General features: G+C 66.6%; 56 protein-coding genes, 2 tRNA genes, 1 pseudogene and 2 riboswitches (1 of these 61 cut by a window edge). Of the genes and pseudogenes, 21 read left to right on the top strand and 38 right to left on the bottom strand.

Annotation, left to right across the window (positions count from 1 at the left end):
* The 6 genes in view from xerC to GH660_RS10545 are tightly spaced (at most 60 nt apart) and all read right to left on the bottom strand, a layout consistent with a single transcriptional unit that may run on beyond the window.
* Positions 1–84, bottom strand: the 5' end (the start) of a protein-coding gene (gene xerC / locus GH660_RS10570) for a tyrosine recombinase XerC (RefSeq protein ID WP_153146637.1). 813 nt of this gene lie to the left of the window's left edge; 84 of the gene's 897 nt are visible here — the first part of the coding sequence; its start codon is at positions 82–84; its stop codon lies off the left edge, out of view.
* Positions 81–752, bottom strand: a complete 672-nt coding sequence (locus GH660_RS10565) for a DUF484 family protein (RefSeq protein WP_153146636.1) — start codon at positions 750–752, stop codon at positions 81–83. The genes xerC and GH660_RS10565 overlap by 4 nt, the downstream gene beginning before the upstream one ends.
* A complete protein-coding gene (gene dapF, locus GH660_RS10560) occupies positions 749–1579 on the bottom strand; it encodes a diaminopimelate epimerase (RefSeq protein WP_153146635.1) in 831 nt (276 codons plus the stop codon). The genes GH660_RS10565 and dapF overlap by 4 nt, the downstream gene beginning before the upstream one ends.
* A 60-nt stretch (positions 1580–1639) precedes the next feature.
* A complete protein-coding gene (locus GH660_RS10555; protein WP_153146634.1) occupies positions 1640–2143 on the bottom strand; it encodes a GNAT family N-acetyltransferase in 504 nt (167 codons plus the stop codon).
* The gene (locus GH660_RS10550) at positions 2140–3015 is read right to left on the bottom strand and encodes a lysophospholipid acyltransferase family protein (RefSeq protein WP_194266292.1); all 876 of its coding nucleotides are present in this window, start codon (positions 3013–3015) and stop codon (positions 2140–2142) included. Before GH660_RS10550 ends, GH660_RS10555 begins: the two co-directional genes overlap by 4 nt.
* Complete coding sequence (locus tag GH660_RS10545; protein ID WP_153146633.1) at positions 3012–3869, bottom strand: lysophospholipid acyltransferase family protein; 858 nt, start codon at positions 3867–3869, stop codon at positions 3012–3014. Before GH660_RS10545 ends, GH660_RS10550 begins: the two co-directional genes overlap by 4 nt.
* Positions 3870–4027: 158 nt before the next feature.
* Between GH660_RS10545 and metK the strand changes: the two genes are divergently transcribed.
* From metK to metF, 4 genes are all read left to right on the top strand, one after another.
* The gene (gene metK / locus GH660_RS10540) at positions 4028–5191 is read left to right on the top strand and encodes a methionine adenosyltransferase (protein ID WP_153146632.1); all 1164 of its coding nucleotides are present in this window, start codon (positions 4028–4030) and stop codon (positions 5189–5191) included.
* A 93-nt stretch (positions 5192–5284) separates the two neighbouring features.
* Positions 5285–5348: riboswitch (S-adenosyl-L-homocysteine riboswitch) on the top strand.
* An 81-nt stretch (positions 5349–5429) separates the two neighbouring features.
* Complete coding sequence (gene ahcY, locus GH660_RS10535) at positions 5430–6830, top strand: adenosylhomocysteinase (RefSeq protein ID WP_153146631.1); 1401 nt, start codon at positions 5430–5432, stop codon at positions 6828–6830.
* Positions 6831–6926: 96 nt separating this feature from the next.
* Positions 6927–7742: a TlyA family RNA methyltransferase gene (locus GH660_RS10530; protein WP_368666115.1), complete on the top strand. Its 816-nt coding sequence runs from the start codon at positions 6927–6929 to the stop codon at positions 7740–7742.
* The gene (metF, locus tag GH660_RS10525; RefSeq protein WP_153146629.1) at positions 7739–8563 is read left to right on the top strand and encodes a methylenetetrahydrofolate reductase [NAD(P)H]; all 825 of its coding nucleotides are present in this window, start codon (positions 7739–7741) and stop codon (positions 8561–8563) included. The genes GH660_RS10530 and metF overlap by 4 nt, the downstream gene beginning before the upstream one ends.
* 69 nt (positions 8564–8632) lie before the next feature.
* Here the strand turns inward: metF and GH660_RS10520 are convergent, their stop codons facing one another.
* A complete protein-coding gene (locus GH660_RS10520) occupies positions 8633–9457 on the bottom strand; it encodes a mechanosensitive ion channel family protein (RefSeq protein ID WP_153146628.1) in 825 nt (274 codons plus the stop codon).
* Between the two features lie 188 nt (positions 9458–9645).
* On the opposite strand from GH660_RS10520, the gene GH660_RS10515 reads away from it, so the two are divergent.
* A tRNA-Lys gene (locus tag GH660_RS10515) sits at positions 9646–9721 on the top strand.
* Between the two features lie 20 nt (positions 9722–9741).
* Positions 9742–9817: transfer RNA gene (locus tag GH660_RS10510), tRNA-Lys, on the top strand.
* 58 nt (positions 9818–9875) lie between these two features.
* Here the strand turns inward: GH660_RS10510 and GH660_RS10505 are convergent.
* From GH660_RS10505 to rng, 3 genes are all read right to left on the bottom strand, one after another.
* Positions 9876–10298, bottom strand: coding sequence for a ProQ/FINO family protein (locus GH660_RS10505; protein ID WP_153146627.1), 423 nt, complete (start codon positions 10296–10298; stop codon positions 9876–9878).
* A 63-nt stretch (positions 10299–10361) separates the two neighbouring features.
* A complete protein-coding gene (locus tag GH660_RS10500) occupies positions 10362–11237 on the bottom strand; it encodes a dienelactone hydrolase family protein (protein ID WP_228276456.1) in 876 nt (291 codons plus the stop codon).
* Positions 11238–11256: 19 nt separating this feature from the next.
* A complete protein-coding gene (rng, locus tag GH660_RS10495; RefSeq protein ID WP_153146626.1) occupies positions 11257–12708 on the bottom strand; it encodes a ribonuclease G in 1452 nt (483 codons plus the stop codon).
* Positions 12709–12743: 35 nt separating this feature from the next.
* Between rng and yegQ the strand changes: the two genes are divergently transcribed.
* Entirely contained in the window at positions 12744–14018 is a 1275-nt protein-coding gene (gene yegQ, locus GH660_RS10490) for a tRNA 5-hydroxyuridine modification protein YegQ (RefSeq protein ID WP_153146625.1), read from the top strand.
* A 68-nt stretch (positions 14019–14086) separates the two neighbouring features.
* Complete coding sequence (locus tag GH660_RS10485) at positions 14087–15175, top strand: acyltransferase (protein WP_153146624.1); 1089 nt, start codon at positions 14087–14089, stop codon at positions 15173–15175.
* On the opposite strand, the gene GH660_RS10480 is transcribed toward GH660_RS10485, so the two are convergent.
* Together GH660_RS10480 and GH660_RS10475 are read right to left on the bottom strand one after the other, a co-directional pair.
* Positions 15172–17130, bottom strand: a complete 1959-nt coding sequence (locus GH660_RS10480; RefSeq protein WP_153146623.1) for an acetoacetate--CoA ligase — start codon at positions 17128–17130, stop codon at positions 15172–15174. The two genes, GH660_RS10485 and GH660_RS10480, sit on opposite strands and share 4 nt — an antisense overlap.
* 83 nt (positions 17131–17213) lie before the next feature.
* Positions 17214–17954, bottom strand: a complete 741-nt coding sequence (locus GH660_RS10475; protein ID WP_228276455.1) for an RluA family pseudouridine synthase — start codon at positions 17952–17954, stop codon at positions 17214–17216.
* A gap of 84 nt (positions 17955–18038) precedes the next feature.
* Here GH660_RS10475 and GH660_RS10470 point away from each other — a divergent pair, with 84 nt between their 5' ends.
* Positions 18039–18812, top strand: coding sequence for an enoyl-CoA hydratase (locus GH660_RS10470; RefSeq protein ID WP_153146622.1), 774 nt, complete (start codon positions 18039–18041; stop codon positions 18810–18812).
* A gap of 1 nt (position 18813) precedes the next feature.
* Positions 18814–19890 carry a hypothetical protein gene (locus GH660_RS10465; protein ID WP_194266291.1) on the top strand — a complete coding sequence of 359 codons (1077 nt, stop codon included), beginning with the start codon at positions 18814–18816 and terminating at the stop codon, positions 19888–19890.
* On the opposite strand, the gene GH660_RS10460 is transcribed toward GH660_RS10465, so the two are convergent.
* Genes GH660_RS10460 through GH660_RS10415 form a run of 10 tightly spaced genes read right to left on the bottom strand, consistent with a single transcriptional unit; the run spans position 19841 to position 26285 of the window.
* Positions 19841–20653 carry a D-alanyl-D-alanine carboxypeptidase family protein gene (locus GH660_RS10460; protein ID WP_153146621.1) on the bottom strand — a complete coding sequence of 271 codons (813 nt, stop codon included), beginning with the start codon at positions 20651–20653 and terminating at the stop codon, positions 19841–19843. The genes GH660_RS10465 and GH660_RS10460 overlap by 50 nt on opposite strands.
* Before the next feature lie 4 nt (positions 20654–20657).
* The gene (locus GH660_RS10455; RefSeq protein ID WP_153146620.1) at positions 20658–21260 is read right to left on the bottom strand and encodes a nucleoside triphosphate pyrophosphatase; all 603 of its coding nucleotides are present in this window, start codon (positions 21258–21260) and stop codon (positions 20658–20660) included.
* Complete coding sequence (gene rlmH / locus GH660_RS10450) at positions 21260–21730, bottom strand: 23S rRNA (pseudouridine(1915)-N(3))-methyltransferase RlmH (RefSeq protein ID WP_153146619.1); 471 nt, start codon at positions 21728–21730, stop codon at positions 21260–21262. Before rlmH ends, GH660_RS10455 begins: the two co-directional genes overlap by 1 nt.
* Entirely contained in the window at positions 21727–22092 is a 366-nt protein-coding gene (rsfS, locus tag GH660_RS10445; RefSeq protein WP_153146618.1) for a ribosome silencing factor, read from the bottom strand. Before rsfS ends, rlmH begins: the two co-directional genes overlap by 4 nt.
* On the bottom strand, positions 22092–22745 hold the full coding sequence (gene nadD / locus GH660_RS10440; RefSeq protein WP_153146617.1) for a nicotinate-nucleotide adenylyltransferase: 654 nt from the start codon (positions 22743–22745) through the stop codon (positions 22092–22094). Before nadD ends, rsfS begins: the two co-directional genes overlap by 1 nt.
* Entirely contained in the window at positions 22738–23526 is a 789-nt protein-coding gene (locus tag GH660_RS10435) for a BPSS1780 family membrane protein (protein WP_153146616.1), read from the bottom strand. The genes nadD and GH660_RS10435 overlap by 8 nt, the downstream gene beginning before the upstream one ends.
* A gap of 2 nt (positions 23527–23528) precedes the next feature.
* Positions 23529–24275, bottom strand: coding sequence for a BPSS1780 family membrane protein (locus GH660_RS10430; RefSeq protein ID WP_153146615.1), 747 nt, complete (start codon positions 24273–24275; stop codon positions 23529–23531).
* A gap of 9 nt (positions 24276–24284) precedes the next feature.
* Positions 24285–25208: a homoserine kinase gene (locus GH660_RS10425; RefSeq protein ID WP_153146614.1), complete on the bottom strand. Its 924-nt coding sequence runs from the start codon at positions 25206–25208 to the stop codon at positions 24285–24287.
* A 3-nt stretch (positions 25209–25211) separates the two neighbouring features.
* Positions 25212–25547, bottom strand: a complete 336-nt coding sequence (locus GH660_RS10420) for a DUF2782 domain-containing protein (RefSeq protein ID WP_153146613.1) — start codon at positions 25545–25547, stop codon at positions 25212–25214.
* Positions 25548–25580: 33 nt separating this feature from the next.
* Positions 25581–26285, bottom strand: a complete 705-nt coding sequence (locus GH660_RS10415; protein ID WP_153146879.1) for a TIGR00730 family Rossman fold protein — start codon at positions 26283–26285, stop codon at positions 25581–25583.
* Between the two features lie 28 nt (positions 26286–26313).
* Here GH660_RS10415 and polA point away from each other — a divergent pair, with 28 nt between their 5' ends.
* A complete protein-coding gene (gene polA / locus GH660_RS10410) occupies positions 26314–29034 on the top strand; it encodes a DNA polymerase I (protein WP_153146612.1) in 2721 nt (906 codons plus the stop codon).
* Positions 29035–29057: 23 nt separating this feature from the next.
* Here polA and GH660_RS10405 read toward each other — a convergent pair whose 3' ends face one another.
* The 13 genes from GH660_RS10405 to cobT all read right to left on the bottom strand — a co-directional run bounded on the left by GH660_RS10405 (position 29058) and on the right by cobT (position 44203).
* Entirely contained in the window at positions 29058–31328 is a 2271-nt protein-coding gene (locus tag GH660_RS10405) for a glycosyltransferase family 9 protein (protein WP_153146611.1), read from the bottom strand.
* A gap of 29 nt (positions 31329–31357) precedes the next feature.
* The gene (locus GH660_RS10400; RefSeq protein WP_153146610.1) at positions 31358–32512 is read right to left on the bottom strand and encodes a glycosyltransferase; all 1155 of its coding nucleotides are present in this window, start codon (positions 32510–32512) and stop codon (positions 31358–31360) included.
* Positions 32509–33672: a glycosyltransferase family 9 protein gene (locus tag GH660_RS10395; RefSeq protein ID WP_153146609.1), complete on the bottom strand. Its 1164-nt coding sequence runs from the start codon at positions 33670–33672 to the stop codon at positions 32509–32511. Before GH660_RS10395 ends, GH660_RS10400 begins: the two co-directional genes overlap by 4 nt.
* Positions 33665–35542: an asparagine synthase (glutamine-hydrolyzing) gene (asnB, locus tag GH660_RS10390; RefSeq protein WP_153146608.1), complete on the bottom strand. Its 1878-nt coding sequence runs from the start codon at positions 35540–35542 to the stop codon at positions 33665–33667. The genes GH660_RS10395 and asnB overlap by 8 nt, the downstream gene beginning before the upstream one ends.
* Before the next feature lie 3 nt (positions 35543–35545).
* Entirely contained in the window at positions 35546–36649 is a 1104-nt protein-coding gene (locus tag GH660_RS10385; RefSeq protein WP_153146607.1) for a glycosyltransferase family 4 protein, read from the bottom strand.
* Positions 36646–38397: a lipid A export permease/ATP-binding protein MsbA gene (msbA, locus tag GH660_RS10380; protein ID WP_153146606.1), complete on the bottom strand. Its 1752-nt coding sequence runs from the start codon at positions 38395–38397 to the stop codon at positions 36646–36648. The genes GH660_RS10385 and msbA overlap by 4 nt, the downstream gene beginning before the upstream one ends.
* Positions 38398–38485: 88 nt before the next feature.
* A complete protein-coding gene (locus GH660_RS10375; protein ID WP_153146605.1) occupies positions 38486–39598 on the bottom strand; it encodes a glycosyltransferase family 4 protein in 1113 nt (370 codons plus the stop codon).
* Entirely contained in the window at positions 39595–40692 is a 1098-nt protein-coding gene (gene rfaQ, locus GH660_RS10370; RefSeq protein ID WP_228276454.1) for a putative lipopolysaccharide heptosyltransferase III, read from the bottom strand. Before rfaQ ends, GH660_RS10375 begins: the two co-directional genes overlap by 4 nt.
* 10 nt (positions 40693–40702) lie before the next feature.
* Positions 40703–41215 carry an alpha-ribazole phosphatase family protein gene (gene cobC, locus GH660_RS10365; RefSeq protein ID WP_153146603.1) on the bottom strand — a complete coding sequence of 171 codons (513 nt, stop codon included), beginning with the start codon at positions 41213–41215 and terminating at the stop codon, positions 40703–40705.
* Positions 41216–41227: 12 nt separating this feature from the next.
* The gene (locus tag GH660_RS10360; protein WP_153146602.1) at positions 41228–41683 is read right to left on the bottom strand and encodes a DUF4149 domain-containing protein; all 456 of its coding nucleotides are present in this window, start codon (positions 41681–41683) and stop codon (positions 41228–41230) included.
* Positions 41684–41747: 64 nt separating this feature from the next.
* On the bottom strand, positions 41748–42347 hold the full coding sequence (locus GH660_RS10355) for a DUF938 domain-containing protein (protein ID WP_153146601.1): 600 nt from the start codon (positions 42345–42347) through the stop codon (positions 41748–41750).
* A 33-nt stretch (positions 42348–42380) separates the two neighbouring features.
* Positions 42381–43154, bottom strand: coding sequence for an adenosylcobinamide-GDP ribazoletransferase (locus tag GH660_RS10350; RefSeq protein ID WP_153146600.1), 774 nt, complete (start codon positions 43152–43154; stop codon positions 42381–42383).
* Entirely contained in the window at positions 43154–44203 is a 1050-nt protein-coding gene (cobT, locus tag GH660_RS10345; RefSeq protein ID WP_153146599.1) for a nicotinate-nucleotide--dimethylbenzimidazole phosphoribosyltransferase, read from the bottom strand. Before cobT ends, GH660_RS10350 begins: the two co-directional genes overlap by 1 nt.
* 77 nt (positions 44204–44280) lie before the next feature.
* A riboswitch (cobalamin riboswitch) is annotated at positions 44281–44459 on the bottom strand.
* Positions 44460–44500: 41 nt separating this feature from the next.
* Between cobT and cobU the strand changes: the two genes are divergently transcribed.
* Positions 44501–45049, top strand: coding sequence for a bifunctional adenosylcobinamide kinase/adenosylcobinamide-phosphate guanylyltransferase (cobU, locus tag GH660_RS10340; protein ID WP_153146598.1), 549 nt, complete (start codon positions 44501–44503; stop codon positions 45047–45049).
* A 171-nt stretch (positions 45050–45220) separates the two neighbouring features.
* On the opposite strand, the gene GH660_RS10335 is transcribed toward cobU, so the two are convergent.
* On the bottom strand, positions 45221–45898 hold the full coding sequence (locus tag GH660_RS10335) for a homing endonuclease associated repeat-containing protein (protein WP_153146597.1): 678 nt from the start codon (positions 45896–45898) through the stop codon (positions 45221–45223).
* A 216-nt stretch (positions 45899–46114) separates the two neighbouring features.
* Entirely contained in the window at positions 46115–47581 is a 1467-nt protein-coding gene (locus tag GH660_RS10330; protein WP_194266290.1) for a cobyric acid synthase, read from the bottom strand.
* Between the two features lie 108 nt (positions 47582–47689).
* Between GH660_RS10330 and bluB the strand changes: the two genes are divergently transcribed.
* The 9 genes from bluB (at position 47690) to GH660_RS10285 (ending at position 55246) form a co-directional block, all read left to right on the top strand.
* Positions 47690–48424: a 5,6-dimethylbenzimidazole synthase gene (gene bluB, locus GH660_RS10325; RefSeq protein ID WP_153146596.1), complete on the top strand. Its 735-nt coding sequence runs from the start codon at positions 47690–47692 to the stop codon at positions 48422–48424.
* Complete coding sequence (locus tag GH660_RS10320) at positions 48421–49389, top strand: aminotransferase class I/II-fold pyridoxal phosphate-dependent enzyme (RefSeq protein ID WP_153146595.1); 969 nt, start codon at positions 48421–48423, stop codon at positions 49387–49389. The genes bluB and GH660_RS10320 overlap by 4 nt, the downstream gene beginning before the upstream one ends.
* Positions 49386–50291, top strand: coding sequence for a cobalamin-binding protein (locus GH660_RS10315; RefSeq protein ID WP_153146594.1), 906 nt, complete (start codon positions 49386–49388; stop codon positions 50289–50291). Before GH660_RS10320 ends, GH660_RS10315 begins: the two co-directional genes overlap by 4 nt.
* 4 nt (positions 50292–50295) lie before the next feature.
* On the top strand, positions 50296–51090 hold the full coding sequence (locus GH660_RS10310) for an ABC transporter substrate-binding protein (protein WP_153146593.1): 795 nt from the start codon (positions 50296–50298) through the stop codon (positions 51088–51090).
* Positions 51091–51147: 57 nt separating this feature from the next.
* Complete coding sequence (locus GH660_RS10305; RefSeq protein WP_153146592.1) at positions 51148–51483, top strand: hypothetical protein; 336 nt, start codon at positions 51148–51150, stop codon at positions 51481–51483.
* The gene (locus GH660_RS10300; RefSeq protein WP_153146591.1) at positions 51483–52085 is read left to right on the top strand and encodes an SCO family protein; all 603 of its coding nucleotides are present in this window, start codon (positions 51483–51485) and stop codon (positions 52083–52085) included. Before GH660_RS10305 ends, GH660_RS10300 begins: the two co-directional genes overlap by 1 nt.
* Before the next feature lie 166 nt (positions 52086–52251).
* The gene (locus tag GH660_RS10295; protein ID WP_153146590.1) at positions 52252–53376 is read left to right on the top strand and encodes a homoserine O-acetyltransferase; all 1125 of its coding nucleotides are present in this window, start codon (positions 52252–52254) and stop codon (positions 53374–53376) included.
* Positions 53373–53984, top strand: a complete 612-nt coding sequence (gene metW, locus GH660_RS10290; protein ID WP_153146589.1) for a methionine biosynthesis protein MetW — start codon at positions 53373–53375, stop codon at positions 53982–53984. Before GH660_RS10295 ends, metW begins: the two co-directional genes overlap by 4 nt.
* Complete coding sequence (locus GH660_RS10285) at positions 53984–55246, top strand: AmpG family muropeptide MFS transporter (protein WP_153146588.1); 1263 nt, start codon at positions 53984–53986, stop codon at positions 55244–55246. Before metW ends, GH660_RS10285 begins: the two co-directional genes overlap by 1 nt.
* A gap of 6 nt (positions 55247–55252) precedes the next feature.
* On the opposite strand, the pseudogene GH660_RS10280 reads toward GH660_RS10285, so the two are convergent.
* Positions 55253–55384 (bottom strand): annotated as a pseudogene (locus tag GH660_RS10280) (IS481 family transposase); the annotation flags it as partial.

The raw sequence follows: 55384 nt of genomic DNA, 5'->3' as shown, positions 1-55384 counted from the left end.
CCGGTAATTGCTGATGGTATGCGGCGACTGCCGGCGCTGTTCGGCCAGTTCGGCCAGATAGTCGGCGACCGCCGGCGTGCTCACGGGGCCGGCTTGGCGACGCGCGTCAGGACGGCCGAGAGCATCTCGCCCATCCGTTCGAGGTAGAGCGTGCCCATCTCGGCATAGAAGCGCTGGGCGTCCTCGCTGCCGAGGGCCAGCATGCCGATCGTCGCGCCGCCGTCACAGAGGGCGATCAGCGCCTGCGAGCGGATGTGTGCGGCATGCTCGCCGAACCAGGCGGCGGTCCCGAAACCGGATGTCGACCCGCAGAAGGGATGCGCCAGGGTGTCGGCGAAAACCTGCAGTTCGGGCGCGACCGCCGCGAATTCCGGCAGTTCTTCGATCCCGGCGGGTTTCTGCCACAGGCGCAGGGTCACGTGCGGCACGGCGAAATCGTCGCGCAGATGGAAGCGCATCAGGTGAATCGCCGCCGGGAAGGTTTCCACGGCGATCAGGCCGACCGCCAGGCGGTGCACCTTTTCGCTGATCGCGTCGTTTTCCTCGCCGAAGGCGATCAGTTCGGCCAGCTTGCTTTCGGTTTCGCGGTTCTTCTCGCGCAGCGTCAGCATCTGCCGCTCGGCCAGCGAAACGGCGCGCCCGCCGTGCGGATGGGGCACGTAGATCTGCGCCAGCAGATCGGCATACTGCTCGAAGAACCCCGGGTTGGACTTCAGGTATTCGGCGACATCTTCGGCGAAGGGCGCGCTCATAGTTCGATTTCTCCAGTGAAAACAGTGACTGCCGGGCCGCTCATCAGGACCGGGCGCCCGGGGCCGCCCCAGGCGATGTTGAGGTCGCCGCCGCGCGTCGTCACGCGCACCGGCGATTCGAGCAGGCCGCGCCGGATGCCGGTGACCACCGCCGCGCAGGCACCGGTGCCGCAGGCCAGCGTCTCGCCCGAGCCGCGCTCGTAGACGCGCAGCTTGATGGCGTGCTTGTCGAGAACCTGCATGAAGCCGGCATTGACGCGCTGCGGGAAGCGGTCGTGGCGCTCGATCAGCGGGCCATGCTCGCCGACCGGCGCCGCATCTACGCTGTCCACGACCTGCACGGCGTGCGGGTTGCCCATCGAGACGACGCTGATTTCCAGCGTCTCGTCGGCGACGTCGAGGTTGTAGATGACGACATCGTCGTCATGCAAAAAGGGAATCTCGGCCGGCAAAAAGCGCGGTTCGCCCATGTCGACCGTGACGTTGCCGTTCGCTTCGAGGCGCGGCTCGATGATCCCCTTCAGGGTCTCGACGCGTATCTCCCGCTTGTCGGTAAGCCCGGCCTCATGGACGAAGCGCACGAAGCAGCGGGCGCCGTTGCCGCACTGCTCGACCTCGCTGCCGTCGGCGTTGAAGATCCGGTAGCGAAAATCGACGCCGGACTGGCTGGGCGCCTCGACCAGCAGGATCTGGTCGCAGCCGACGCCGAAATGGCGGTCGGCCAGGTAGCGCAATTGTTCCGGCGTCAGGGAGACGACCTGGCGAACGCCGTCGAGAACGACGAAATCGTTGCCTAGGCCATGCATTTTCGAGAATTTGAGCTTCACTGCCCGCTCCGCGATGAGATTCAAAAAAGAATAGCAGAGACAGAGACTTGTCTCAAATTCCTAAAGCTTCTTCTCCATCACGTAGTCGTCCATGACGAAACCGTGGCCGATGTCGTCGACAATCGCCTCGCGGACGACGAAACCGTACTTGCGGTAGGAACCGATCGCCTTTTCGTTGCGCTTGTTGACCGCCAGGATCACGCACGGATAGCCGAGCTTCCCGGCGCGCGCCGCGACGTGCGCGATCAGCTGGCCGCCGACGCCCTGGCGCTGGACGTCGGGATGGATGTAGAGCTTGTCCAGCTTGAACTCGCCCTTGTAGATTTCGCTGAAGGCGAAGCCGACCCGGCGGCCGGCCAGGAAGGCCTGGTCCAACCACTTGTCGGCGTCTTCCAGATCGTCGTACAGGCGCTCGTGGCCGTAGCGCTGTTCGAGCATGAAGTCGATCTGTTCCTGGGTGATGATGCCGGGGTAGGTGGCCTGCCAGATTTCGCGGGCCAGCGCCGAAATGGCGGGCACGTCGGGCGGCGTCACGGGGCGGATTTCGATGTTCAGGCTGTTCATTTGTAAAACCTCTGTTCTCCGGGTGGCCGGGTCTTGAAGCGCTTGTGCAACCAGAAATACTGCTCCGGCATGCGCAGCACCTGGCTTTCGATGAAACGGTTCATGGCCGCGGTATCGGCCTCGACGCTTTCGCCCGGGAAGTCCTCCCAGGCCGGCATGACCTCGATTTCGTAGCCGTCGGGCAACTGGTGGGCGATGCACGGCACGACGCGCGCGCCGGTCAGGCGGACCAGGCGCGAGAGGGCCGGGATGGTCGCCGTCTGGACGCCGAAAAAGGGCACGAAGATCGATTCCTTCGGACCGAAATCCATGTCCGGCAGGTAGTAGAACTGGTGTCCATCCTTCATGGCCTTGATGATCTTGCGCAACCCGTCCTGCCGCGAAAACATGATCGTGTCGCTGAAGCGCTTGCGGCCATCATAAAGCAACTTGTTGAAAACCGCGTTCTTCTGATTGGAATAGACGCTGCAGCCGACGCCGAACATCGAAATGCGCGTCGCCGCGGCATCGAGCCCGACGAAATGCGGAGTCAGCACGACGACCGGCCGGCCCTCGGTATCGAACAGGTGCTCCTTGCCGGTCACCCGGATCAGGCGTTCGAGGCGCGCCTGCGGCGCCCACCAGAGCAGCGTCCGGTCGAGCACGGCGCAGCTGAAGGCGGCGAAATGACGGCGCGCCAGCGCCTCGCGCTCCGCCTCGGTCTTTTCCGGGAAGCACAGGCGCAGGTTGATCAGTGCCACGTTGCGGCGCTCGCGGCCGATCGCATAGAGCAGCGCGCCGAGGCCGCTGCCGACCGCGCGCAGGACGCCGATCGGCAGCCAGTGCAGCAGCCAGAGCAGGCCGACCACCAGGTACGACAGGAGTCGGGTCATGCCGCGCCTGCGCCCGCCTCCGGCGGCAGTTCGGCGCCGGCCGGCCGCTTGTAGCGGTTGTAGCCCCACAGGTACTGGACCGGGCACTGGTGGACCAGATGCTCGACCTCGTGGTTGATCTGCTGCGCCCGGGCGAGGGTGTCGCCGCTCAGCGCCGCCTGCGGCGGCGAAAAGTGCACCCGGTAGCCACGCCCGCCGGGCAGGCGTTCGCCCCAGGTCATCAGCGTGGTGGCACCGGTTTCGGTGAGCCGGGCGGCCAGCGTCATCGTGTAGGCCGGGCGGCCGAAGAAGTCGAGCCAGACGCCCTCCCCGGTTTTCGGCGCCTGGTCCGGCAGGAGCCCGACCGCCTGGCCGCGCTTGAGCGCCTTGATCAGCGAACGCACCCCGGTCAGGTCGGCCGGGGCCAGATGCAGCTGGGTGCGCTGGCGCCCCATCTCGATCAACTGCTGCATGGCCGCCCGCTTCGGCGGCCGGTAGAGCACGGTGATCGGAAAATGCGCCGACAGGTACTGCGCGGTGATCTCGAAGCAGCCGAGATGCGGCGTCAGGAAGACGATGCCCCGGCCCGCCTCGTGCGCGGCCGCGACGTGCTCCCAGCCCACAACCTCGGCCACCTGGGCGTTGGCTTCTTCCAGCGTGCGCATCCAGATGCGCGACAGTTCCAGCATCTGCTTGCCGGACTCCCCGGCCACTGCCATGCGCAGCGCGGGATCGATGCCGCCCTGGGCCAGGTTTTCGCGGATGTGCCGGCGGTAGGTCGGCGAAGCGAGGTAGGCCAGGCGGCCGAAAAGGGCGCCCAGCGCATGGATCAGCCACAAAGGCAGCCGGCTGAGGAGGCGGAATAGAAAAACCATGCGGCTCCGGGGGTTGAAACCCGCCGTGAAAAGCCTATTATTATCCCTTCGCCGAGTTAAACAGACAACTTGCGGGGCGACCAACAAATACTGCTAAAGCGTCACCGCTCGTGGTCCGAAGCCGGTAACGCCGGACCCAAGGACCACTGGAGCACTTCATGAGCGATTTTCTCTTCACCTCGGAATCGGTTTCCGAAGGCCATCCCGACAAGGTTGCCGACCAGATTTCCGATGCCATCCTCGATGCCATCCTGGCCCAGGACAAGCATTCGCGCGTCGCTGCCGAAACGCTGTGCAACACCGGCCTGGTCGTCCTGGCCGGCGAGATCACGACCAATGCCAACGTCGACTACATCCAGGTCGCGCGCGACACCATCAAGCGCATCGGCTACGACAACACCGAATACGGCATCGACTACAAGGGTTGCGCCGTGCTCGTCGCCTACGACAAGCAAAGCCCGGACATCGCCCAGGGCGTCAATGCCGCCTACGACGACAACCTCGGCCAGGGCGCCGGCGACCAGGGTCTGATGTTCGGCTACGCCTGCGACGAAACGCCGTCGCTGATGCCGCTGCCGATCTACCTGTCGCACCGCCTGGTCGAGCGCCAGGCCATGCTGCGCAAGGATGGCCGCCTGCCGTGGGCGCGCCCCGATGCCAAGTCGCAGGTCACCATCCGCTACGTCGATGGCAAGCCGCATTCGATCGACACCGTCGTGCTGTCCACCCAGCACTCGCCGGACATCAGCCTGGAAGACCTGCGCGAGGCGACCATCGAACAGATCATCAAGCCGGTGCTGCCCAAGGAACTGATCAAGGGCGACATCAAGTATCTGGTCAATCCGACGGGCCGCTTCGTCGTCGGCGGCCCGCAGGGCGACTGCGGCCTGACCGGACGCAAGATCATCGTCGACACCTACGGCGGGGCCGCCCCGCACGGCGGCGGCGCCTTCTCCGGCAAGGACCCGTCCAAGGTCGACCGTTCCGCCGCCTACGCCGGCCGCTACGTCGCCAAGAACATCGTCGCCGCCGGCCTGGCCAGCAAGTGCCTGGTGCAGGTCTCCTACGCCATCGGCGTCGCCCACCCGACCTCGATCATGATCGACACCTTCGGCACCGGCAGGATCAGTAACGAGACGCTGACCGAACTGGTCAAGAAGCACTTCGACCTGCGTCCGAAGGGCATCGTCAATATGTTGGATCTGCTGCGTCCGATCTACCAGAAGACCGCCGCCTACGGCCACTTCGGCCGCGACGAGCCCGAGTTCACCTGGGAAGCCACCGACCGCGCGGTCCTGCTGAAATCCGACGCCGGCCTGTAGCCCTACCGCGGTCGACCATCGAAAATCGGCATTTTTCGGCGGTCGACCGCAACAGGTCGCTCTGGCATCAAAAAAACGGTTTATAATCCGCGACCTACCGAGGAGCGCTGCAGGGGAAGTTTCCCTCAGGCTCGGTTTGCAACGGCGCTCACCCCTTTAACCCGTGCCGGGCACGGGGTGGCGGGTGAGCCGGATCTGCCCCCTCCCTCTCCCGGCCACAGTTCATCAGGAGCTTGCTGTGGCTGAATTCAAAGACTACGTCGTTGCCGACCTTTCCCTTGCCGACTGGGGTCGCAAGGAAATCAAGATCGCCGAAACCGAAATGCCGGGCCTGATGGCCATTCGCGAGGAAGTCGCGAAGACCCAGCCGCTCAAGGGTGCGCGCATCACCGGTTCGCTGCACATGACCATCCAGACCGCCGTGCTGATCGAGACGCTGACCGCGCTCGGCGCCGACGTCCGCTGGGCCTCGTGCAACATCTTCTCGACCCAGGACCACGCCGCCGCCGCCATCGCCGCCGCCGGCATCCCGGTCTTCGCCGTCAAGGGCGAATCGCTGCCGGAATACTGGGACTACACCCACCGCATCTTCGAATGGACCGACGGCGGCTTCTCGAACATGATCCTCGACGACGGCGGCGACGCCACCCTGCTGCTGCACCTCGGCGCCCGCGCCGAAAAGGATCTGTCGGTGCTCGACCACCCGGACAGCGAGGAGGCCACCGTGCTGTTCGCCTCGATCAAGGCCAAGCTGAAGACCGACCCGACCTGGTACTCGACCCGTCTCGCCCAGATCAAGGGCGTCACCGAGGAAACCACCACCGGCGTGCATCGCCTGTACCAGATGCACGAGCGCGGCGAATTGAAGTTCCCGGCGATCAACGTCAATGACTCGGTGACCAAGTCCAAGTTCGACAACCTGTACGGCTGCCGCGAATCGCTGGTGGATGGCATCAAGCGCGCCACCGACGTCATGGTCGCCGGCAAGATCGCCGTCGTCTGCGGCTACGGCGACGTCGGCAAGGGCTCGGCCCAGGCCCTGCGCGCCCTGTCGGCCCAGGTCTGGATCACCGAAATCGACCCGATCTGCGCCCTGCAGGCGGCGATGGAAGGCTACCGCGTCGTCACCATGGACTACGCCGCCGACAAGGCCGACATCTTCGTCACCGCCACCGGCAACTTCCACGTCATCGACCACCACCATCTGGTCAAGATGAAGCACAACGCCATCGTCTGCAACATCGGTCACTTCGACTCGGAGATCAACGTCGCCTCGATCGAAGGCTACCCGTGGGAAGAGATCAAGCCGCAGTTCGACCACATCACCCTGCCCTCCGGCAACCGCATCATCCTGCTCGCCAAGGGCCGCCTGGTGAACCTCGGCTGCGCCACCGGCCACCCGTCCTACGTGATGTCCTCGTCGTTCGCCAACCAGACCATCGCCCAGATCGAGCTGTTCACCAAGACCGCCGCCTACCCGGTGGGCGTCTACACGCTGCCCAAACACCTCGACGAAAAGGTCGCCCGTCTGCAGCTGAGGACCCTGAACGCCCAGCTGACGACGCTGACCGACGCCCAGGCCAGCTATATCGGCGTCCCGGTCGACGGCCCGTACAAGACCGAGCACTACCGCTACTGAGTTACTGGTCGCCGGTCGTTAGCCATTAGCCGGCCAGCGGCAACTCACGGCTTTCGCCAATGACCGGCAACCAATGACCCACAGCCGAAAATGAGCATGAACTCCTTCCACGCGCGGCAGAAAAAGCCGCGCCCGCCCCGCGAGCCGTCGCACCAACGGACCGCCGGGGTGTCGCGGGCGGATGCCCTGCTCGTTGCCCGGAACCTGGCCCCGTCGCGCACCGCCGCCCAGTGGCTGATCAAGGAAGGCCGGGTCAGCTGGGCCGGCGGGACGATCAGCAAGCCGGCGATGGATTTGCCCGACGATACCCCGTTGACCGTAACCGCCGACCCGGCGGCCCACTACGTCTCGCGCGGCGGCCTCAAGCTGGCCGGCGCCCTGGCGCAGACCGGCCTGACGGTCGGCGGCAAGCAGTGTCTCGATGTCGGCCAGTCCACCGGCGGCTTTACCGACTGCCTGCTGCAGGCCGGGGCCCGCCACGTGGTCGGTGTCGATGTCGGCCACGACCAGCTGCATCCGCAGCTGCGCGGCGACCCGGCGATCACCGCCTTCGAGGGCATCAACTGCCGCGCCCTGACCGCCACCGATCTCGGCCCGGCCTTTCCCGCGGCCGGCTTCGACCTGATCGTCGGCGACCTCTCCTTCATCTCGCTGACGCTGATCCTGCCGCAACTGCCGGCACTGCTGGCGGCACACGGCGACCTGCTGCTGCTCGTCAAGCCGCAGTTCGAGGTCGGCCCCGGCAAGCTCGGCAAGGGTGGCATCGTCCGCGACCCGGCGCTGTATCACGAGGTCGAAGCGAAGCTGCGCCGATGCGCCGCCAGCCTCGGCCTGACCGTCCGCGCCTGGCTGCCGAGCTCGATCGCCGGCGGTGACGGCAACCGCGAATTCTTCATCTGGTTGAACAAATGAAACCTGAAATCTCCATCGAGTTTTTCCCGCCGCAAACGCCGGAAGGCGTCGACAAGCTGCGCGCCACCCGTGCCCGGCTGGCGGAACTGAAGCCGACCTTCTTCTCGGTCACCTTCGGCGCCGGCGGCTCGACCCGCGAGCGCACCTTCGCCGTCGTCAAGGAAATCGCCGCCGAAGGCTACGACGCCGCCCCGCACCTGTCGTGCATCGGCTCGACGCGCGCCAACATCCGCGAGATCCTGAACGAATACAAGGCGGCCGGCATCAAACGCACCGTCGCGCTGCGCGGCGACCTGCCTTCGGGCATGGCCGAAACCGGTGAATTCCGCTACGCCAACGAGCTGGTCGAGTTCATCCGCACCGAAACCGGCGACTGGTTCAGCATCGAAGTCGCCGCCTACCCGGAATGGCACCCGCAAGCGCGCAGCCCGAAAGACGACCTCGACGCCTTCGCGCGCAAGGTCAAGGCCGGTGCCAATTCGGCGATCACCCAGTATTTCTACAACGCCGACGCCTACTTCCACTTCGTCGATGAAGCGCAGGCGCTCGGCGTCGAGGTGCCGATCGTCCCCGGCATCATGCCGATCGTCGGCTTCACCAAGCTGGCGCGTTTTTCAGATGCCTGCGGCGCCGAAATCCCGCGCTGGATGCGCAAGAAGTTTGAAAGCTACGGCGACGATAGCGATTCCATCCGCGCCTTCGGCCTCGATGTCGTTACCGAACTGTGCGAACGCCTGCTCAGGGGTGGCGCCCCGGGGCTGCACTTCTATTCCATGAACCAGTCGGCGCTGACCACCGAAATCTGCCGTCGCCTCGGCTGACGCCACCGGTTGCGGTCGACATGAAAAAAGCCCGCGTTTTCGCGGGCTTTTGTCTTGGGCCCGCGGCGCTCAGGCGGCCTGCGTGACAATCACGTTCTGCGCCGGCATCGGTGCCGGGAAGCCGGCGGCGGCCAGGGATTCGCGGATCACCTTGTTGGTATCGAAATAGACCTGCCAGTAATTGTCGTTGTGGCAATACGGACGCACCGCCAGCACCGGGCCGACCAGCGTGAATTCGAGAATCTCGACGTCCACCTTCGGCTCGGCCAGCACGTTCGGAATCGCCGCGATCTTTTCGCGCAGCAGTTGCATCGCCGCCTGGTGATCGGCCGCTCCCGACAGCTGGCACTTCAGGTCGACGCGACGGAACGGGTTGTGGGTGAAGTTCTGGATCGTGTCGCTGAAAATCTTGTTGTTGCCGATGATGGTCTGCACGTTGTCCGGCGTGTTGATCACCGTCGTGAACAGACCGAGTTCGGTCACGGTGCCTGTCACGCCGGCGACATTCACGAAATCGCCGACCTTCATCGGCCGCAGCACCACCAGGAAGGCACCGGCGGCGAAATGGGCGAGCAGGCCCGACCACGCCATGCCGATCGCGACACCTGCCGCCGCGATCAAGGCCGCGAAGGTCGTCGTCTGTACCCCGAAATACCCCAGGATGCCGACCACCAGCAGGACGTTCAGGGTCACGGTGATCACCGAACCGAGATAGCGCAGCACCGTCGGATCGACCTGCTGGCGCTCGAGCGAGGCGCGCACCATATTCACTGCGACGCCGATCAACCAGCGACCGATCACCCAGAAGGCGATCGCCGCCAGAATCTTCAGACCAAGGTCGGTCGCGGTCGTCAGGAGCAGATCCTGATAGCGCGAGATGTCATCTTTGTTCATCTTTCTTCTCCGTCAAGTGGGGAACATGTCGAAGTCCGGGCAGGCATCCTCGAACGGTGTCCATTCTAGATGACATCCGGGCAAATTCACCACGGTGCAAGCCCTTGATGCGCCAAGCGCAGGCCATTTGCGACCTCCACTTCGTTGACAGTCCATCCGACCATCCCTATAATCCGCGCTCCCAGGTCGGGTCGGTAGCTCAGTCGGTAGAGCAGCGGACTTTTAATCCGTTGGTCCCGAGTTCGAATCTCGGCCGACCCACCAAGTCGTCAATGGGAAATTCTGGGGCGTTAGCTCAGTTGGTAGAGCAGCGGACTCTTAATCCGTAGGTCCACAGTTCGAATCTGTGACGCCCCACCAGAATGCGAAGGCCTGCGCTTCGGCGCAGGCCTTTTCCGTTTACAGCCCTCCGAACGCCTTATCTCGCCTTGCGCCCGAATTTCTCGGTGAGCTGGTTGAGCTTTTCCAGGCGGCGCGCTTCGGCCTTGGCCTCGGCTTCCTGGGCCTTGCGCTGTTCGGCCTGCTTCTTGAAGCGTTCGCGCAACAGGTCGGCGGAGTGGGTACGCGCCTCTTCCGTGACTTCGCCGGCCGCCGTACCGTCCAGGTTTAGGCGGACGGCGTTCTTTTCCATTTCCTTCAGGTAGCGCGTCGACATCGTATGGCTGCGCAGGGCAAGGCGCAGCGCCTTGCGGCTCACTTCCGGCTGCTGGGCCAGCACCTGCTTGTCGATGCCGATCGCCAGCGGGCTGAAGTTGCGGAAGACGTCGAAGCGGGTTTGCAGGTCCTTGAGCAGGATACGCGCATCGGCGGTCGAATCGGTTTTCTGGTCGTCGGCAGTCATGATCGGGCGGGATTTTTTCAGGCGGCGAAGCGTAGCACGAAGCGGCGCTCCGCCGAAGAGGACTCAGGCTTTCATCGTGGCAAACCAGGCCAGCATTCGCCGCCAGCCATCCTCGGCGTCTTCCTTGCGGAAACTGGGCCGATAGTCGGCGTGAAAGGCATGTGGCGCGTTGTCGTAGACCTGGATTTCCGACTTGCGCGCCGCGGCGCTGCCGGATTGGAGCGCTTTCTCCATCGCTTCGACGCTCTCGAGCGGAATGCCGGTATCGAGTCCGCCATAGAGCCCGAGGACCGGCGCCAGCAGCGATCCGGTCACGTCGATGGGATGCCGCGGCGTCATTTCGCTGACCTCGCCGACCAGACGCCCGTACCACGCCACCCCGGCCTTGACCTGGGGGTTGTGCGCGCAATACAGCCAGGTGATGCGACCGCCCCAGCAGAAGCCGGTGATGCCCAGCCGGTCGGTGTCGGCGCCCTTGCCTTTCGCCCACGCGACGGTAGCGTCGAGGTCGCTCATGACCTGAGCGTCCGGCGTCCGGCTGGTGATCCGGGCGAGAATGTCGGCGACGCCCGCCAACTGGCGCGGATCGCCGAGGCGCGCGAAGAGCTCGGGGGCGATGGCGCAATAGCCTAGCCTGGCGAGGCGCCGGCAGACGTCCCTGATGTATTCATGCGCCCCGAAAATCTCCGAAACGACGAGGATCACAGGCGGCTTGACCGCTCCCTTGGGCACGGCGCGATAGGCCACCATTTCGCCATCGCTGACCGGCACCTTGATCTCCCCGGCCAGCAGGCCGGCGTCGTCGGTCCTGATCGCCGTCTGCGCCATGACCGGCTGCACGGCGAGCGCGAAGCCGGCGCCGAGGCTGGTGACCATGAAGCTGCGCCGGGTGAAGGACTGCGCGGGGACAAGGCTGGCGAATTCGGGATCGGGGGTCACGGGTGGTCTCCTTCTGTGCCTACATCAGCACGATGTCGTATTGCTCGGGTGAATAGCTCGGTTCCGATTGCAGGGATACGGGCTTTTCGATGAAGTCGGAGAGCATGGCCAGCGCCTGCGATTCCTCGTCGAGGAACAGGTCGACCACGGCCGGGCCGGCGAGGACGCGGTATTCGCGGGCGTTGAACTGGCGCGCTTCGCGCAGCAGTTCGCGCAGGATTTCGTAGGCGACGGTGCGTGCCGTCTTGACCTCACCACGCCCGCCGCAGGTCGGGCACGGCTGGCACAGGACGTGGGCGAGCGACTCGCGGGTGCGCTTGCGCGTCATCTCGACCAGGCCCAGCGCCGTAAAGCCGTTGACCGTCAACCGCGTGTGGTCGCGCGCCAGGGCCTTGTTGAACTCGTCGAGCACGGCCGCCTTGTGCTCTTCGTTCTCCATGTCGATGAAATCGACGATGATGATGCCGCCGAGGTTGCGCAGGCGCAGCTGGCGGGCGATGGTGACCGCCGCCTCGAGGTTGGTCTTGAAGATGGTGTCGTCGAAGTTGCGCACGCCGACGAAGCCGCCGGTGTTGACGTCGATGGTGGTCATCGCCTCGGTCTGGTCGATGATCAGGTAGCCGCCCGACTTCAGGTCGACGCGGCGGGCGAGCGCCTTCTGGATTTCCTCCTCGACGCCGTGCAGGTCGAACAGCGGGCGCTGGCCGGTGTAGTGGTCGAGCAGCGGCTGCACGGCCGGCGTGTATTCCTCGGCGAAGCTCATCAGCTTCTGGAAATTTTCGCGCGAGTCGATGACGATGCGCTGCGTTTCCGGATTGACGAAATCGCGCAGCACGCGCTGGCCGAGGGAAAGTTCCTGATAGAGCACCGCCGGCGGCGCGGAAACCCGCGCCCGGTCGCGAATGTCGCCCCACGTCTTGCGCAGGTAGGCGATGTCGGTGGCGAATTCCTCGTCGCTGGCGTTTTCGGCCATGGTGCGGACGATGAAGCCGCCCGGCTCGTCGGCCGGCACCAGGCGGGTGATCTTTTCGCGCAGCGCCTCGCGCTCGGCCTCGGCCTCGATGCGCTGCGAGATCCCGATGTGCTTTTCCTGCGGCAGGTAGACCAGCATGCGGCCGGCGATCGAAATCTGCGTCGACAGGCGGGCGCCCTTGGTGCCGATCGGGTCCTTGACGACCTGGACGACGATGCTCTGCCCTTCGGCAAGCACGCGCTCGATGGGGCGCTCGGTGGCCGTCTCGCGCGGCTGCCAGATGTCGGCGACGTGCAGGAAGGCGGTGCGTTCCAGCCCGACATCGATGAAGGCCGACTGCATGCCGGGCAGGATGCGCACGATGCGCCCGAGATAGACGTTGCCGACCAGCCCGCGGCTGGCCGTGCGCTCGATGTGCAGTTCCTGGACGACGCCTTGTTGCATCACGGCAACGCGCGTCTCCTGCGGGGTGAAATTGATCAGTATCTCTTCGGTCATGGGGCGTAAAATGCTCGGTTTTTCAGCATTTTACTATGCACATGGCGCCCGAACTCCTCGCTCCCGCCGGTTCGCTCGAAATGATGCGCACCGCCTTCGCCTTCGGCGCCGACGCCATCTACGCCGGCCAGCCGCGCTACAGCCTGCGCGTGCGCAACAACGAGTTCGGTTCGCTGGACAAGCTGGGCGAGGGCATCGCCGAGGCGCGCGCCGCCGGCAAGCGGTTCTTCGTGGTCAGCAACATCTTTCCGCATAACGCCAAGCTGGCGACCTACCTCGCCGACATGGCGCCGGTCGTCGCCCTCAAGCCGGACGCCCTGATCATGTCCGACCCCGGGCTGATCGACATGGTGCGCGAAACCTGGCCCGAGCAGGTCATCCACCTGTCGGTGCAGGCCAACACGGTCAACTGGGCGGCCGTCCGTTTCTGGCAGAAAATCGGCGTCGACCGCATCATCCTGTCGCGCGAGCTGTCGCTCGACGAAGTCGCCGAAATCCGCCAGCAGTGCCCCGACATCGAGCTCGAGGTCTTCGTGCACGGCGCACTGTGCATCGCCTATTCCGGGCGCTGCCTGCTGTCCGGCTACTTCAACCACCGCGACCCGAACCAGGGCACGTGCACCAACTCCTGCCGCTGGGACTACAAGGTCGGCACCGCCGATGGGCAGCCGGTGAATTTCCACCAGCACCGCGACCAGGAAATCCTCATCGAGGAAAAGCAGCGTCCGGGCGAATTCATGCCGATCGAGGAAGACGAGCACGGCACCTACATCCTGAACTCGAAGGACCTGCGCGCCCTCGAGCACGTCCAGCGCCTGGTCGAGATCGGTGTCGATTCGCTGAAGATCGAGGGCCGCACCAAGAGCCCCTACTACGTCGCGCGCACCGCCCAGACCTACCGCCAGGCGATCGACGATGCCGTTGCCGGCAAGCCGCTCGACCCGCAACTGCTGCGCGAACTCGAAGGCCTGGCCAACCGCGGCTACACCGACGGTTTCTACCAGCGCCACCACGACGCCGATTACCAGAACTACCTGCGCGGCCATTCGGAATCGGAGCGCAGCCTGTACGTCGGCGACGCCGTGCGTTTCGACGCAGCGCGCGGGCTGATGGAAATCGCGGTCAAAAACCGGTTCACCGCCACCGACCGTCTCGAATGCGTGCATCCGGCGGGCAACCGCACGTGGACGCCGGCGCGCATGGAGGATGCCGACGGGCAGCCGGTCGCCGTCGCGCCGGGCAGCGGCCACCGGGTCTGGATCGACCTGCCGGAAAGCCATGTCAACGCCTTCGTCGCCCGCTTCGTTTAACAACTATTCCCGCAAAAACAAGATGATATTCTTTGTGCGATGCAGCATATCAAGGTAACATCCGGAGCATGAGCAACCCGCCCGCCCGCATGCCGCTGATCGACGCGCTGAAAGCCGTCGCGTCGCAGCTCATCGTGCTGCACCACCTGTCCGCCTACGGCCCGCTGTCGGTCGCCATGCACCAGGCGGCGCCCGACGTCGCCGGCTGGTTCTACGAATACGCGCGGATGGCGGTCCAGGTCTTCCTCGTCATCGGCGGCTTTCTCGCCGCGCGCGGCCTGTCGGCACAGGGCGACGGCCTCGCCGGGCAGCCGCTGGGCCTGATCTGGAAGCGCTACCTGCGGCTGGTCGTTCCCTTCATGGCCGCCATCATGCTGGCCATCGTCGGCGCGGCGCTCGCCGATCACTGGATGGACGACGAGGCGATCCCGGCGCGCGCGACGCTGGCGCAGTGGCTCGCCCACCTGTTCCTGCTGCACGGCGTGCTCGGCTTCGATTCGCTGTCGGCCGGCGTCTGGTACGTCGCCATCGACTTCCAGCTCTTCGCGCTGATGGCCTTCCTCCTCTGGCTCGGCGCGGCCGGCCGCGCGGTCGGCGGCATGCGCCACCTGGCGATGGCCCTCGTCTGCGCGCTCGCCGTCGCCTCGCTGCTGTGGTTCAACCGCGACGCGTCGTGGGACAACTGGGCGCTCTATTTCTTCGGCGCCTACGGCCTCGGCGCCGCCGCCTGGTGGGCTGCGCAGCGCGGCCGCCTGACGGCCTGGCTGGGCGTCATCGCCGCCGTCGGCATCCTCGCCCTGGTCGTCGACTTCCGCCTGCGCATCGCGCTGGCCCTGACGGTCGCGCTCGGCCTCGGCTTCGCCCAGCGCAGCGGCCTGCTCCAGCGCTGGCCGGACAATGCCGTGCTGGCCTACCTTGGCCGCATCTCGTTCTCGGTCTTCCTGGTGCACTTCCCGATCTGCCTGCTGGCCAACGGGCTCTATGCGAAATTCGGCCTCTCCTCGGCGTCGACCGCAGCACTCGGCATCGCCCTCGCCTGGGCCGCCAGCATCGGCGTCGCCGCCCTCTTCTACCGCTACGTGGAAAGCCCGGCGGCCAGCCTGCGCATCACCGCGACGCTGGCCTGGCCGGTCCGGCGCTTGCTGAAACTGGGTTAATCCGCCAGTTCAGCGCGGCGCCGGAAAAATTCCAGCGCTTCCGGGTTGGCCAGCGCCTCGACGTTCTTCACCGGCTGTTCGTGGACGACGTTGCGCACGGCCAGTTCGACGATCTTGCCCGACTTGGTGCGCGGGATATCCTGCACCTGCACGACCTTGGCCGGCACGTGGCGCGGCGTCGTGTTGTCGCGGATCTGCCGCTTGATCCGCTCGCTCAGCGCAGCGTCGAGGGCCAGCCCGTCGCGCAGCTTGACGAAGAGCACGACGCGCACGTCGTCATGGCGGCCGGGCGGCCAGTCCTGGCCGATGACCAAGGCCTCGACGATTTCCGGCAGCTGCTCGACCTGGCGGTAGATTTCCGCGGTGCCGATACGCACGCCACCGGGGTTGAGCGTCGCATCCGAGCGGCCGTAGATGATCACGCTGTCGTGCGCCGTCAGTTCCGAGAAATCGCCGTGGCACCAGATGTTGGGGAAGCGCTCGAAATAGGCGGCGCGATATTTCCGGCCGTCGGCATCGTTCCAGAAGCCGACCGGCATCACCGGGAAGGGCCGCGTGCACACCAGCTCGCCCTTCTGCCCGCGCACCGGCTGACCGATTTCGTCGACCACGTCGACCGCCATCCCCAGCCCGCGGCACTGGATTTCGCCGCGCCACACCGGCAGCACCGGGTTGCCGAGGACGAAGCAGGAAACGATGTCGGTACCGCCGGAAATCGAGGCGAGCAGGATGTCCTTCTTGATCTCGCGATAGACCCAATCGAAGCCTTCCGGCGACAGCGGGCTGCCGGTCGAGAACATGGCGCGCAAGGCGGACAGGTCGTGCGTCCGGCCCGGCGTCAGGCCGAGCTTGGCGGCGGCGTCGATGAACTTGGCCGAGGTGCCGAAATGGGTCATTTTCTCGGCCGCCGCGTAGTCGAAGAGCACCGTGCCGCCGGCGGCGAAGGGCGAGCCGTCGTAGAGCAGCAGCGTGGCGCCGCAGGCGAGCCCGGACACCAGCCAGTTCCACATCATCCAGCCGCAGGTCGTGAAGTAGAACAGGCGGTCGCCGGGGCGCACGTCGCTGTGCAGCTGGTGCTCCTTGAGGTGCTGCAGGAGCACGCCGCCGTGGCAGTGGACGATGCACTTGGGCACGCCGGTGGTGCCGCTGGAAAACATGATGAACAGCGGGTGGTCGAAGGCGACGCGGTTGAAAACGACCGCTTTTCCGGCATCGACCGCAGCGATCTCGTTCCAGCGCATGGCGTTGGCGATGGCGCCGGTTTCCGGACGTTCGGCCAGGTAGGGCACGACCACCGTCCTCAGCAGCGACGGCATGCGCGCCGCCACCTCGGCGTTCTTGGCCAGGCAGTCGACCGCCTTGCCGTTGTACCAGTAGCCGTCGACGCAGACCAGCACCTTGGGTTTGATCTGGCCGAAGCGGTCGAGCACGCCCTGGACGCCGAAGTCGGGCGAGGCCGACGACCAGATGGCGCCGAGCGCCGTGGTCGCCAGCATGGCGACCAGCGTTTCCGGCAGGTTGGGCAGGTAGCCGGCGACGCGGTCGCCCGCCGCGACCCCGGCGTCGACCAGGAACTGCTGGAAGCGGGCGACCGCGGCGTACAGCTCGCCGCGCGACAGCCGCCGCTCAACCTTGTCCTCGCCCCGGAACACCAGTGCATCGCCGTCGTCGCGCCGTTGCAGCAGGTTTTCCGCATAGTTCAGGCGTGCTTCGGGAAACCAGCGGGCGCCGGGCATGCGGTCGCGGTCGACGAGGATTTGCGTGCCTTTTTCACCGACCGCGCCGCAGAAATCCCACAGCAGGTCCCAGAAAGCCTCCGGCTGGTCGACCGACCATTGCCAGAGGTCGGCATAGCTGGCGTGGCCGGTCGCCTGCATGAGCTGCGCCATGCGCGTGGCGCCGACGGTTTGCGGATTGGGGCGCCAGAGCGGCGCGGCATCGATGGCGTAGGTCATGTCGTCTCCTGTATTTTCGTTTCCGGCGACTGTAGCCGCTTTCGCGGTGCGCAGACTGTCGCCGGCCGGACAGTTGCGGCGCGTCAGAACGGCGGCGCGCTCGTCACCGCCAGCCGTTCGCCGCCAAGCGGATGCGGGAAGGCCAGCGCGGCGGCATGCAGCAGCAGGCGCGGCGCGCTGGCCAGCACCGCGGGCGGCGCATAGAGGTCGTCGCCGAGGATCGGGTGGCCGATCGCCTGCAGATGCAGCCGCAACTGGTGCGAGCGCCCGGTTTCCGGCCGCAGCCGCACGCGCGTCGTGTCGCTGGCGGCATCATAGGCCAGCACGCTGACGTGCGTCAGTGCGGGTTTTCCCCGAACGAAGTCGACCATCTGGCGCGGCCGGTTCGGCCAGTCGACGATCAGCGGCAGGTCGATGCTGAATTCCGCCGTCGCCACCCGGCCGGCGACAACCGCGATGTACGCCTTGTCCACCCGGCGCAGCTCGAACAGGCGGCCGAGCGCCCGGTGCGCCTCGGCGGTGCGCGCCATGACCAGCAGGCCCGAGGTATCCATGTCGAGGCGGTGCACGGTCAGGGCTTCCGGATAACGCGCCCGCACCCGGCGGGCCAGGTTATCGTCCATGCCCGGACCGCGGCCGGGCACCGAGAGCAGGCCCGAGGGCTTGTCGACGACGAGCAGCGCGGCATCGACATGGCGCACGTCGAGCCCCGCGTCGGGCGGCGGAGCATAGGGCGGCGGGATATGGATCATCGGCAGGGGCATGGCATACGGCGTTCGCGCATGGTAGCGGCTCGCCGGCGCCCTGAACAGCGAACCGGCCATGCGCGGCGCCCGCCCCGGCGTTACACTGGCGGCCGCAAGCAGATCGACAAACGGCCGCCCGGCGGCCAATCCAGGAGACCAGACATGACCCAGGTCGTACTCACCGAAACCCTCGGCAAGGTCGGGCTGATCCGCCTCAACCGGCCGGAAGCGCTGAACGCGCTGAACAACGCCGTGGTTGACGGCATCGCCGCCGCCATCGACGCCTTCGAGGCCGACGAGAATATCGGCTGCATCGTCATCACCGGCAGCGAGAAGGCCTTCGCCGCCGGCGCCGACATCGGCTTCATGAAGGAGTTCGATTACATGCACGCCTACAAGACGGACTTCATCACCCGCAACTGGGAGCGCATCAAGACGGCACGCAAGCCGGTGATCGCTGCGGTGGCCGGCTTCGCGCTGGGCGGCGGCTGCGAGATGGCGATGATGTGCGACATGATCTTCGCCGCCGACACGGCGAAGTTCGGCCAGCCAGAGATCAAGCTGGGCACCCTGCCCGGCGCCGGCGGCACGCAACGCCTGCCGCGCGCGGTGGGCAAGGCCAAGGCGATGGACCTGTGCCTGACGGCACGGATGATGGATGCGGCGGAAGCCGAGAAGGCCGGGCTGGTGGCCCGCGTCGTGCCGGCCGACCAGCTGCTCGATGTGACCCTGGATGCGGCGCGCACCATTGCCGGCTTCTCGCTGCCGGTGGTGATGATGATCAAGGAGTCGGTGAATCGCGCCTTCGAGTCGTCCTTGAACGAGGGATTGCTGTTCGAGCGCCGGGTGTTCCATGCCGCCTTCGCGCTGGAGGACCAGAAGGAAGGCATGGCGGCCTTCGCCGAGAAGCGCAAGCCGGGCTTCAGGAACCGCTGAGTTGCATCTTTTCGCCGATATCTCCAGCCACGGCTTCGGCCATCTCGCCATCACCGGGCCGGTGCTCGACGCGCTGGCCGAAATCGTGCCCGACCTGCGGCTGACCGTGCGTTGCGGCCTGCCGGCGGCCAAGCTGCGCCAGCGCATCGGGCCGCCCTTCGCGCATATCGAGGCGGCCAGCGATTTCGGCTTCATGATGCACGACGCACTAAGTGTCGACCTCGCCGCCACCGCCGCTGCCTACCGCGCCGCGCATGCCGACTGGCCGCGCCGCGTCGCCGGCGAAGCGCACCTCCTGGCCGAATTGCGCCCTGACGTCGTCCTCAGCAACGTCAGCTATCTGCCGCTGGCCGGCGCCGCGGCCACCGGCATCCCGGCGCTGGCGATCTGCTCGCTGAACTGGGCGGAACTCTTCGCCCACTTTTTCGGGCATGCCGACTGGGCGGCGCCGATTCACGCCGAGATGCTGGCGGCCTACCGCGCGGCCGACCGTTTCATCCGCATCACGCCGGCGATGGCAATGGCCGATCTCGCCAACACGGCGAGCGTCGGCCCGGTCGCCAGCCGCGGCAGGCGCCGCGATCTCGGACTGGCCGGCGACAAGGCGGTGCTGGTCGCGCTCGGCGGCATCGACCACCACCTGCCGGTCGACCGCTGGCCGCACCTGCCCGGCATCCGCTGGCTGGTCGCCCGCCACTGGCAGTGCCGGCACCCCGACGCCATCGCCTACGAGGACTTCGGCCTCTCATTCACCGACCTCCTGTGCTCGGTCGACGCCATCGTCACCAAGCCCGGCTACGGCACTTTCACCGAAGCCGCCTGCAACGGGACACCGGTGCTCTACCAGCGCCGCGCCGACTGGCCGGAACAGGAATGCCTGATCGCCTGGCTGCAGGCGCACGGCCGGTGCCGGGAAATCGCCGGCGCCGACCTCGAGGTCGGCGACCTCGCCGCCCCGCTCGCCGCGCTCTGGCGACAGGCGCCGCCGCCGGCACCGGTCGCCGACGGTGCCCGCGCTGCCGCCGAACTCATCGACGCGACGCGGCGCCGGACCCGGCCTGCAGCGTCTGCTGCGTAAACCGGCGCAGGGCGTTCATGTCCTGCGCCCGCGCCTCGCGGTCGCGCGCATTGAGAACGACCAGCGCGAAGACCTGGCCGTCGAATTCCTCGGCCATCGCCAGGCAATAGCCGGCGGCCGCGGTGAACCCGGTTTTTCCGGCCAGCAGCGAAACCGAGCGGTCGTGGGCGAAGCGATTGACGTTCATCCTGCCGCCCACCGCCGGCCGCCGGGCCAGTTCGCGGAACTGCGGCAACTGCGACAGGACGACCAGCAGCACGCCGAGGTCGCGCGCGCTTGCCTTGTTGAAGGCCGAAAGCCCCGACGAGTCGCCGAAATCGAAACTGAACAGCTGCATCTGCGTCAGCAGCGCCCGCATCGCGTACTGGAATTCCGCCCAGCCGCCGGGATAGCTGCGCGCTAGCGCGGCGGCGGCGCGGTTGTCGGAGGCCACCAGCAGCCACTGGATCAGTTCCTCGCGGCGCCAGGTCGAGCCGACCGGCAGGTTCGACGCCGTGTGCCGCGAAAACACGGCATCGGCTTCGGTCACACGGATCTTCTCGGCCAGCGGCAGTTCGGCGCTGAGGACCACCCAGGCGGTGATCAGCTTGCTGACCGAGGCGATCGGCACCGCCACGTCGGCATCGAGCGCCAGCAGGGTGTCGTCGAGATTGCCGACGTAGGCGTGGCGCGCGCTCAGCCGCGGCGACGCACCGGCCAGCGCCGGGACGCCGGCCAGCCAGGCCAGTCCGCCGAGCAGCAGGCGCCGGCGCAGCTCCGCCACCGCCTCAGAAGCGCCAGCCGAAGCGCTTGAGCAGTTCCCCGGTCTCGCAGACCGGCAGCCCCATGACCCCGGTGTAGCTACCCGCCAGGTGCTCGACGAACAGCCCGGCGCGCCCCTGGATGCCGTAGGCGCCGGCCTTGTCCATCGGTTCGCCGCTCATCACGTAATGGCGGATCTCGTCGTCGTCGATCTTGCGGAAGCTTACTTCGCTGACCGACAGCACGTATTCGGTCCGCCCTTCATGGCTGACGGCGACCCCGGTCAGCACACGGTGCGTCTGGCCGGAAAGGCGGTACAGGATGTCGCTGGCGTCGGCTTCGTCGACCGGCTTGCCGATGATTTCGCCGGCGAATTCGAGGGTCGTGTCGGCAGCCAGGATGGGGCGCATCGGCAGGCGCCGCTCGGCCAGCAGGTCGATCCCGTGCTCGGCCTTGGCGCGCGCAACGCGCTCGACATATTGGAGCGCCGGTTCGCCGGCATGCACCGATTCGTCCACCTGCGGGTCGCAGCGCAGACCGGCGCGGAAGATCAGGGTGTCGAAGGCGACGCCCATCTGGGTCAGCAGTTCGCGGCGGCGCGGGCTGCGCGAGGCAAGGTAAAGACGCATCATCCCTCCCGGTGATAAGGGTGATTCTTCAATACGCTGACAGCACGGTAGAGCTGCTCGCATAGTACCAGCCGCGCCAGGCCGTGCGGCAGGGTCAGGCTCGACAGGCGCAGGCGGTCGTCGGCCTGCTGCTTGAACTCCTCGTCGAGTCCGTCGGCGCCGCCGATCAGCAGCGCGACGTCGCGCCCGTCCTGCATCCAGGCTTCGAGACGGCGGGCAAGCTTGAGCGTGGTCAGGTCGTCGCCCTTCTCGTCGAGCACGACGATCCGGCAGGACGCCGGCAGGGCGTCGCGGATCCGGCCCTTTTCGGCAGTGAGCAGTTGTTCGCGGGTCTTCGAGCCGCGCGCCTCCGGCCGGATTTCGCTGACGCTGGCCGGCAGTTCGCGCGGCATGCGCTTGAGGTACTCGGCGCAGCCTGCGTTCACCCAGTCGGGTTGACGATGGCCGACGGCGAGCACGCTCAGTTTCATTCCCCGGCGGCCTGTGCCGCCGCCTTGCGACGCTGGGCCGGCGTCGTCTGCCAGAGCTCTTCGAGGTTGTAGTACTGGCGCACGGAGGGTTGCATGACGTGGACGATGACATCGCCGAGGTCGACCAGCACCCACTCGCCTGCGTCCTCGCCTTCCACCGACAGCACTTCGGCGCCGGCTTCGCGCACCTTCTCCTGCACGTTGCGGGCGAGCGCCTTGACCTGCCGGTTGGAATCGCCGGTGGCGATCACCAGGCGGTCGAACATCGAGGTGAGCTTGGTGGTGTTGATGACCTCGATATCCTTGCCCTTGATGTCCTCGAGGGCGGAAACGACGACTTTTTGCAGCTTGCGGATGTCCATCAGGTATTTTTGTAGAGTTGGTGAAGTTCAATATAGTCGAGAACGCTGTCCGGCAGCAAATAACGGGCCGACAGGCCGTTGGCGAGCAACTTGCGGATCTGGGTTGCCGAAATGGCGAGCTGGGTCATCGCGAAGGTGACAATGCCGCCGGCCGCCGCCGTCCTCAGTCCGCCGGCGTCGGGCAGCCGGCGGTCGGCGAATTCGGTCGCCAGTTCGTGCGGCAGGCTGGCGATCTCGACTGGGAAACCCGGCCGGTGCGAGACGGCGATGTGGGCCAGCGCGAACAGGTCGCGCCAGCGGTGCCAGGTCGTCAGCCCGGCGAAGGCGTCAGCGCCGACCAGCAGGACCAGCGATTGCGCGGCGCCCAGTTCGCCGCGCAGGCGCTCCAGCGTATGCACGGAGTAGCTCGGCGCCACCGCCTCAACCTCGCTGGCATCGACCGAAAAACGGTCGTTTCCGGCGGTCGACCGCAACACCATCTCCAGGCGCTGGCGGGCGGTGACCTGCGGCGTGCCGCGGTGCGGCGGCTGGCCGGCGGGAATCCAGCGCACGCCGGCGAGTCCGAGGTGGCCGATCGACTCCTCGGCGAGGCGAAGGTGGCCGAAGTGGACGGGATCGAAGGTGCCGCCGAACAGGCCGAGCGGTTCAGACAATTTCGGGCGATCCGAAGATGTCACGGTAACTGGCGTAGAAGCTGGCGTAGACGGTGGAAAAGACGATCAGGGCGAACAGGGTCATCAACGGCATGATGACGAAGGCGCCGACGCCACCACCCTCCCCGCCGGCCAGCACGGCGGCCAGCAAAGCGAAGACGAGCCCCGGGATGACGCCGGCGACCAGCAGCAGGCCCAGGCTGTAGGTGAAAAAGGCGCGCCAGTTGAGCCAGCAGGCAACGAAGCTGAAGAACAGCGCCTTGCCGACGCCCAGGCCATGCCAGGCGGCGAGCACCGGCGCGAACCAGTAGGCCATCAGCACCGGCAGCATCAGGATCATGACGAACAGCGCCGGCAGCATCAGGTTGCCGCTTTCGATCGTTTCCTTGTCGGCCGGGCTGCCGGAAAGCATGAAGCGCAGCAGTTCGCCGCCATCGATCAGCGCCGAGAGACCGAGGACGCCCAAGGTGCAGCACAGGTACAGGGCGCCGAGCGCAACCAGCGTGCGGGTGTTGGTCTTGAGGCCGCCGAACAGGGTCTGCAGGCCGGCGCTCTGCCCGCGCTCGAGATTGCGCGCCGCCTGCATGAGGCCGACCGAGAGCCCGGGGATGACCAGCGACGCGGCCAGCGCGCCGATGACCGGCAGCACGTTGAGGAAGAGGACGGTCAGCCAGTAGCTGACGACCAGCATCGTCAGCAGCGGCGGATTGCGCCGAAAGATCGCGAAGCCGGCCGGAAGCCAGCGCCAGCCCGCGGCGGCGGGCAGTGTCTGCACCTGCATCGTCAGGACTCCACGAAAATGTCGCGGTACGACGCGTACACCGCTGCCGAGACGATCGGCAACAGCAGCAGCAGGCCCAGACCGAGCGGCAGCATGGCGAAGAACAGGGAAACGACGAGGAAGATGCCGAAAATCACCATCGCCAGCCAGTTCTTGGCGCCGGCGTCGAAACTGGCGCGCATCGCCGCTCCCGGCTTCATGTCGTGGAAAAAGACGAGGGCCGGCGCGAACCAGGTGGCCATGATGACCGGCACCGACAGCACGAGGACGACCACGCCGGCGAGCATGACGCCGCCGAACGCGATGCTCAGTCCGGCGATCTTGCCGGTGACGACGCCGCCGATCACGCCGCCGCTGACCAGGAGGAAGGCGATGAAGGCGAGGCCGAAGATGCCGATGGCGAAAAAGACGCCGACCATCACCAGTTGCCCGGCGTTGTGATGGAAGCCGGCGAACAGGTCGGCCACCTCCGGCTGCTGGCCGGATTCGAGGTGGCGGGCGATCTGCACCATGCCGGCGCCGAACAGGGGGGCCAGCAGGTGGGCGGCCACCTGCCCGAACAGGGGCACGATGGAGATGGCCATCAGGATGACCAGCAGCAGCATCGTGGCGCCGATCCAGACGCCGGGATTGGCGAGGAACATGGTCCAGCCCCGGCGCAGCCAGCCGAAGCAGGCGCCGGGCTCGACGTCGCGGCTGACACCCCGGAATGCTGCCGGAAGCGCGGGAAGATGGGTACTTTCGTCCATACCGGGATGCTAGCGGGGCAATTCGTCCGGGGCAAGGCGCAGACGCTGCAAAAGATCACCGAAATGGTCGGGGTCCTTGATCGTTACCACACTGCCCGGCCGCGGGTGGTGGCGGACCTCCAGGCGCAGCAGCCAGAAGCGCAGCGCCGCCGCGCGCCGCATGGCCGGCCACGCCGTCGCCTCGGCTGCCAGCAGCGGACGCCGGGCACCATAGCCGGCGACCATGGCGCGCAGGCTGGCGTCGTCGGCGCACCAGTCGTTGGCCGCCACGGCGAGGTCGAACAACAGGCAGTCTTCGCCGGCGAAATAGAAATCGAGGACCCCGCCCAGCCGGTCGTCCTGCCACAGCGCGTTGTCGCGAAAGAGGTCACCGTGGACGATGCCGCGCGGCAGGCCGGAATAATCCTGTGCCGCCTGGAAATCGAGCTCGGCGAGCAGTCGACCGCGTTCGTCTGCGGTCAGCAGCGGCGCCAGGGCGCGCCCGGTCGCTTCGCGCCAGGGCGCGCCGCAGGGATTGGGCAGGGGCGCCGGGAAGTCGGCACCGGCCAGGTGCAGGCGGGCCAGCATTTCACCGAGCGCCCGGCAATGCGCCGGCGTCGGCGCCTCGATGCAGGCCCCCGGCAGGCAGGTGAACAGGGCCGCCGGCTTGCCGGCCAGCGGACGCCAGTAGTGGCCGTCGCCGGTCGCCAGCGGGCGCGGGCAGGGAATCCCGCGCAGGGCCAGGTGGTCCTGCAGGGCCAGGTAGAACTTAAGGTCGTGCGGCGCCAGGTGCTCGAACAAGGTCAACACCCGGCGCTCCCCGCCGGCCGTCACGAAATAATTGGAATTCTGCATGCCGGCGGCGATGCCGGCGAAGTCCTCGAGCGGCCCGACAGCGAGCGGCGCGAGCCAGGCTGTCAGTTCATCGCGCCCGACCGAGGTGTAGACCGACAAGACTTACCAGGATTTGATGAGCCACATCGGCGCCCGCGGCGCCGGCCCGATGGCGTCGGACTGGATGAAGTTGCCGTCGCCGCGCTGGTCGACCAGGTAGTAGGCCGGGCCGACGGCCGGCGTGACGCGGATCATGTAGAGCCGCCCGTTGGAACGGTATTCCTCGCGCGTTTCGCGCTCGGTCTTGACGATGGTCACCTGCGGCTCGAGCGCCGCGTCGAAGGCTTCCATCTCCGGCGGCGGCGGCGGCACGGCGGGCAACGGCTGGAGATCGTTCGGCGGTTGCTGGGCCCAGACCGGCAGGGCGGCGAGCAGGAGGACGGGGAGAAGTTGGCGCATGGACGGGATCCTGTATGAATAGACGCGATTCTATTACAGGTTGAGCATCAACTCGCGCTCGCCGGGCAGCGGACCGAAGGGGCGCGCCTCGTAATGCTTGAAAATCGCCTCGACGACCTGTTCCGGTTCGTCGATCAGCTGGATCAGGTTGATGTCCTCGGGATCGACCATGTTTTCGGCGACCAGCCGGTCGCGGAACCAGTCGATCATGCCCTGCCAGAACGCGGAGCAGACGAGGATCAGCGGAATTTTGCGCGCCTTACCGGTCTGGATCAGCGTCAGCGCCTCCATCAGCTCGTCGAGCGTGCCGAAGCCGCCGGGCATGACGACGTAGGCGCTGGCGAAGCGGACGAACATGTACTTGCGCGCGAAGAAATGGCGGAAGGTCTGCGAGATGTCCTGGTAGGGGTTCGCCATCTGCTCGTGCGGCAGCTGGATGTTGAGGCCGACCGACGGCGACTTGCCGTGGAAGGCACCCTTGTTGGCCGCCTCCATGATGCCCGGGCCACCGCCGGAGATGACCGAGAAGCCCGAATCGGAGAGCAGGCGCGCCGTGCGCTCGGTGAGGTCGTAATAGGGCGACCCCGGCGCAACGCGCGCGCTACCGAAGATGGTGACCGCCGGCTTGATCGCCGCCAGGCGTTCGGTCGCCTCGACGAACTCTGACATAATGCCGAAAATCCGCCAGGATTCCCGGGCCGACGCCGTCTGCAGCAGCGCCTCGGACTCCACGCCCATAACCAGCTTGTCGCTTTCCGTCACTCTCATGCCTCTCCTGTTGTTGGTGGACGGTTCGTCCTACCTTTACCGCGCCTTCCACGCCCTGCCCGACCTGCGCAACCAGGCCGGCGAACCGACCGGCGCACTGTACGGCGTGCTGAACATGCTACGTCGTCTCGAAAGCGACTACAAGGCGGACTACAAGGCCGTCGTCTTCGACGCCAAGGGCAAGACCTTCCGCGACGACTGGTATCCCGAGTACAAGGCGCACCGGCCACCGATGCCGGACGACATGATCGGCCAGATCGAACCGCTGCATGCGGCGATCAGGGCATCCGGCTGGCCGCTGCTGATGGTCGACGGCGTCGAGGCCGACGACGTGATCGGCACGCTGGCCACGGCTGCTGCGGTCGACGGTCTGGAAACGCTGATTTCCACCGGCGACAAGGATCTGACCCAACTGGTCGGCCCGCAAGTGCGCTGGTACAACACGATGAGCAACGAGCTGCTCGACGAAGCCGGCGTCGAGGCCAAGTTCGGCGTGCCGCCAGGCAGGATCGTCGATTACCTGGCGCTGGTCGGCGACACGGTCGACGGCGTGCCCGGTGTGCCGAAGTGCGGCCCCAAGACCGCGCTCAAGTGGCTGGCGCAATACGGCTCGCTCGACGGAATCATCGCCCATGCCGACGAAATCGGTGGCGTCGTCGGCCAGAACCTGCGCGATCACCTCGCCTTCCTGCCGCTCGGAAAAAAGCTGGTCACGGTCGCCTGCGACCTGTCGAACTTGCCCGCTCCCAAGGCGTTGACCGCAACCGAGCGCGACATCGACGCCTTGCGCGAGCTCTACACCCGCTACCAGTTCCGTAGCTGGCTCAACGAGATCGACGGCCCGCAGGCGGCGGCCAATATCCCGGCCAGAGAATCGACGCCGAGCGCTACCAAGCAGCCGACACCGGCCATCGCCGTCAATTACGAAACCGTCCTCACCTGGCCGCAATTCGATGCCTGGCTGGCGAAGATCGAGGCCGCTGAACTGACCGCGCTCGACACCGAAACCACCAGCCTCGATTCCTTCGCTGCGCGCATCGTCGGCATTTCGCTTTCAGTGACGCCGGGCGAGGCCTGCTACATCCCGCTCGCTCACACCGCCCCCGGCGTCGCCGACCAGCTCCCGCGCGACGAAGTGCTGGCAAAGCTCAAACCCTGGCTTGCTGCGGTCGACCGCAAGAAAGTGCTGCAAAACGCCAAGTACGACCAGCATGTCTTCGCCAACCACGGCATCGCACTGGCTGGCATCGCCCACGACACCATGCTGCAAAGCTACGTGATCGAATCCGACAAGGGCCACGACCTCGGCCAGCTGTGCACCCGCCACCTCGGCCTCGACACCATCGCCTACGAAGACCTGTGCGGCAAGGGCGTCAAGCAGATCGGCTTCGACCAGGTCGACATCGAACGTGCCGCCACCTACGCGGCCGAGGACGCCGACGTGACGCTGCGCGTGCACAACGTGCTGCACCCGCGCTTCGCCGGCGAGCCCGGCCTCTCCCGCATCTATCACGGGATCGAGATGCCGGCGCGCGAGGTCATCTGGCGCATGGAGCGCAACGGCATCCTGATCGACGGCGACCAACTCGCCCGCCAGAGCCACGAGATCGGCCAGAAGATCATGGCGCTCGAAGCGCAGGCTTGCGAACTCGCCGGCCAGCCCTTCAATCTCGCCTCGCCCAAGCAACTCGGCGAAATTCTCTTCGGCAAGCTCGGCCTGCCCGTCAAGAAGAAAACCGCCTCCGGCGGCCCGTCGACCGACGAGGAAGTGCTCTCCGAACTCGCCCTCGACTATCCGCTGCCCAGGCTGCTGCTCGAACACCGCAGCCTGTCCAAACTGAAAGGCACCTACACCGACAAGCTGCCGCGCATGATCAACCCCGAAACCGGCAGAGTGCATACTCACTTCTCGCAGGCTTCCGTGGTGACGGGACGGCTCGCCTCCAGCGACCCCAACCTGCAGAACATCCCGGTACGCACCGAGGAAGGCCGGCGCATCCGCACCGCCTTCGTCGCCCCGGCCGGCAGCAGCATCGTCTCGGCCGACTATTCGCAGATCGAACTGCGCATCATGGCCCATCTTTCCGGCGACGAACGCCTGCGCGATGCCTTCGCCCACGGCGAGGACGTACACCGCGCGACCGCCGCCGAGATTTTCGGCGTCACGCCGCTCGAAGTCGGCCCCGACCAGCGGCGTGTCGCCAAGAGCATCAACTTCGGCCTGATCTACGGCATGAGTGCCTTCGGCCTCGCCCGCCAGCTCGGTCTCGAACGCAGCGCGGCGCAGACCTACATCGACCGCTACTTCGCCCGCTACCCCGGTGTCGCCCGCTACATGGAGGAAGCCCGCCAGACAGCGCGCGACAAGGGTTACGTCGAAACCGCCTTCGGTCGCCGCCTGTGGTTCCCCGACATCAAGTCGAGCCAGGCGATGCGCCGCCAGGGCGCCGAACGCGCGGCGATCAACGCGCCGATGCAGGGCACCGCCGCCGACCTGATCAAGCTGGCGATGGTTGCCGTGCAGAACTGGCTGGACAGCCCAGGCAGGCGGTCCCGCCTAGTGCTGCAGGTCCACGACGAACTGGTGCTGGAAGTGCCGGACGATGAACTGACGGCCGTTCGCACCCACCTGCCGCGCCTGATGGGCCAGGTCGCCGAACTGGCCGTGCCGCTGGTCGTCGAGGTCGGCATCGGGCCGAACTGGGAAGCGGCGCACTGATCCGGTGATGCCGGCTGGCAGTTTCAGGCCGGGGACCGGCCGGCGATGCCGAGACGCTCGCAGGCGGCCAGCGCTTCCGCCACCGAAATGTCATTCACGTCGAGCGAGGGCGGCTGCAATACCTGATGCGGCACGCCCCAGGGATGCCAGCGGGCGGCATCCGAGTTGCCGAAGAAGCAGACGATCGGCTTGCCCAGGGCCGCACCGACATGCATCGCCCCGCCGTCCGAGCAGATCATGCTGTCGCAGGCGGCGATGCCGGCGATGAGCTGGTCGAGATGTTCGGTCCGGTAGGCGAGCACCGGCAGCCCGGCGGTCGCCGCGACGATCTCGCGAGCCTTGTCGTCATCCCCCGGATGCATCGGATTGTCGCTGCTCCCCGGCGCCCAGAACAGCATGAAGCGGGCGTCGCAGCGCGCATGCAGCAGCCGCATCAGTTCGATGAACCGCTCCGTCGGCCAGCGCTGGGGGACCTTGCGGGCGCTGACGTGAATGGCGATGGTCGGCCCGGCGACACTCCCCGCCTCGTCGTCCAACCGGGTCCGGGCGCGTTGCAGCAGATCGGGATCGGGGACTAGTTTCATCGCCGGCGGCGTACCGTGGATACCCAGCGGCGCCAGCAGGGCGAAGGCAATTTCCACTGCATGCCGGTGGGCCGGATTCACCGTCAACGCCTGGTCGAGACGCCGGTCTGCAGCCTCACCCGGCATGGCATAGCCAATGACCTGGCCAGGGGCAATCCAGCGTGCGAGCTTCAATGTGCGCTTCGTATCGCCGTCATTGGCCAGCACCATGCAATCGTAGCCTTGAGCACGAAGACTTAGCATCAGCCGCAGGCGGCGTCCGTAAACACCGAGTGTGCTCTCCCCGACTTCCCGATGCTTGGCCTTGGTGTAGGCGTAGACATGGTCTATGTCCGGATTTCGTGCCAACACCGGGCTATTGTAACTATTGACCAGGGCATCAATGCGGGCGCTCGGAAAATGCGCGCGCAAAGCGCTGAACAGTGGCGTGGTACAGATGAGATCGCCAATGTTGTCGCGCCGGACAACGATGATTTTTCTAATATCCTTCATGATCATTCCTGATCCCCCTGCCTGATGGCCGATCAGGGCGCCGCAAATTAGCCAAAAAAGATATCCCAGCTCGCGCACGAAAAAGTCATCAGTCATGTTTTTGGCGAATACGCCGGCACAGATTGCAACGCCTGCAATACCGAACCACCCGTCTTCGATTCCACGAAACCCGGGCACCCGCATCATCCAGGCCACTGCGCCGAATAGCGCCAGAAAAACCAGCAGGCCTGGCACACCGAGCTGCACCAACCGGTTGACCAGCATGTTGTGCGTATGATCGAACGGTGGCTGTGCCAAGGGATGGCCGGCATATTGGCGACTGTAGGCATTGCGCCCCATGCCGGCGCCAATCAACGGATGCCCGAGCGATTCACTGACGGCGAACTTCCATACCGGAAGACGCCCGTCGGCATTCAGTGCGGCTCCGATATCCACCGACTGGGCAACACTGGCCGTACCGATCCGGCTGCTCGTCTGAATGTGAAACAGGCTACCCAGCACGACGACGAACGCCGCCAAAGCGAGCAGGTAACGCGGCTGGCGCAGACGGCGGGCGAAAAAGGCACCGGCGACCAGGATCTGGATGGCCACCGCGACATAGATCTGCCGGTTGGCTGTCGCATAGATGGCGGCGAAATTCGCCACCATCAGGAGGGACAGGAACAGGCTCCACGGCCTGTCCCTCCGTCGAAAGGCCTGCGCGGCCAGCAACGCGATCACGGGCAGCACGGTAACCAGATAGGTACTGAAATTACCCGGTCCCGACTTGTAAGTGGCGACCCAGGGACCTTTTGTGGTCCCGCCCGAGGCCCAGACGGCCAGGCAATAACCGACCAGAAACAAGTTTCCCCCGACCAGAGCGCCGGATAACCACCTCCAGCCTTTGTCGTCGCGACAAAGATTGACGCCCAGCCAGAAAAAAATGGCCGCGAACAAAATCTCCTGCCTTATTTCCTTCAGGCTGTACGAGAAATCCGCAGCCCAGAACAGGCCAAGTCCGGCAACCAGGGCATATGCGAGCCAAAGTCGCGCCAGCGGCAGGCTGAGGGCTGCCCTGCTCTCCTGCCAGGATCTCCGGAAATGTATCCCGGCCACTGATACGACGAGGAAAAACAGGGCATTGCGCAGGCCAACCGTCCCCTCGATCGGCAGGACGACCACCAGGGCGGCAAGCGGGGCGAGAACCCAGGCAGGTGTACGTACGCTATTTTCGTTCATAGTCGGTTCGACAATTCATTCCTGACGGCTCACCGCACGCTCAACTGCTCGAAATGTGCCAGATACGAGCGAATCGTCGCCTCGGCGCTGAAGCGCTCTACCTGCTCGTCGCCGATCTCGGGATACGCATTCAGGGCGGCCCGAATATTGGCGGCCAACGCGGGCGCATCGCCTACCGGTGACAGAAAACGCTGCAGCTCCCCGGTCAGAATCTCGCTCGGCCCGGTCGGGCAGTCGGTGCTGACCACCGGCGTGCCGATGATCAGGGATTCGATCAGGACCGTCGGCAGCCCCTCGCTGTCGGACGACATGGCCAGCAATGCCGCGTTCTTGATCCACGGGTAGGGGTTCTGATGGAATCCGGCGAATATCACGCTCTCGGCGATACCCAGCTCCGCCGCCAGACGCCGCATTTCCTTTTCGTAGGCCACGCCTTCCGGGCCGCTGACGCCGCCCAGCAACACCAGCGGCAGATCAACGCCGGCCAATGCGTAGGCGCGCAACAGCAGGTCCTGGCGCTTGCGCGGCGTCAGCCGGGCGACGTAGAGAATGTAGGGCGACGCCGGGGTGGCCGCTGGTTCGGCCGCCAGCTTGCGCAACTGCTCGAAATTGAACGGATTGTAGATCGTGGTGATCGAGGCCGGCTGCAGGCCGACGGTGTTGATCAACTCATCCTGCAGGGCTTTCGAGACGGTTACCAGATGCCCGCCATAGGTCTTGCGGAATTTCTTCAGCCAGCGGGCCTTGCGGATGGCGCGCTTGAAACCCCTGGTGTCGCCCATCTTGGCGTTCAGGAAATGAACCAGCGAATTGCGGTAGCGGATGAAGACCGGCTTCAGGCCCGCCATGCGGGTCAGGCGATCCGAATCCTCGGCATTGGAAATGAAGAAATCGAAGGGCTTGCCGTCGGCCTCGATCTCGCGGACCAGCTTGCGGATGCGGCGAACGTAGCGCAGCTTGTTCAGCGGACGCCAGTCGGCAAGGCGCTCCTGCTCGCTCACCAGATGGATCGGCACATTGCCCACCCGATGCTCGATCGGGGGATGCAGGACGAAGACGCGGGCATCGTGGCCGAGTTCGATGAACTTCTCGGCGAAGTTGAGCGCAACACGCTCGGCGCCCCCGCCCATCAACGAATCGACGAACAGTCCGACGCGGCGTCTCTGCTGGTTTTCCGAAGTCATTTCCCATCCTTTGCAAGGCGGATGCCGGCCACGCTTTCGACGGCCTGCATCACCCGGTTTTCATCGATCTGCTGAATGCAGCGCGGATTCCCGCATTCGGCGACGCTGCGCCAACAGTGGCGCACCCAGGGTAGCGGCCGCTCGAAAATGAGGTTCTGGTCGCGACAAGCGATGTCCTCGATCCAGACCACCGCGAACGGGCTGTCGCGCCAGAAACGGCCCGGCCCCGAAATTATCGGCGAACCGGGCCCGAACAGCACCACCGCCGGCGTACCGGTGAGGCGCGCCAGGTGGGCCACGCCGGTATCCGGGCTGACCAGCACGGCGGCGCCGGCCAGCAGATGCCACAGTCCGGCCAGGTCGAGCTTGCCCGCCGTGGTCGGGAAACGCCCGGCGGGGTCGGCCGCGCGCACCAGGTCCAGCTCGCGCGGTCCGGCCGACCAGACCACCCCGACCCCGGCCGCCGCAAACGCCGCCGCCAGCGCCTGCCAGCGTTCGGCCGGCCACAGCTTGTGCGGACTCGAGGCACCCAGGTGGAGCACCGCGTAAGGCGCCGCCGGCATGGCGGGAAAATCCGCCGGACGCGCCGGCGCCGGCCATTCGCCGGCGACGAACGGCGCAGGCCATTCGCCGGCGACGAACGGCGCAGGCGCCGGCCCTGGCGCCAGCCGGCTGGCGATATCACCCCAGGCCTCGGCTTCCTGCGGCCAGTCGACATGCTCGTCGACCGGCCAGTCCTTGCTCCCCCCGGGGCCGCCGGCGAAGGCGGTGATCCAGCGCGCCCCCATCGCTTTCGCCACCCACGACCAGCGGTTGTCGGCGGGAACCAGTGCCCAGTCGTAGGGGCCGCGGGCGAGCAACTTGCGATGGGCGTCCACCGAGCGCGGATCGTAGGGCAAGGCGCGCACACCGTACGGTGCCCCGGCGAAGATCGGCATCCAGGCGACCGGCACCAGGACATCGATCAGGGCCTCGGGATAATCGCGGCGCAGCTTCTTGAAGAGGCCGGCCAGCATGATGGTGTCGCCCAGCAGGAGGTGATGGGCGATCAGGATGCGCCCGAGGCGCCGTGGACGGCGGCGCCCGACCAGCAGGCGCGGCAGGGCGTGGCCGAAGACCTGCAGGCGCGGCCACAGGCGGCTCGGCCGGCCGCTAGCCATTGCCCGCTCCCGCGTCGCGCCAGGCAGCGAGTTGCGCAAGCGACTCGTCGAGGATCAGCAACTGGAGCAACTGCTCGCCGTAACCGCCCGCGCTGCTCCAGCCGTGCACCGCCTGGCCAAGCGCTGTGGCACTCAGCTGGCCATCCGTGTGGGCTGCAAGCCGTTCCGGCAGGCCGGAAAGACGCGGCCGCAAGGACTGTAGTAGCGTGCTGACCGGTGGATTGAACCCCATTTTCTTGCGCGCGAAGAAGGCGAATTCCTCCGCCTGCGGACAGACGCCCGCCAGCGCCCGCTTGGCCGGCTCGGAAAAGCGTTCGGTGGGCGGCATGGCCAGCACGCGCCCGACGAAGACATGGTCGAGCAGCGGCGCCCGCGCTTCCAGGCCATGCGCCATGGTCAGCAGGTCGGCCTTGCGCAGGATGTATTCGGGCAGGTAGTTTTCACCGTCGACCGCCAGCAATTGTTCGATCGGCGAGCAGTCCCCGAGATTTTCGGGGATGCGCCACCAATGCGGTCGGGCCGCAAAATCGGGTTGCAGGGCCAGGCGCTCGCTCAGGCCGATCCCGGAAAAGCGCAGCGGGTAGGCGGACAGCCAGTCCAGCGAGGCTTCCAGCACCAGGCGAGCAGCCTTGCCGGGCACGATGGCCGGTGCCGGGCGCACTTGCGACCAGGCGGGCAGATGGCGTCGCCACGCCGAACGCAGATGCTGGCGGTAGCGCTTGTAGCCGGCGAACAGTTCGTCGCCGCCATCGCCGCAAAGGACCACCTTGACGTCCTCAACCGCCGCCCGCGCCAGATACCAGGTCGGGAAGCTGGAAGGATCGGCGAACGGCTCGTCAAGGTCGGCCACGATCTGCGCGAAATCGGCGACCGGATCCCGCGGCATGACGATACGGTCGTTGCGCATCCCGAGCCGGCTGGCGATGGCTGTGGCACGGGCGCTTTCGTCGAGCGCCGGATCGTCGAACGCGGCGGTGAACGTGCGGATGTTCGAGTACCCCTGGGCGACCAGACGACTGGCGAGGACCGTCGAATCGATCCCGCTCGACAGGAACAGTCCGACCGGACGGTCGGCCGCCGTGCGCAGGGCGATGGCATGATCCAGTTCCACCTGCCAGGTGTTTCCGTCATCCGCCAGCGGCTGCGGCGACCAGTAGCGCCATTTCCTCAGTTCGCCGGTCGCCGGCGTGAACTCCAGGCAATGCGCATTCTCCAGCCGCTGGACATGCTGGAAAACGGTGCGCGGCGCGGGAATCGTCCGGTGCGTCAGGAAGGCGTCGATGCCCTCCGGCGAAAAGGCGCGCCGCGCCGGCGGCAGGTAGGGAAGGACGGCGCGGACCAGCGAGGCGAAGGCGAATTCCCCGGCGGCGCCGTCGTGGTAGTAAACCAGCGGCTTGAGGCCCAGCCGGTCGCGGCCGCAGAACACCTTGCCCAGACGCAGGTCGACGACGACCAGCGCGAACATGCCACGCAGGCGCGGCAGCAGCCCCTCCCAGCCCCAGTGTTCGTAGGCGCGCAGGATGAACTCGGTATCCGAGGTCGTCGTGAATTGGTGGCCGCTGCGCTGCAGGAAGTCCTTGTCATCTTCCCAGCCATAGACCTCGCCGTTGTAGCACAGCCAGACCGAGCCGTCGTCGTTGCGCATCGGCTGGTCGGCGAGCGGGCGCGGATCACGGATCGACAGGCGGGCGTGCAGCAGGGCGTGCTGCAGGCCGGCGACATTCTCGTGCCGGGCGAAAGGCGAATCGGCCCGCAGGCTGCCGGCGACATGGAAGGCATCCGGCCCGCGCCGGGCGATGGCGGAGCGCATCGCATCGATGGTCGCGGCAGGAATCGAACGATGCCCGAAGAAGCCGGCGATGCCGCACATGGCTCAGCCTGCCCCGGGGCGCCCGAAGCGGCGGAAGATCGCTTCCATCCGGTCGAGCATCAGCGCCTCGCCGCAGCGCGCCTCGGCCAACTGCCGGGCCGCCTGGCCGAGGCCGGCGGCCAGTTTTGGATCGTCCAGCAGGCGGGCCAGCGCAGTTGCCAGCGCTTCGGCATCGCGCGGCGGCACGATCAGGCCGGTCTGCCCGTCGTGGATCACTTCGGTCAGGCTGCCGACCGGGGTCGTGACGATGGGCAGGGCGCAGGCCATCGCCTGCATCAGCGCCTGCGAGACGCCTTCGTCGCCCCAGGACGGCAGGGCGAAGACGTCGAGGGCAGCCAGCCATTGTTCAGCGTCGCTACGGTGGCCGACGAAGTCGATGCGGTCGGTGATGCCGAGCGCCGCGGCACGGGCATCGAGGCGATCGCGGTAGGGGCCGTCGCCGATGATCAGCAGGCGCAGTTCGGGACGCGCGGAGAGCAGGTGGCCGAGCGCATCGAAGAGGACGGTGTGCCCCTTCCAGTCGCGCAAAGTGGCCAGAATTCCGATGTAGACCGCAGCAGCCGGCAGCCCGAGCGCCGCCCGCGCGGCATTGCGGTCGCGCGGATGAAAACGCTGGAGGTCGATGCCGGTCGGCACCGAGGTCATGTGTGCTTCCGGGAAACCGTTGTCGGCGACCAGCTGGCGCTTCAGCGCCTCGCCGGTCACCACCACGTGGGCGCACCCGCGCTCGTAGAGCCAGCGCGTCCCCCGGCTGCGGTTGACCGGCGTCGACAGGTGGCGGGTGCGGACGATCGGCGGCCCGTCTGCGATCGTCCGGCAGGCCAGCGCCGCCAGCCAGGAATCGGTCGAGCTGTGGGTATTGACGACGTCGAAGCGCTCGGCGCCGAGGAAAGCGCGCAGGGCGAACAGCCCGCGCAGGTTCTTGCGGCCGATCGGCAGCGCCCTTACCGGCACCCCATAGTCGGCCGCCGCGCCGAAGATGGTGGCCTCGGCCGGGCAGACCAGCTCGACCCGATGCCCGCGCCCGATCAGGCCGCGCGCTTCGGTCAGGATGCGGATTTCCTGCCCGCCCCAGCCGCAGGACGCCTCGGTGTGCAGGATCCTCACGCGGCGCCCAGCGCCTCGCTGTGCTTCTGCAGGCTGTGCAGGCGCGCGTAGGCGCCATTGCGGGCCAGCAGTTCCCCGTGCGCGCCGGCCTCGATCACCTTGCCCTCGCCGAGGACGACGATGCGGTCGGCGCGCTCGATGGTCGACAGGCGGTGGGCGATGACCAGCGTGCTGCGGCCGCGCATCAGTTCGTCGAGCGCTGCCTGCACATGGCGTTCAGACTCGGTATCGAGCGCCGAGGTCGCTTCGTCGAGGATCAGGATCGGCGCATTCTTGAACAGCGCGCGGGCGATCGCCAGGCGCTGGCGCTGGCCGCCCGAGAGCTTGACGCCGTTTTCGCCGATCATCGTGGCGAAGCCGTCGGGCAGCGCCTCGATGAAATCCAGCGCATGCGCGGCCTTCGCCGCGGCGCGGATTTCCTCCGGCTTCGCCTCGGCCTTGCTGCCGTAGGCGATGTTGGCGGCGATCGTGTCGTTGAACAGAACGACATCCTGGCTAACCAGCGCGATATTCCCGCGCAGGCTGTCGAGCCGGATGTTCTGCAGCAGGTGGCCGTCGACGCGGATTTCGCCGCCATCGACCTGGTAGAAACGCGGCAGCAAGTTGGCCGCCGTCGTCTTGCCACTTCCCGAGGCGCCGACCAGCGCCACGCACTCGCCCGGCCGGATGGTCAGCGAAACGCCGTCGAGCGCCGGCCGCTCGCCACCCGGATAGGCGAAGGTGACGTTGTCGAACTCGACCAGACCTTGCGCCCGGCCGAGCTCTTCCGTGCCGCGGTCTTCCTCGGTCGCCTCGTCCATCAGCGAAAAAACGCTTTCGGCCGCCGCCAGGCCGCGCTGGATCGGCGCGTTGATGTCGGTGATGCGCTTGAGCGGCGCCAGGATCATCAGCATCGCGGTGATGAAGGAGACGAAGCTGCCGACCGTCGTCTGGTCGTTGGCCGCCTGCTTGAGCGCGACGCCCATGATGACCGCCACGCCGGACGCCGCGAAGAACTGGACGATCGGCGTTTGCGCCGCCATCCCCATGGTCGCCCGCATCGCCAGGCGGCGCTGTTCGCCCACCGACTGGCCGAAGCGCGCCTCCTCGTAGGTCTGGCCGCCGAAGATCTTGAGCACCTTGTGGCCTTCGATGGTCTCCTGCAGCACCTGCGTGATCTTGCCCATCGATTCCTGCTGTCCGCGCGCCACCTTGCGCAGGCGCTTGCTGAAGGTGCGCACGACGATGGCGATGAAGGGCACGACGCTCAGGGTGATCAGCGTCAGCTTCCAGTTCAGGTAGAGCAGCCAGACCATCAGGCCGAAGATGGACAGCGAATCCTTGATCATCGACGTCAGGGCGCTGGTCGCGGCGTTGGCGACGCCGGTCACGTCGTAGGTGACGCGCGACATCAGGCGCCCGGAAAGATTGTCGCTGTAGTAGCGGGTCGGCAGGCGGACCATGCGCGCGAACATGCCCTTGCGCAGTTCGGTGATGACGTTGTTCGACACCCAGCTCATCAGGTAGTCGCCGCAGAAGCCGAAAATCGCGCGGACCAGGAAGAGGGCCATGATGGCCAGCGGCCAGAGCATCCAGTCCCACTCCCCGCTCGCCTTGGAAAACCCGTCGTCCAGCAGGAATTTCATCATCGCCGGGAAAACCGGCTCGGCCAGCCCGGTCAGCCCCATGCACGCCAGCGCGGCAAGGAAGGCCTTCCAGTAGGGGCGCACATAGGTTAGCAGCCGTGCGTACAACTCGCGACTGGTCATGGGGCGTTCTGCGGAAAGTTAAAGGGTGGAATTATACCCGCAGCCTCGGGGCGGCCCACGGACCGGCCGCACGATTCGGCATCGGCGCTCAGGCCAGCAGGCCCTGATAGAGGCCGACCATGCGGCGCGTCATGACCTCGAGATCGTAGCCGACGGCGACGCGTGCCGCCGCCTCGCCGAGGCGGCCGGCGCGCGCCGGGTCGCAGAGCGCGCCCAAGTGCCCGACCAGGGCGTCCCGGTCCTCCCCGTCATGCACGTAGCCGCTGACGCCCTGTTCGATCAGGTCGGCGCCGCCGCAATCGGTCGTTGTCACCACCGGCAGGCCGCAGGCCATCGCCTCCAGGATCACGTTGCCGAACGGTTCGTAACGGGTCGGGAAAACGAAGGCGTCGGCGGCGCCGTAAAACGCCCGGACATCGGGCTGCGCGCCGAGAAAGCGCACGCGGGCGAGGTTGCCGAGGCGTTCGGCGAGCGCCCGGTAGCGTTTTTCGTGCTTGTCCTTGCCGACCACCAGCAGCCAAGCGCTCGCCGGCAGGGCGGCCAGGGCGCGGTCCAGCCCCTTGCGCTCGTAGCCGGAACCGACGAAGAGAAACAGCGGCACGTCCTCGGGAACGCCCAGCGACTGGCGCACCTCCTGGCGCCGGGCCCGGACACCGGGGTTATAGACCTGCGGATCGATGCCGTTATAGACGATCGGCAGGCGCGCGTCGTCGAGCCCGAAATGCTCCTGGATTTCCCGCTTCACCATTTGCGAGATGCAGATCACCGCGCGCAGGCGCGGGCTGGTGAACAGTTCGCTTTCGGCGCGCAGGGTGTAGCGGTTGAACGGACTCAGCGCCAGCGCGCTGCGCGCCACGCCGCCGAGCAGTCGCGCCCGCCGTTCGAGCCAGGCGCGATGGAGGCCATCGCCGGCGCGATAGATGTCGCAGCAGGCGACCTTTTCATGCGACTGCACAAGGTCGAAGCCGCCGTCGCGCACCACCGCGCAGGCCGCCCGCGCGAACCCGGTGTCGCGCCAGGTCCGGCCGATGAAGAAGGGATCGCAGACCAGGCGATGGAAGCTTCCTGCAGGACCGTTCCACCGCCGGGTGATCAGCGTCACATCGATGTCGCTGCGCTCGAGGCCGGCCAGGGCGCGCTCGACGAAGCGCTCCGCCCCGCCGAACGGGTTGTAGCGCTGGCGGATGATGGCGATCTTCAAGGGGCGAGCAGTTCGTACACGGCCGCCAGCACCGTGTCGACGGTCAGCGAGGTCAGGCAGTCGCTGACCTTGCCGCCACCGCAGCCGTCGATGCCGCACGGCCGGCAGGGATGCTGCTGGCTGGCGACCACCCGGAACGGCACGCCCCACGGCCCCCACTGCTTGTCGCCGGAGGGGCCGAAGAGCGCCACCACGGGCGTGCCGACCGCCGCGGCGATGTGCATCGGCGCCGAATCGACGCCGACGAAAAGCCGCGCCGCCTGCGTCAGCGCCGCCAGTTCCTTCAGCGACAGCCGGCCCGCCAGGCTGACCGCCGGTTGCGCGAGGCGCGCCTGAATGGCGTCGACCATCGCCTGCTCGTCACGGCTTGGCGCCGCGGTCAGCACCACGGCATGGCCTGCGGCCTGCAGGCGGGCAACCAGGGCAGCCATCCGCTCGGCCGGCCAGCACTTGAAGAACCAGCGCGACGCCGGATGGATGTGGATGAAATCGCCGCCGCGCAGCCCGAAACCCTGCAGGTGCACCGACACGCTGGCCGTCGCCGGCGCCCCCGGCACCAGCGTCATGCGCCGCTCCTCCGGCGCCGGCTGGATGCCGATCCGGCGCAAGGCGTCGAGATTGGCCTCGACCATGTGGCGCAGCGCATTGCGCGGCGCCCCCTGCAGGTGGGTGAAGCTGCGCTGCCAACGCTTGCCGCGCCCGTCGATCTTCGGCCCGACCGCCCAGCGCGGCCGTAGCAGACGGCACAGCCAGGCGCCGCGCCAGTGCTCGGTCAGGTGGATGACGAGGTCGTAGTCGCGCGCCTGCAGCGTGCGGTAGAGCGCCAGTTCGGCCTGCGCCTGGCCGACGAGGCCGAGCTGTTTCCACTTGCGGTCGATGGTATGCACGTTGGCGATCGCCGGGTGCAGCGTCAGCATCTCGGCCGTATCGGCATAGACCAGCGCGTCGATCTCGGCCTGCGGCGCGTGCGCCTTGAGCACCGAGAAGACCGGCGAACTGACCAGCACGTCGCCGTGATGGCGCAGCTTGATGACCAGCGCGCGGCGGATTTCGCCCGGCGGCACCGCGTCGCGCAAGGGGTTGAAGGCTTCCATGCCCGCCATTTTACCGGGGGACCTCGACCCGCGTGCAGGAACCGCAGGCAAAGCTCAGTTCCGTCCACCGCTGCGGCGGCAGCCCCTGCCAGTGCGCCAGCAGGGTGCGGATGACCCCGGCGTGGGTGACGATCACCGCCTCCGGCACCGTCAGCCCGGCGACGAAAGCGAGCGCCCGCGCCTGCAGCAGGCGCGGCGATTCTCCGCCCGGCGGCGCGTAGCCGGCGACATCGGCTGCCCAGGCATCGAGTTCGGCACGCGGAATGGCGTCCCACGGTCGACCTTCCCAGCGGCCGAAATCCATTTCGGTCAGGCGTTCATCGAGGACCGGCAGTGGGTGCAGCAGTTCCGCCAGCGACCGGCATCGGCGCAGCGGGCTGCTCCACACCGGCAGCTCCGGCGGCAGTTCAGCGCGCAGCCGCGCCGCGACCGCCCCGGCATTTTCGGCCTCCAGATCGAGTCGACCGTAGCAGATACCCGGCGCGACCCGCGGCTTCGGATGGCGGACGAGATGGAGGATCAAGCGGATGCCGGCTCAGCCGAAATGGCCGCCGAGCGTCGCGACGCAGAGCGTCAGCCCGCCGAGCAGCAGATTCAACGCCACCAGCTGGCGGATGCGGTTCAGCGCCGCCCCGGCGGCCGGCCAGTCCTGACGCCCGACCCCGACCTTGAGGCGCGGATAGTACCGGTGGTGGACGATGCCGAAGATGGCCATCATGACCAGGCCGATCCCGGCCATCGCGTGCCAGTGCAGTGGTGCCCGCGCGAAGCCGGTCACCATCATGCCGGCAAACCCGGAGAGCAGGATAGCGACGACGCTTGCTGCCACCGCCCGAAAAAAGCGCCCAAGCACCGCCGCCAGCAAGGGCAGACGCTGTGCAGGTGGCAACTGCGCGGCGGCCACCGGCCTCAGGCAGAAGTGCGCGAAGAACATGCCGCCGACCCAGATGATGACACCGGCAAGATGGAGCAACAGGAGGATTGGATTCATGGCGGGCGCTCCGCGAAGGAATGGCGTGCCAATAATACGTCGCCGCCGCCACCCCGGAACATCATTACCCGACGCCGAGCCGCCGCCATAGCAGACAACGGTTGTTCGACGGCATCGCGCGGTTCTCGATCAGGGCCAGCCCAGCCTGCCGGGCCAGCGCGTCCACCGCCCCGACATCGCGAATCCCCTTATGCGGCGCTTTCTCCCTGAGCGCTTGGTCGAAGGCCGCGTTGCTCGCGCTGGTGAATTGGCCGTCGACGTTGAACGGGCCGTAGATCAGCAGGAGGCCACCCGGTTCAAGGATGCCGGGGAGCCCCGCGAACAGCGCCGCGACGGCATCCCAGGGCATGATGTGCAGGGTGTTGGCGCTATAGACCGCGTCATAGCGCCCGCTCGGCCATGCGCCAAGGACGTCGAAGACGAACGGCGGCAGGACGTTGGTCAGCGCCGCGTCGTCCAGCCAGGCGCGGATGCCGGGCAGGAAATCGGGGCGGTCCGAGGTCTGCCAGACGAGGTGCGGCAGGCGTTCGGCGAAATAGATGGCGTGCTGGCCGGTGCCGCTGCCGATCTCCAGCACGCGGCGCCGGTCGGCGAAGGCTTCGCGCAGCACCGCGAGAATGGGATCGCGGTTCTTCCCGGTAGAGGGGGCGTCGGGCTTTTCCATGCGCTTCGGACCAGAAAGGGAACAGGTCGAAGCTTAGCCCGACACGGCCGTCGGCAGGTGGACGAGTACGCCGAGGTAGAACGCGATCTCGCTAGCCTGCTGCACGGCGCCCAGGCAGTCGCCGGTGTAGCCGCCGAGCCAGCGCCGGAATTTGGCGGCCAGCCAGAGGGTGGCCGCGGCCGCCAGCGCACCGCCGGCAATGGCCTTTTCCAGCGGCAGCAGGGCCAGCGCGGCGAGCGCGAAGCCCGCCGCCAGCGCCATTTCGGCCATCGACAGGCGGGTCGCCAGCGGCTTGGCCTTGGCCAGCAGGTCTTCGCGCACGTAATCCATCGCCGCCAACAACACCGTCGCGCAGAAGCGCGACAGCGCATGGCCGGCCAGCAGCGCGTAAGGAACCAGCGTCGCATCGAGCGCACTCAGCAGCGTGAATTTGCCGAGCAGCGCCAGCACCATCGCCACCACGCCGTAACTGCCGACCCGCGAATCCTTCATGATTTCCAGGATGCGCAGCTTCTCCCAGCCGCCGCCGAGGCCGTCCACCGTGTCCGACAAACCGTCTTCGTGGAAGGCGCCGGTGGCGTAAATGGTCGCCGCCATCGACAGCAGCACGGCGACCGGCTGCGGCCACAACTGCATGGCGCCAAGGAAGACCAGCGCGCCGATGCTGCCGACCAGCAGGCCGACCGCCGGGAAGTAGCGCGCCGAGCGGTTCAGCGCCTCCGCCGAATGCCCGACCCAGCCCGGCACCGGCAGGCGGGTGAAGAAGCGGACGGCGCCGAAGAAATATTCCAGCTCGCGGCGGAGCATCAGGCTTTTTCCGACACCCCGGCCGACTCGAAGCTGGCCATGTCGTTGAGGAAACCCAGCGCCGCCCGCACCAGCGGGTAAGCCAGCGCCGCCCCGGTGCCTTCGCCGAGGCGCAGGCCGAGGTCGAGCAGCGGTTCGACGTCCAGTGCCCGTAATTGCGCCGCGTGGCCCGGCTCGGCCGAGCGATGGCAAAAGACGCAGTAGTCGAGCAGCGCCGGGGCCAGCCGGGCGGCGGTCAAGGCGGCCGAACCGACGATGAAGCCGTCGATCAGCAGGGTCATCTTCGCCTCCGCCGCACCCAGCATGGCACCGACCATCATGGCGATTTCGAAGCCGCCGAACTCGGCCAGCACGTTCAGCGGTTCATCGTTGCCGCCGGCGTTGCGATAGCGCTGCAGCGCCTGTTCCAGCAGCGCCTGCTTGCGCGCCAGCCCGACATCGTCCAGCCCGGTGCCGCGCCCGATGCAGTCGGTGAGCGGCGTGCCGGTCAGGCAATGGGTGAGCAGCGAGGCGGCGGCGGTGTTGCCGATGCCCATTTCGCCGAAGCCGACCAGATTGCAACGGTTGCTCGCGAGATTACGGCTGATTTCCGCGCCGCGCGCGATGGCCTGGGCGCATTGTTCGGCGGTCATCGCCGGTTCTTCGATGTAGTTGGCCGTACCGGGCGCCACCTTGGCGTCGATCAGCCCGTTGCGGCGGCCGAAATCGTGCGCCACGCCGGCATCGATGATCGCCAGATGCATCTCGTTCTGCCGCGCGAACACATTGATCGCGGCGCCGCCAGCGAGAAAATTCTCGACCATCTGCCAGGTCACGTCCTGCGGGTAGGCCGAAACGCCGGCCTTGGCCGCGCCATGGTCGCCGGCAAAAACCAGCAGATGCGGCTGGTCGAACTCGGGATCGAGGCGCTGCTGGATCAGGCCGATTTTTTTGGCGACCTGTTCGAGTTGGCCGAGCGCGCCGAGCGGCTTGGTCTTCTGGTCGATCTTGTGCTGCAAGGCAGCGGCCAACCCCTGATCGGGGGCGGTGATGTCGAAACTGGAATGCATCCGATTCTTCCCGTCAAAAAACGCAAAAGGGCCTCGCGGCGGCGTTCAGCGAACGCGACCGCGAAGCCCTGTCCACAGGCTCCCTGAACCGATTCGATACGTCTTCTGGCTCTCGGATCGTCCGGCCTGCCACGCCTTCCCGGCTTGCACCAGTGGCATCCTGCGACAGCCGTCCCCGATTACAGCGGCGGGCCCGCCCCGGAATGGAGAAAATCTCGCCACCGGGTTCCGTTTCATCGAATCGGGGCGGATTATCCGGCTTGCCGGGAAGCCGCGCAATCACCTAAAGTGCCGGCCATGAATGAACTCATCCTTGGCGGCGCCCGTTCGGGCAAAAGCCTGCTGGCCGAAAAACGGGCGGCAGCATCCGGCCTGCGCGTCATCTACCTGGCCACCGCCGAAGCTTGCGACAACGAAATGGCGCGCCGCATTGCCCACCACCGCGAACGGCGGCCGAGCGATTGGGGCTGCACCGAAGAAAAGCTGGAACTGGCCGCCAGACTGCGCGAACTGGCCGCGCCGGATGCCTGCGTGCTGGTCGACTGCCTGACGCTGTGGCTGTCCAACCTGCTCTTCGCCGGCCGCGCGGCTGCACAAGCCGAAGCCGGCGAGGCCATCGACTGCCCGTTGCTGCAGGGCGAAACGACCGCCCTGATCGAACTGCTCCCCACCCTGCCCGGCCACATCATTCTGGTGTCCAATGAAGTCGGCTGGGGCATCGTGCCGATGCATCCGGTGTCACGGATATTCGCCGACGAGCAGGGACGCCTCAACCAGCGCGTCGCCGCCGTTTGCGATCAGGTGACACTGGTTGCAGCGGGGTTGCCGCTGAAGCTTAAAGGCTGAAGCCGACAATTTCCGACCAGCGAATTTGGACTGTTTTTTTGAGGTCGACCGCGACTAACAGGGGATTGGGCTAGGTTGGGGGCCATAATTGGGAAAAACCGTGGCCCGTCCCCGATTTCTCTGAAAACCAACCGGCTCAGATCGTGGCTGCGCACGATCTAACATTAATCGTTAGCCATTGCCTTGCATGTCCAGATCGCTTTTGCCAATGTTAATTTCCTTAGCAAGCGTTTGAAGATTCTCAAACACTGTTTCGCCGCCTTTGTTCCACGGAACGATGTGGTCAACCTCAAGGATGACACTCGGATCAGTTGCTGGAGAGCGCCCGGTTATCCTGCAACGAAAGTTGTCTCGGCGCATGACGAGAAAACGTAAACGATAGTTGATGTTGCGAGATGTCTTGTGCTTTCCGGATTGCTCGCCTGGTTCTGGCACTGCTGTAACGAATGTACCTTCGTTCGCCCAAGCCACAAACGCCTCAAGGGCTTTTCTCCAACCACCAAAACGCTTCTCGTAAGTACCAGACGAGAAATTCGACACCTGCGATGTCAGGTCACTGTATTTTGGTTGCCGCCCAAGAGTAGCCCAAACATCCGCGAGATTGGCGAAGAGCTCCTCATTCGGAATGTTGAGCTTGCGAGATTTGGCCAGCCCAGCAGCCTCTGATGCTTTGAACCATGAACCGAAGCGACGCGCCAGCGTAGACGCATGGAATTGTCCGCGCTCGTTGTATTGATCGATTGTGACGGAGCCCGCGCCGATCTCTTTGGCGACGCGCTGAAGGTCCGCGATGAATTCGGCGTCCGAGATGTTGCGATAATGCGGCTCTAGCTCAAAGCGCGATTTCATAAATGGCAAACTAGAAATAAACGACAGAATTGTCGCCTAATCTAGCGACCTGTCTAATAAGCTGCACGATCAAAGGAGCCAGGCTCTTAGATTCGCGAGCGCCGGGTTACTAAACCCCAACAGCATACCTATACTGCAGTCGGTTGTCCGCTTCGGGCCATGTTAATTTACGACCGTTGCTGGCCGATTACCCCATTCCCCTACCCCACAACACCCTCACGCCTCCGGCAACACCCCCGCCAACCTTCCCCAATCCAGCGCCGCTTCAACTGCATCGGCCAAGCGATCCAGATCGGCTTCGCGGCGGGCGGGGTAGTCGACTGCGGTGCTAGCTTTGAGTCCGGCCCAGGCGAGCAGCGCGGTCAACGTCTCGGGATGGTCGAAAAGGCCGTGGCAGTAGGTGGCGAGAATCTGCCCGTCGGGCGAGATGGCGCCGTCGGGGCGGGCGTCGGCGAGGTGGACGGCGGGATGGCCCAGTGCGCGGCCTTGGGTGACGCCGAGGTGGATTTCGTAGCCGGTCATGGCCGGCTGGCCCGGTAGCGCCAAGTGACCACTCACATTGCGCAATTGTTTTTCGGCGGCGAGCGTGGTGTCGGCATCCAGCAGGCCGAGGCCCGGCGTGCTGCCGGGCGCGCCTTCGAGGCCGAGCGGGTCGTGGATGTGGCGGCCGAGCATCTGGTAGCCGCCGCACAGGCCGATGAGTTTGCCGCCGTAGCGCAGGTGCTTTTTGATCGCCGCTTCCCAGCCTTGCGCGCGCAGCCAGTCGAGGTCGGCGCGCACGGCCTTGGAGCCGGGCAGGACGATCAGGTCGGCCGCCGGCATGGCCGCGCCGGGCGCGACCCAGCGGAAGTCGACCTCGGGGTGCAGGCGCAGGGGGTCGAGGTCGTTGTGGTTGGAGATGCGCGGCACCACCGGCGCGACGATTTTGATTTTCGCCTGTTTTTCGGGGTCGACCGCAACAGGTGCAATCGCGTCCTCGGCGTCGAGCATCAGGCCGTGCAGGTAGGGCAGGACGCCGAGCACCGGCTTGCCGGTGCGCTCTTCCAGCCAGAGCAGGCCGGGTTCGAGCAGGCTGATGTCGCCACGAAAGCGGTTGATGACGAAGCCCTTGACCCGCGCCTGCTCGGACAGCGACAGCAGATCGAGCGTGCCGATCAGATGGGCAAAAACACCGCCGCGGTCGATGTCGGCGATCAGGATCACCGGGCAGTCGACCGCCTCGGCGAAGCCCATGTTGGCGATGTCGCGGTCGCGCAGGTTGATCTCGGCCGGCGAACCGGCGCCTTCGACCAGCACGCAATCGTAGGCTGCGGTCAACCGCCCCCAGGAGGCCAGCACCGCGCCCATCGCCCGGGGCTTGTAGGCGTGGTAGTCGCGGGCATCGAGATTCATCGCGACCCGGCCGTGGATGATGATCTGCGCCGTCTTGTCGGTCGTCGGCTTGAGCAGCACCGGGTTGAAATCGGAGTGCGGCGCCAGCCCGGCGGCCAAGGCCTGCAGGGCCTGCGCGCGGCCGATCTCGCCGCCGTCGACGGTCACCGCCGAATTGAGCGCCATGTTCTGCGGCTTGAACGGCGCGACCTTGACGCCACGGCGCTTGAGAATGCGGCACAGCGCGGCGACCAGCGTCGTTTTTCCGGCATCCGATGTAGTGCCTTGAACCATCAGCGAGCGGCAGGACATGGGTTTACCCGAACCAGAAGGGGAGCGGATTATCGCACTTGCCTCCACCTGCCGGGTCGCTTAGCATCGGCGGCGCCCGGCCTCGCGCCCAAGGCGTGAGGAGAATCCGTGGATCACCAGTTTCCCGAGGCAGCACGCGCTGCCGTTTACCAGGCCATTTTCAGCCGCCGCGATGTGCGCGGCCAGTTTCTGCCGACGCCCGTGCCGGATGACGTGCTCGGCCGCCTGTTGATGGCCGCGCACCATGCGCCGTCGGTCGGCTTCATGCAGCCGTGGAATTTCCTGCTGGTGCGCTCGGACGACGTCAAGCGGCACGTCCATGCGGCATTCAGCGAAGCCAACGCCGAGGCGGCGCGCATGTTCCCGGACGAGAAACGCGAGATCTACAGCAAGCTCAAGCTGCAGGGCATCCTCGACGCGCCGATCAACCTGTGCATCACCTGCGACCGCACGCGCAGCGGCCCGGTCGTGCTCGGCCGCACGCACATGCCGACGATGGACCTTTATTCCAGCGTGTGCGCCGTCCAGAACCTGTGGCTGGCGGCACGCGCCGAGGGCATCGGTGTCGGCTGGGTGAGCATTTTTCACGAAAAGGCGCTGCAGGACGCGCTCGGCATTCCGCACCACATCGTGCCCATCGCCTACCTGTGCATCGGCTACGTCAGCCATTTCAACGACAGGCCGGAGCTGGAAAAGGCCGGCTGGCTGCCGCGCCTGCCGGTCGAGGAGCTGGTGTATTTCGAGCAATGGGGTGCCACGGATTCGGGCCTCAATGCACCGTTGACCGCAACATTGCACGAAATGCGGGCGGCGATGCAGCACGAAGGGCGTTTTCCGCTATGAACCCGGATTCCGATAACCCGACGCCAGCCTCCCGGCTCGACCTGTCCGCCATCGGCAACCCGGACGGTTGGCCGGTGCCACCGCTGCCGGCAAACGCCTGGCACGCCCTGCCGGAAGGCGATGACGGCCTGCTGGCCGCAGCCGCTGGCTATTACGGCAATGCCAACCTGCTGCCGGTGGCCGGGGCGCTGGCCGCCGTCCGCCTGCTGCCGGCGCTGCTGCCGCGTGCGGTCGTCGCCTGCGTCGGCCCGCTGGCCAGTCCGCATGTCGAATCGTGGACGCAAGTCGGCCATCGTCCGCGCCTGCTGCAAAACGCCACTTTGCCGCGCGCGCTGGCCGCCGCGACGCCCTACGTCCTGCTCTCTAACCCGAACGACGTCAACGCCATACAACATCCACACGCTACTGCGGTCGACGCTGCAAAACAGCTGAAAAAGCGCGGCGGATGGCTGATCGTCGATGAAAGCCTGATCGACCCGACGCCGGAAGAAAGCCTGACGCCGCTGGCTGGCACGGACGAGGCGCCCAACCTGATCGTGCTGCGCTCGTTCGACCATTTCTTCGGGCTGGCCGGGGCGCGGGTCGGTTTCGTCGGCGCCGCCCCCGAGTTGCTGGCCAAGATGGCGGCGGCGATGGGGCCGTGGACGGTTGCCGGGCCATCGCGCGCGGCAGCCCGGCTGGCGCTGCTCGACAGCGATTGGCAGGCGGCGACACGCGCCCGGCTGCGGAGCGCCGGCCAGCGTTTGCACGATTTGCTGGCGCCCTTGGGCGAGGTCAGATCGACGGCGCTGTTCGCGGCACTGAGCACACCGCAAGCGACCGAACTGCACGACCATCTCGCCCGCCACGGCATTCTCGTCCACCACTTCGAGCCAGCATCGCTGCTCCGCTGCGGCCTGCCGGGCGACGAAGCCGACTGGCAGCGCCTGGCCGCCGCCCTCGCCGCATGGAAACCCGCCGCATGAACCACCGCCACCTGAAAATCGCCCGTATTTTGGCGTTGACCGCAACCGTCGCCCTGCTCCCCGCCGCGCACGCCGAACTCGTCTTCAAGGACGACAGCGGCCGTGAAATTCGCCTCAAGGCGCCGGCCAAACGCATCATCACCCTCGCCCCGCACGCCACCGAACTGCTCTACGCCGCCGGGGCCGGCGACCGGCTGATCGGCACTGTCGACTACAGCGACTTTCCGCCCGCCGCCAAAAAAATCCCGCGCGTCGGCAGCTATGACCGTTTCGACCTCGAAGCGATCAGCGCGCTCAAGCCCGACCTGATCATCGCCTGGGAAACCGGCAACCCGGCGGCGCAGGTGGACAAGCTCAAGGCACTTGGCCTGACCGTTTATGTCACGCAGCCGAATCGCATGGAAGACGTCGCCGGCCAGCTCGAACAACTTGGCCGGCTGGCCGGCACCGAAGCCACGGCCAATGCCGCCGCGGCACAGTTCCGCCAGCGCCTTGAAACCCTGCGCCGGAGCAATGCCGGCAAGCCGAAAATCCGCGTTTTCTACCAGATCTGGGTAACGCCGCTGATGACCGTCGGCGGCCCGCAGATCATCACCAGCGCCATCGAATTGTGCGGCGGCGAAAACGTCTTCGGCCATCTGGCGCAGATGGCGCCGACGGTCAGCGTCGAGGCCGTGCTCGCCACCGACCCCGAAGCCATCGTTGCCACCGGCATGGGCGACGCGCGTCCGGAATGGCTGAACGACTGGAACAAATGGACGCGGATGACTGCCGTCAAGCGCGGCAACCTGTTCCATATCCACCCCGACCTCATGCAGCGCCACACGCCGCGCATCCTCGACGGCGCCGAGAAACTTTGCGCCGACCTCGATGTCGCACGCAGCCGCCGACCCGCAAAATAGAAAAATGAGCCGCCTGCCGCAACGCATCGTCTGCCTGACCACCGAAACCGTCGAAGTCCTCTACGCCATCGGCGAGCAGGACCGCATCGCCGGCATCACCGGTTACACCGTGCGCCCGCCCGAAGCGCGCAAGGAAAAGCCCAAGGTTTACGCCTTCACCAGCGGCGACATCGACAAGATTCTCGCGGTGCAGCCCGATCTGGTGCTGACCTTCTCCGACCTCCAGGCCGACATCGCGCGCGACCTGATCAAGGCCGGCGTGCCGGTCTACGCCTTCAACCAGCGCAGCATCGACGACACGCTGGGCATGGTCGAAACCATCGGCCGCCTGGTCGGCGCCGAAGCGAAGGCCATGCAGATGGTCGCCGAACTGGAAGGGCAGATCGCCGATGCCCGCGCCATCGCCGCCGCACGCATTGCCCGCAGCGGCCGGCGGCCGCGCGTCTATTTCGAGGAATGGGACGAACCCAACATCACCGCCGTGCGCTGGGTCTCGGAGCTGATCGAGATCGCCGGCGGCGAGAACATCTTCGCCGACCGCGCCGCCTCGCCGCTAGCGCGCGACCGCATCCTCGCCGACCCGCTGGAAGTCGTCGAACGCGCGCCCGACATCATCATCGGCTCGTGGTGCGGCAAGCATTTCCGCCCCGAGCGGGTTGCCGCCCGCCCCGGCTGGTCGACCGTACCCGCCGTGGTCAACGGCCGGCTGCACGAGATCAAGTCGGCCATCATCCTGACGCCGGGGCCGGTGGCGATCAGCGAGGGCCTGCCGCTGCTGCTCGACCTATTTGATCTATGAGAAAGCCGGCGCCGGCCGGCTGGCTATAATCGTTTGCTTGACGACAGGAGACTGCCCATGAAATTCGCCCTTTCCGCCCTCGCCGCCGCCCTGACCCTGGCCAGCCCGGCAAGCTTCGCCGGCGACGCCGGCACCACCGCCATCGAGGCGCTCGGCAAGGTCAACGGCATCGCCCTCGCCTGCCAGCAGCCGGCGATCGCCAGCCGCGCCCGCAACGCGCTGGTGACCACCGCCCCGAAAACCCGCGCCAACGGCGAAATCTTCGAAAATGCGACCAACGCCGCCTACCTCGAACAGGGCAAGGGCGCCCCCTGCCCCGACGCGGCGACCCTCGCCAGCCTCGTCGACGCCGCCGAGAAGGGCCTGCAATCGGCCTTCGCGACGGGCCGCTGATGCGCCGCACCGGGCTCGCCCTGCTGGCGGCGGCGCTGCTTGCCGGCGCCGCCGTCGCCCAGCCCGCGCATTCGCCGCTGGAGGAAGAGAGCGTCGGCATCAACCCGCGCTACCTGCTGCAGGACCCGCGCGGGCGCTCGGTGACCAACGAGGATTTCCGCGGCCGCTTCCAGCTGATCGCCTTCGGCTACACCTACTGCCCGGACGTCTGCCCGACGACGCTGGTCGAAATGGCCGCCCTCCTCAAGCAGCTCGGCGACCAGGCCGAACGCCTGCAGCCGATCTTCATCACCGTCGATCCGGAACGTGACAGCGGCAAGGTGCTGCAGACCTACACCGAGTTCTTCGATCCGCGCATCCTCGGCCTGACCGGCTCGCCGGCCCTGGTCCGCCGCGCTGCCGACAATTTCAAGATCCGCTACGCCAAGGTGCGCGAACCGGGCGCCGAGAACTACGCGGTCGACCACTCGGCGGGCATGATTTTGCTCGGCCCGGACGGCGCCTTCATCAAGAAATTCGCCTTTGCCACGCCGGTAGACGACATCGCCGCGCAACTGCGGGAAGTGCTCGCCGCCCACCCGGCCGCGCCAGCCCGGCGCTGAGCGCGGATTGACTTTTCACAGCCCGCTCGGTATCGTCGTTGGCAAGCTGGTCCGCCAGCCGCGCCGATTTGAGCTCTGATTGCGGGCGCGCCACAAATACTGCTAAAACGGGAACCACCCAGTTCGCGTTTTTCGGCCAACTGGGTTTTTTGTTTTCAGGAACACCATGTCAGGACAATCCGTCGGCGTCGTCGAATCGCAGCGCGCCCATTTCGACCAACCGCTGCACCTGCGCAGCGGCGGCGTGCTGCCGGCCTACGACCTGGTCTATGAAACCTACGGCACGCTCAATGCCGCCAAGTCGAACGCCATCCTCGTCTGCCACGCCCTGTCCGGCCATCATCATGTCGCCGGGCACTACGCCGACCAGCCGGACAACATCGGCTGGTGGGACAACATCGTCGGCCCCGGCCGGCCGCTCGACACCGACCGCTTCTTCATCGTCGGCCTGAACAACCTCGGCGGCTGCCACGGGTCGACCGGCCCGTCGACGCTCAACCCGGCGACCGGCAAGCCGTGGGGCGCCGATTTCCCGATTGTCGCGGTCAACGACTGGGTCCACGCCCAGGCCCGGCTCGCCGACCGGCTCGGCATCGACAGCTGGGCGGCAGTCATGGGCGGCAGCCTGGGCGGCATGCAGGCGCTGCGCTGGAGCATCACCTTCCCGCAGCGCGTGCGCAACGCCATCGTCATCGCTGCCGCGCCCAAACTGTCGGCGCAGAACATCGCCTTCAACGACGTCGCCCGCCAGGCGATCCTGACCGATCCCGACTTCCATGGCGGCAACTACTACGAACACAATACTCGCCCGGTACGCGGCCTGCGCCTAGCGCGCATGCTCGGCCACATCACCTATCTGTCCGACGACCAGATGGGCGAGAAATTCGGCCGCGAATTGCGCAACAGTTCGTTCGCCTTCGATTTCGACGTCGAATTCGAGGTCGAATCCTACCTGCGCTACCAAGGCGACAAGTTCGCCGGCTATTTCGACGCCAACACCTACCTGCTGATGACCAAGGCGCTCGACTACTTCGATCCGTCGCGCGAGGACAATGGCAACCTGACGGCGACCATGGCGCGCACCCGGGCCAACTTCCTGATCGTTTCCTTCGCCACCGACTGGCGCTTCTCGCCGGCCCGCTCCAAGGAAATCGTCGCCGCGCTGCTGGCCAACGGGCGCAACGTTTCCTATGCCGACATCAACCTGAATTTCGGCCACGACTCCTTCCTGATGGAGGATGCGCACTATCACGGCGTGGTCGGCGCCTTCCTGCGGAACATCAAGCCATGACGCACACCCTGGGCCGCCCCGACTTCGACCTCATCGCCGGCTGGATCGAGCCGGGCCACCGCGTGCTCGACCTCGGTTGCGGCGACGGCACCCTGCTCAAGCACCTGATCGAGACGCGCGGCGTCCAGGGCTGGGGCGTCGAGATCGACGACGCCAACATCCTCGCCGCGATCAGGAACGGCATCAACGTCATCCAGGGCAACCTGGAAAAGGGCCTCGACGAGTTCGCCGACCAGGCTTTCGACCACGTCGTCCTGTCGCGCACGCTGCAGACCGTGCGCCATACCGAGGGCATCCTGCGCGAAATGCTGCGCGTCGGCCGCGAGGCGGTGGTGTCCTTCCCCAACTTCGCCTACTGGAAGAATCTGCGCTCGGTCCTTGACGGCCGCATGCCGGTCTCCGAAGACCTGCCGTACCAGTGGTACGACTCGCCCAACGTTCGCTTCTTCACGCTGCTCGATTTCGAGGATCTCTGCGCGCAGATGGGGCTGATCGTCCGCGAGCGGCACGTCCTCGACGAGGACGGCAACCTGGTCGACCGCACCGAAAACCGCGACGTCAATTTCCTCGGCAGCCTGGCTGTCTACCGCCTGACGCGCGCCCGCTGATGCCGGCCTGGCTCGCGGCGCTGCTGACGCGGAAGATGCTGATCTGCGTCTTCACCGGTTTCAGTTCCGGCCTGCCGCTCTACCTGCTGCTCAACCTGCTGCCGGCCTGGCTCAGGAGCGAAGGCGTCGACCTCAAGACCATCGGCTTCTTCGCGCTGATCCAGTTCCCCTATACCTGGAAATTTCTCTGGTCGCCGCTGCTCGACCGCTTCAGCGTGCCCGGTTTCGGCCGCCGCCGCGGCTGGATGCTGTTGACGCAGGTCGGACTCCTGCTGGCGATCGGCTCGCTCGGCGGCCTGAGCCCGCAGGAGAACATCTGGCCCATCCTGTGGCTGGCCGCGCTGCTCGCCTTCCTCTCGGGCACGCAGGACATCGCGGTCGACGCCTTCCGGCGCGAGATCCTGAGCGACAACGAACTCGGTCTCGGCAACGCCGTCCATGTGAACGCCTACCGCATCGCCGGCCTGATTCCCGGCTCGCTGTCGCTGATTCTCGCCGACCGCCTGCCGTGGAACGAGGTGTTCTGGATCACCGGTGCCTTCATGCTGCCCGGCATGGCCATGGCCTGGCTGGTCAGCGAGCCGGTGGTCAAGGGCGTCCCCAAGACCCTGCGCCAGGCGGTCACCGAGCCGTTCCACGAATTCGTCGGCCGCCAGGGCTGGCAGGGCGCCGCCCTGGTGCTCGCCTTCATCTTCCTCTACAAGCTGGGTGACAGCCTGTGCACGGCGCTGGCCACCCCGTTCTATCTCGACATGGGCTTCACCAAGACCGACATCGGCCTGATCGCCAAGCATGCCGGGCTGTGGCCGGCGGTGATCGGCGCCCTGCTCGGCGGGCTGTGGATGGTTCGGCTGGGCATCAACCGCGCGCTGTGGTTGTTCGGCGTCGTGCAGTTGGTATCGATCTTCGGTTTCGCCTGGCTGGCGGCGCAGGGCCAATTCGCCAGCATCGGCGCTGCCGAGCGGGTCGCGCTGGCTTTCGTCATCGGCCTCGAAGCGCTCGGCGTCGGCCTGGGCACGGCGGCCTTCGTCGCCTTCATCGCGCGCTCGACGCACCCGGCCTACACGGCGACGCAGATGGCGCTATTCACCAGCCTGGCTGCGGTGCCGCGCACCTTCATCAATGCCTCGGCCGGCTGGCTGGTGGAAACGCTAGGCTGGTACAGCTTCTTCTGGCTGTGCGCGGCACTGGCCGTGCCGGGCATGGTGCTGCTGCTGAAAGTTGCCCCGTGGCACGTGCAGCGGGAAACCGGTCAAGCCTGACGACTGCTAGCTGTGTAAACCCACCAGGTTGTTCAGTGAGGTGATGCGGGAGATAGGCGGCTGATATTGAAGGCTGGCATGAGGTCTGTGCCAGTTGTAGTGATGCAGCCATAGCGGCAGATGGTGGGCACGGTCGAT

Source organism: Dechloromonas sp. H13 (assembly GCF_009469615.1).
Classification (GTDB): domain Bacteria; phylum Pseudomonadota; class Gammaproteobacteria; order Burkholderiales; family Rhodocyclaceae; genus Azonexus.
The sequence above is the reverse complement of the archived record's forward strand: the minus strand, read 5'-3'. Positions and strand labels throughout refer to the sequence as shown.

Bases quoted from the DNA above. Each gene is read 5' to 3' on its own strand.
- GH660_RS10420 (WP_153146613.1), bottom strand. From the start codon at position 25,547: ATGCGCCAACTTCTCCCCGTCCTCCTGCTCGCCGCCCTGCCGGTCTGG.
- GH660_RS10550 (WP_194266292.1), bottom strand. From the start codon at position 3,015: ATGACCCGACTCCTGTCGTACCTGGTGGTCGGCCTGCTCTGGCTGCTG.
- GH660_RS10285 (WP_153146588.1), top strand. From the start codon at position 53,984: ATGCCGGCCTGGCTCGCGGCGCTGCTGACGCGGAAGATGCTGATCTGC.
- GH660_RS10545 (WP_153146633.1), bottom strand. From the start codon at position 3,869: ATGGTTTTTCTATTCCGCCTCCTCAGCCGGCTGCCTTTGTGGCTGATC.
- GH660_RS10395 (WP_153146609.1), bottom strand. From the start codon at position 33,672: ATGGCTAGCGGCCGGCCGAGCCGCCTGTGGCCGCGCCTGCAGGTCTTC.
- GH660_RS10435 (WP_153146616.1), bottom strand. From the start codon at position 23,526: ATGCAGGTGCAGACACTGCCCGCCGCCGCGGGCTGGCGCTGGCTTCCG.
- GH660_RS10475 (WP_228276455.1), bottom strand. From the start codon at position 17,954: ATGGCCGGTTCGCTGTTCAGGGCGCCGGCGAGCCGCTACCATGCGCGA.
- msbA (WP_153146606.1), bottom strand. From the start codon at position 38,397: ATGACCAGTCGCGAGTTGTACGCACGGCTGCTAACCTATGTGCGCCCC.
- metK (WP_153146632.1), top strand. From the start codon at position 4,028: ATGAGCGATTTTCTCTTCACCTCGGAATCGGTTTCCGAAGGCCATCCC.
- GH660_RS10330 (WP_194266290.1), bottom strand. From the start codon at position 47,581: ATGTCCTGCCGCTCGCTGATGGTTCAAGGCACTACATCGGATGCCGGA.
- rfaQ (WP_228276454.1), bottom strand. From the start codon at position 40,692: ATGGAAGCCTTCAACCCCTTGCGCGACGCGGTGCCGCCGGGCGAAATC.
- GH660_RS10565 (WP_153146636.1), bottom strand. From the start codon at position 752: ATGAGCGCGCCCTTCGCCGAAGATGTCGCCGAATACCTGAAGTCCAAC.
- rsfS (WP_153146618.1), bottom strand. From the start codon at position 22,092: ATGGACATCCGCAAGCTGCAAAAAGTCGTCGTTTCCGCCCTCGAGGAC.
- GH660_RS10555 (WP_153146634.1), bottom strand. From the start codon at position 2,143: ATGAACAGCCTGAACATCGAAATCCGCCCCGTGACGCCGCCCGACGTG.
- rlmH (WP_153146619.1), bottom strand. From the start codon at position 21,730: ATGAAACTGAGCGTGCTCGCCGTCGGCCATCGTCAACCCGACTGGGTG.
- GH660_RS10310 (WP_153146593.1), top strand. From the start codon at position 50,296: ATGAGCCGCCTGCCGCAACGCATCGTCTGCCTGACCACCGAAACCGTC.
- GH660_RS10315 (WP_153146594.1), top strand. From the start codon at position 49,386: ATGAACCACCGCCACCTGAAAATCGCCCGTATTTTGGCGTTGACCGCA.
- GH660_RS10485 (WP_153146624.1), top strand. From the start codon at position 14,087: ATGAGCAACCCGCCCGCCCGCATGCCGCTGATCGACGCGCTGAAAGCC.
- rng (WP_153146626.1), bottom strand. From the start codon at position 12,708: ATGACCGAAGAGATACTGATCAATTTCACCCCGCAGGAGACGCGCGTT.
- GH660_RS10400 (WP_153146610.1), bottom strand. From the start codon at position 32,512: ATGACTTCGGAAAACCAGCAGAGACGCCGCGTCGGACTGTTCGTCGAT.
- cobU (WP_153146598.1), top strand. From the start codon at position 44,501: ATGAATGAACTCATCCTTGGCGGCGCCCGTTCGGGCAAAAGCCTGCTG.
- metF (WP_153146629.1), top strand. From the start codon at position 7,739: ATGAAACCTGAAATCTCCATCGAGTTTTTCCCGCCGCAAACGCCGGAA.
- cobT (WP_153146599.1), bottom strand. From the start codon at position 44,203: ATGCATTCCAGTTTCGACATCACCGCCCCCGATCAGGGGTTGGCCGCT.
- GH660_RS10530 (WP_368666115.1), top strand. From the start codon at position 6,927: ATGAACTCCTTCCACGCGCGGCAGAAAAAGCCGCGCCCGCCCCGCGAG.
- GH660_RS10415 (WP_153146879.1), bottom strand. From the start codon at position 26,285: ATGGGCGTGGAGTCCGAGGCGCTGCTGCAGACGGCGTCGGCCCGGGAA.
- GH660_RS10300 (WP_153146591.1), top strand. From the start codon at position 51,483: ATGCGCCGCACCGGGCTCGCCCTGCTGGCGGCGGCGCTGCTTGCCGGC.
- GH660_RS10405 (WP_153146611.1), bottom strand. From the start codon at position 31,328: ATGAACGAAAATAGCGTACGTACACCTGCCTGGGTTCTCGCCCCGCTT.
- GH660_RS10430 (WP_153146615.1), bottom strand. From the start codon at position 24,275: ATGGACGAAAGTACCCATCTTCCCGCGCTTCCGGCAGCATTCCGGGGT.
- GH660_RS10360 (WP_153146602.1), bottom strand. From the start codon at position 41,683: ATGAATCCAATCCTCCTGTTGCTCCATCTTGCCGGTGTCATCATCTGG.
- asnB (WP_153146608.1), bottom strand. From the start codon at position 35,542: ATGTGCGGCATCGCCGGCTTCTTCGGGCATCGTTCGATTCCTGCCGCG.
- yegQ (WP_153146625.1), top strand. From the start codon at position 12,744: ATGCACATGGCGCCCGAACTCCTCGCTCCCGCCGGTTCGCTCGAAATG.
- GH660_RS10520 (WP_153146628.1), bottom strand. From the start codon at position 9,457: ATGAACAAAGATGACATCTCGCGCTATCAGGATCTGCTCCTGACGACC.
- GH660_RS10455 (WP_153146620.1), bottom strand. From the start codon at position 21,260: ATGCGTCTTTACCTTGCCTCGCGCAGCCCGCGCCGCCGCGAACTGCTG.
- GH660_RS10355 (WP_153146601.1), bottom strand. From the start codon at position 42,347: ATGGAAAAGCCCGACGCCCCCTCTACCGGGAAGAACCGCGATCCCATT.
- GH660_RS10335 (WP_153146597.1), bottom strand. From the start codon at position 45,898: ATGAAATCGCGCTTTGAGCTAGAGCCGCATTATCGCAACATCTCGGAC.
- GH660_RS10505 (WP_153146627.1), bottom strand. From the start codon at position 10,298: ATGACTGCCGACGACCAGAAAACCGATTCGACCGCCGATGCGCGTATC.
- GH660_RS10350 (WP_153146600.1), bottom strand. From the start codon at position 43,154: ATGCTCCGCCGCGAGCTGGAATATTTCTTCGGCGCCGTCCGCTTCTTC.
- GH660_RS10305 (WP_153146592.1), top strand. From the start codon at position 51,148: ATGAAATTCGCCCTTTCCGCCCTCGCCGCCGCCCTGACCCTGGCCAGC.
- polA (WP_153146612.1), top strand. From the start codon at position 26,314: ATGCCTCTCCTGTTGTTGGTGGACGGTTCGTCCTACCTTTACCGCGCC.
- GH660_RS10470 (WP_153146622.1), top strand. From the start codon at position 18,039: ATGACCCAGGTCGTACTCACCGAAACCCTCGGCAAGGTCGGGCTGATC.
- GH660_RS10480 (WP_153146623.1), bottom strand. From the start codon at position 17,130: ATGACCTACGCCATCGATGCCGCGCCGCTCTGGCGCCCCAATCCGCAA.
- GH660_RS10295 (WP_153146590.1), top strand. From the start codon at position 52,252: ATGTCAGGACAATCCGTCGGCGTCGTCGAATCGCAGCGCGCCCATTTC.
- GH660_RS10320 (WP_153146595.1), top strand. From the start codon at position 48,421: ATGAACCCGGATTCCGATAACCCGACGCCAGCCTCCCGGCTCGACCTG.
- metW (WP_153146589.1), top strand. From the start codon at position 53,373: ATGACGCACACCCTGGGCCGCCCCGACTTCGACCTCATCGCCGGCTGG.